Raw genomic sequence first — 57,671 nt, forward strand, 5'->3', positions numbered from 1 at the left:
CCCGGTCCACATGGTCGAGCAGGTGAACCGGATGGTCCGCGCCCGGCGTGAGTTGACGGTGTCGCTGGGTCGGGAGCCCACTGTCGCCGAGGTGGCCCGCGCGCTCGACGTGCCGGAGTTCCAGGTGATCGAGCTGATCTCGTACGACCGGGAGCCGGTGAGTCTGGACCAGGCTGTCGGCGAGGACGGTGAGAGCGCCCTCGGTGACTTCGTCGCCGCCGTCGATCCGGCCGCTGGGCCCGGCGACGCCGCCGCCGCTGGCGAACTGCGCAACGAGGTGAGCATCGTGCTGGCCACGCTCTCGCAGCGGGAGCAGGCCGTGATCCGGTTGCGGTTCGGCCTCGACGACGGTCGGCAACGCACCCTGGACGAGGTGGGCCGGGAGTTCGGCCTCTCCCGGGAACGGATCCGGCAGATCGAGAAGGTGACCCTGCTCAAGCTGCGTGCCCCGGAGCGGGCGCAGCGGTTGGAGGCGTACGCCTGCTGAGCTGAGCGTTCGACCATCGGCCCCGGCGGTTCGCCGGGGCCGATGCGTGCGCGCCCCCTTGACGTGCGGACGCCAAGCCGATAGAAACCTTCTGGTTATCAAACCGGAAGGTTATATGAAGTGCTCACTGACTTGGACGCCACCTTCGCAGCTCTCGCCGACCCCACCCGGCGTGCCATACTCGCCCGGCTGGCGTACGGCGAGGCAACCGTCACCGAACTCGCCGCACCCTTCGCGATGAGTCAACCGGCCGTCTCCAAACACCTGCGCGTGCTGGAACGTGCCGGACTGGTCAGCCGGGGACGAGACGCCCAACGACGTCCATGCCGCCTCGAAGCCGCGCCGCTGCGTGCGGCCACCGCCTGGCTCGCCGCCTACCGCGAGCACTGGGCCGAGCGCTACCAGCGCCTCGACACCCTGCTCGACGAGCTGCGTTCGGCCGAGGACGGGCAACTCGGCGCCGCAACGCCGGACGGTGGTGCGGCATCGTGATCGACGACCATCTGGTGGTCGACACGCCGGGCGATCGGGAGATCGTGCTGAGCCGGGTCTTCGAAGCACCGGCGCGGCTCGTGTTCGCCGCCTTCACCCGTCCTGACCTGATCGTCCGTTGGTACGGCGCACGCGGCTGGCAGCTGGTCGGCTGCGAGGTCGACCTGCGGGTCGGCGGGCGCTGGCGGTTCGAGTCGCAGGGCCCGGACGGGCAGCGGATGGTCCAACGCGGGGTCTATCGGGAGATCACCGCTCCGCAGCGGCTCGTCTGCACCGAACGCTTCGACGACCAGTCGTACCCCGGCGACACCCTGGTCAGCCACACGTTCACCGAGCTCGCCGGGCGGACCACCGTCACCACCACGCTGCGCTACGCCACCCCCGAGGGACGCGACGTCGCCCTGCGGTACCCGATGGTCCGTGGGATCACCGAAAGCTTCACCCGCCTCGCCGGACTGCTGGCGACGAGAACAGGAGGACAGCAATGAACTGGACGCTGGAAGTCGTGGTCGTACCGGTCTCCGACGTGGACCGGGCCAAGGCCTTCTATGCCGACCAGCTCGGTTTCGCCGTCGACCACGACACCGTGATCGGCGACGACGTACGCATCGTGCAGTTGACCCCACCCGGGTCGGGCTGCTCGATCGTCATCGGCAAGGGCGCCGTGCCGCAGATGCCACCGGGATCACTGAAGGGCCTGCAACTCGTCGTACCGGACCTCGCCAAGGCCCGCGCCGAACTACTCGAACGCGGCGTCGAGGTGAGCGAGATCCAGGTGCTCGGCGAGAATCCGCGTCCGGTGCCGGAGCCGCTGGACAATGTCGGCTTCGTCTTCTTCACCGACCCCGACGGCAACGCCTGGGCGGTGCAGCAGATCTCCAGCCGAGCCTGACCGGCCGCCCACTCACAATCGACGGGGGCCGGTGTCGGGGCGCGGCACGGCGGCGGAGCCGATCCGGACGTTCGCGTGCAGCACCGACAGACCATCGGGCCGGGCCAGCACCGGGTTCAACGTCAGCGCCCGAACCCGGGGCTGGTCGTCGGCGAGGCGACCGACCCGCAACAGCAGATCGGCCAGGGCGGCGCGATCGACCGGCGCGGCTCCCCGATGGCCACGAAGCAACGGTGCCGCCCGGGGCGCGTCGACCAGCTCGGCCGCGTCCCGGTCGGTCAACGGCACGGCTCGCCACGCCCGATCACCGAGCAGGTCCGTGGCGACCCCACCCAGCCCGAATCCAACCACCGGCCCGAACGCCGGATCCTCGACCAACTCCACGACACAGGCCACGCCGGGCGGCACCATCGGCTGCACCAGGACGTCCGAACCGAAGGCCGCCGACAGCTCCGCACAGGCGCGGCGCACGGTGGCGGCGTCCGGCAGGTCGAGGCGGACCGCACCGAGGTCGAGGCGGTGCCGCAATCCCGGGGCTGCGGCCTTGAGCGCCACCGGGAACCCGAGCCGGGTGGCCACCTCGACCGCCTCGTCGACCGACGAGACCGGCACCGACTCGACCACGTCGATGCCGTACGCGGCCAACAACGCCGCCATGTCGGTGTCGTCAGCCCGCAGCGCCGCCTGCGCCGCCGCCGGGTCGACGCCGGGCAGTTCCGGCAGGGTTCCGGTCGGCCGACGCAGCCATTGCGCGTACGCGGTGACCCGGGCCAGCGCCCGGACCGCCTCCTCCACGCTCGGGTAGGAGGGCATCCCGGCCGGGGCACGGCCGACCAGGAAGGTGGCCACCGCCGGCTTGCCACCGGAGAGCGCCGCCGGCAGGGCAGCGGTGAAATCGGCCTCGGTGCCGGTGAACTGGCCGGGCAGCGGCGGGGCGAAGAGCGCCACCAGCGCGTCGACCGCATCGTCGGCGGCGGCTCCGGCCAACGCCTCGGCGAACTCGGCCGCGCTGGCCCTCGGACCGACATCCCGCGGGTAGCCGTCGGCGACGGTGAGCCCCTGGGTTGCGCAGGCGGTGGCCGCGAGACCGGTCAGCGCCGAGGAGTTACCGACCACGCCGACCCGGTCACCGGCCGGCAGCGGCTGGTTGGCCAGCAGCACCCCGATGTCGAGCAGCTCACCGACGGTGTCCACCCGGATCACCCCGGACTGGGCGAACAGCGCGCTGACCGCCGTGGCGTCCGGGCCGGCGACGTCACCGACACCCGGCGGGCGGGCCGGCGAGGCCAAGGCCACCACCGGCTTGTCCCGGCCGATACGCCGGGCCAGCCGGGCGAACTTGCGCGGGTTACCGAAGGTCTCCAGGTACAGCATGATCACGTCGGTGCCGGGGTCGTCCTGCCAGTACTGCAACAGGTCGTTACCGGAGACATCGGCCCGGTTCCCGGCCGAGACGAAGCTGGACAGACCGAGCCCCCGCCGGTCCGCCTCCGCCAGCAGCGCCACACCGAACGCACCGGACTGGCTGAAGATGCCGACCCGGCCCGGCACCGGCAGGCGCGGGGCGAGGGTGGCGTTGAGGCGTACGCCCGGGTCGGTGTTGGCCACCCCCAGACAGTTCGGGCCGATCACCCGCATGCCCGCGGCGTGGGCCGCGCGGACCAGGGCACGCTGCGCGGCGGCGCCCTCGACACCAGCCTCGGCGAAGCCGGCGGAGATCACGACCAGGCCGTGCGCCCCGGCCGCCGCGGCGTCGGCGACCACCGACGCGGCGGCCTCCGGGGGCACCGCCACCACCGCCAGGTCGACCGGTAGCCCGGCGCCGGCCGCCGACGGGTACGCGGGCAGCCCGGCCACCCGCGCGGCGCTCGGGTGCACCGGCACCACCGACCCGGTGAACCCGCCATCGCGCAGGTGCCCGAGCACCGCGGCCCCCACACCCTGACCGGTGGCACTGGCACCGTAGACGGCAACGCCACGTGGGGCGAGCAGCCGGGCGACGGACCGCGCCTCGGTGCGATGCTCCCGCCCGCGCTGCACCTCCAGGGTCGTCTCGGTGGGCGCGATCGGAAAACTGAGGTGCACCACCCCGTCGGCGAACTGGCGCTGGATCTGGTACCCGAAGTCGGCGAAGACCCGCAGCATCTGCCCGTTGGCCGGGAGCACCTCGGCCACGAAGTTGACGATCCCGGCCCGGCGGGCGGCGTCGGCGAGATGCTCCATCAGCACCGATCCGATGCCCCGCCCCTGGTAGGCGTCCTCGACCACGAAGGCCACCTCGGCGTCGGGCGAGGCCGGGCCGAGCCGTTCGTAGCGGCCCACGGCGACGATCCGGTCGCCGGCCAGGACCACGAACGCCTCCCGGTCACGGTGGTCGACGTTGACGAAGCGGCGCAGATCCCGCTCCGGGATCCGCGGGTACGGCGAGAAGTAGCGCAGGTAGCGGGTGCGTTCGGAGAACCGGGAGTGCATCGCCACGATCTCGGGCGCGTCGGACGGCGCGATCGGTCGCAACTGGACCGTGCTGCCGTCGCTGAGCAGCACGTCCACGGTGTGTTCGGCTGTGGTCACCTCGGACGGCCCTCCCCGGCCGGCTCAGTCAGTCACGCGGATCGTGCGGGTCGAGGCCGAGCAGCGGGAAGACCGCCTTCCGGGTCGCCGCGATCGCCCGGTCCACCGGGCTCGGCTCCCCGGTGGGCTGCCACGGCTCGTAGCCCGGGTCGACGTCGTCGGTCATCCGCAGCGGTACGTCGAGGCCGGGCCGGCGGGCCGTGGCCAGTTCCCGCCAGGCCGGCGGGGTCAGCGTCGCCGGATCCAACGGCGCGCCGGTGGCCACCGCCAGCAGATGCGTCCAGGCCCGGGGCACCACCTCGACCAGGGCGTACCCGCCACCGCCGGTGGCCACCCAGCGTCCGTCGCACAACTCGTCGGCGAGCGCCCGCAACGCCAGGTAGGTGGCGCGCTGCCCGTCGACGGACAGGTGCAGGTCGGCCAGGGGGTCGACGCGATGGGCGTCCGCCCCGCACTGGGTGAACAGAAGTTGTGGGCGGAACGCCCGGAGGACCGACGGCACGACCGCGTGGAAGGCACGCTGCCAACCGGCGTCCTGGACCCCGGGCGGCAACGGGATGTTGACCGCGGTGCCGGCGGCGTTCGGGCCACCGGTCTCGTCGGGGAAACCGGTGCCGGGGAAGAGGGCGAGCGGAGTCTCGTGCAGGCTGACCGTCAGCACCCGGGGGTCGTCCCAGAAGATCTGCTGCACCCCGTCGCCGTGGTGCACGTCGATGTCGACGTACGCGATGCGCTCGGCCCCCAGGTCGAGCAGCCGGGCGATGGCCACCGCCGGGTCGTTGTAGACACAGAAGCCGGCGGCGCGAGCAGGCATCGCGTGGTGCAGGCCACCGGCGACGTTGACCGCCCGGCGGGCCGTACCCCGCCACACCGCCTCGGCCGCGATCACGCTCGCCCCGGCGACAAGCGCGCTGGACTCGTGCATCCCGTCGAAGACGGGATTGTCCGAAGTGCCCAGACCGAACCCGGCGAAGAGCGGGTCGCGCGGCGCGATCCGGACCGCGTCGAGGTAGCGCGGGTCGTGCACCCGGGTGAGCAGGTCGTCGTCGGCGGGCACCGGCGGCACCAGCCGCACCCCGGCCCGTTCCAGGATGCCCAGTTCCCGAGCGAGGGCGATGGTCAACTCCACCCGCACCGGATCGAGTGGGTGGTCACCGAGGTCGTAGGCGAGCAGCGACTCGTCCCACACCACCACCGTGTCGTCGGACATCTGCCCATGGTCGCACGAGGGCCGGTCGGCGGCCCGGCAGCCGGGCCGCCGACCGGTCACACGTTGCCCGCGGTCCGCGCCCGCCGGTCGCCGACGCGGTCGGTCAGGCGTCGGACCGGTCAGGCGTCGGTTCGGTGGCCACCGGTCGGTCCGGGTCGGCGACCCAGTTGCTCCACGAGCCGACGTAGAGCGCGGCGTCCGGGCGGCCGGCCAGATGCAACGCGAACACGGCCTGGGCCGCGGTCACCCCGGATCCGCAGTACGCCCCGACCGGCGCCTCGGCGGCCACGCCGGCAGCGACGAAACGGTCCCGCAGCGCCTCGGCAGCCGGGAAGCGCCCCTCGGCGACATACTCGGGGGCGGGCAGATTCACCGCGCCGGGGATGTGGCCGGCGACCGGATCGATGGGCTCGTGCTCGCCCCGGTAGCGGGGCGCGGCCCGCACGTCGATCAGGACACCGTCGCCGGCCGCCAGACGAGCGGCTGCCGCGGCGTCCAGCACCGGCAGGGCTCCCGGGCGAACGGTCACGTCACCCGGCCGCGGAGCGGGTTGGTCGGTGCTGACCGGCAGGCCGGCCGCCGTCCAGGCCGGGTAGCCGCCGTGCAGCAGCCGGACCGGTCGATGCCCCGCCCAGCGCAGCGTCCACCAGGCTCGGGCCGCCGACATGCCGTCGCCACCGTCGTACACCACCACGGGATGACCGGTCCGCACGCCGGCCGCCCGCAACGCCGCCTCCAGCGCGACCGGTTCGGGCAGCGGATGCCGCCCGGCCGGGCCGGGAGCGCCGCACAGCGCGGTGTCCAGGTCGACGAAGACGGCGCCCGGCAGGTGTCCCGCCAGGTAGTCGTCCCGTCCGGGTGCCCCGGCCAGACGCCAGCGGACATCGAGCAGGGTCGGCGGGTCGGTTCCTTCGAGTTCGGCGGCGAGCCGCTCGGCCTCGACCAGAAGATCGTCAGTAGCGGACATGGCCCACAGTCAACACCATGAGTGACATTCCCTACGGTTCGGCGACAGACGTCCGGGGCGCGGGAGGGTACCATCAAGGCTGGAGGGCCGCTGAAACCATGAAGTCTCACGACCTGGTCGATACGACCGAAATGTACTTGCGTACGATCCTCGAACTCGAGGAGGAGGGCGTGCCTCCGTTGCGCGCCCGGATCGCCGAACGCCTGCGCCAGAGCGGCCCCACGGTCAGTCAGACCGTCGCCCGGATGGAACGCGACGGCCTGCTCACCGTCGAAGGTGACCGGCACCTCAGCCTCACCGAGCAGGGACGCAGCGCCGCCGTCTCGGTGATGCGCAAACACCGGCTCGCCGAGCTGCTGCTGGTCAACGTGATCGGGATGCCCTACGAGGAGGCCCACGAAGAGGCCTGCCGCTGGGAGCACGTGATGAGCGACGCGGTCGAGAAGCGGGTCTACGACCTGCTCAACCGGCCGACCCGGTCGCCGTACGGCAACCCGATCCCGGGTCTGGACGAGTTGGGCTCGCCGGGCCAGGCCGAGCCCGAACCGATCGACGGCGAGCGAAACCTGGCCTTCCCCGGCCTGACCGGCACTGTCGTCGTACGCCGAATCTGCGAGAGCGTACAAACCGACGCCGAGGTGCTCCGTCAACTGCACGCGGCCGGCGTCGACCCGGGTGCCACGGTGACGGTCGCGCAGGAGCGCGATTCCGTGTCGATCGACCGCTCCGGCGAGAGCGTCCGGTTGCCCCGGGAGATCGCCTCCCGGGTCTTCGTCGCCGCCGCCTGACCCGAAGGCGGTCTCTCAGCTCACGTACGGGCAGTGGCGACAGCCCCGGCCGCAGCAGGTGCCGCGCCGGGCCAGGAATCCGGCCGTGAGGACGAACAGGCCGGTGTCCGGGTCGAGGTAGCCGGCGTCGCCCGCGGCCAAGGCTTCGGCGTGCGCGGTGAGGATGTGCTGCCGGCCGGGGTGATCGGGCGGCAACCGCGAAGGATGCGGCTCGGTCAGTGGCCGTGCCGCCAGGGGCCGTCGTTCTCCGCTCATCACCGGCAGTCTAGGTTTTCCCGAAGTCGATGAAGGAGACCTCATGGCCCAGTACGCAGTCGTGATCTACTCGCCGGCACCGGCCGATCCGATGGACCTCACCCCCGACTACGTCGCCCTGCTGGAGCGGTATCCCGCGCAGGTGGCCGAGCTGGGCGGGCAGATCGTGACGGGCTACGCCCTGCAACCGAGCACCACCGCCACCGCGGTACGCGGCGACCTCGTCACCGACGGCCCGTTCATCGAGGCCAAGGAGGTCGTCGCCGGGTTCTTCGTCCTGGAGGCGCCCGACCTGGACGCCGCTGTGCAGATCGCCAAGTTGAACCCGGCCACCATTCACGGCGGGGTGGAGGTTCGGCCGCTGTTCGAGCCGCCCGCCGAGTGAGCGACGGCGAGCGGACCGTCGTGCCGGCCACGGCAGCCGAGGTCGAACGGGCCGTCGCGGACGCGCACCGCCGCGAGTGGACCTTCGTGCTCGCCGCCACGGCGCGCGTCGCCGGTGACTTCGACCTCGCCGAGGAGAGCGTCCAAGAGGCGTACGTGGCCGCGCTCGGCACCTGGGGCCGGGACGGCGTACCGGAGCGGCCCGGCGCGTGGCTCACCGCGACGGCCCGCCGGAAGGCAGTCGACGTACTACGCCGACGGCAGGTGCTCCGCGCGAAACTGCCGCTGCTTGTGGAGCCGAACGAGGCCGAGCCGGACGTCCCGGACGAGGTGGCCGTGCCGGACGACCGGCTGCGTCTCGTCTTCACCTGCTGCCATCCGGCGCTCGCCCGGGAGGCGCAGGTCGCGCTCACCCTGCGCCTGGTCTGCGGCGTGAGCACCGCCGACATCGCCAGCGTCTTCCTGGTCCCCGAACCGACCATGGCGGCGCGCGTCACCCGCGCCAAGAAGAAGATCGCCGCCGCCCGGATCCCCTACCGGGTTCCCGAGGCCACCGAACTACCCGAACGGCTCGACCCGGTGCTCGCCGTCGTACACCTGCTCTACACCACCGGACACACCGCGCCCACCGGCGACGAGCTGCTCCGCGCCGACCTGGCCGACCGCGCGCTGCACCTGGCCCGGACGCTGGCGGCCCTGCTACCCGACGAGCCGGAGGTACGCGGGCTGCTCGCGCTGCTGCTGCTCACCGACGCACGCCGGGCCACCCGTACCGACGCCGAGGGCCGGCTGCTGCGGCTGGAGGATCAGGACCGTTCCGGTTGGGACCGGGACGCCATCGCTGAGGGGCGTCGCCTGGTGCTCGACACGTTCCGCACCGGACGCACCGGCCGGTACGCGCTGCAAGCCGCCATCGCCTCGCTGCACGCCCTCGCGCCCAGCTACGCGGCGACCGACTGGCCGCAGATCGTCAAGCTCTACGACATGCTGCTGGACCGCTGGCCCTCGCCGGTGGTGTCGTTGAACCGGGCGGTGGCGGTGTCGATGGTGGACGGACCGGCCGTGGCGCTCACCGAGGTCGACGCTCTCGCCCAGGACCCGCGGCTGGCCGGCTATCACTACCTGCCGGCGATCCGGGCCGACCTGCTGCGCCGGCTCGGCCGCGACGCCGAGGCGGCGCAGGCGTACCGGAATGCCCTGGATCTGGTCGACAACGATGCCGAACGCGACTTCCTCAGCACCCGTCTCAGCGAGGTCACCGCCCCCACAGATACTGGGCACGGCTAGCCGAACCAGGTGATCTCCTGCCCGTGTCCGCGCGTCCAGGCCAGCGGCTGCCCGTCGAGCGCGAGCACGTTGAGGTGCGCGTCGCTCGGTGGCTGTGGCAGTGCGGCGTACGGCAGCACGCTCGGCCCCTCGTTGGCGATCCAGTGGCCGGGCAGACGGCGTACCTCCTCGGCGAAGGCCGACCGGCGCGGCGTCGGCACCAGATAGAGCACGCTGGTGTGGAAGACCACCAGGGTGGCATCGGCCGGTGCCTGCGCGGCCAGCGCCGGCAGATCGTCGACCAGGTCACCACGAACCAGCAGCGGCGGGTCGGCGGCTGCGACGGCCGCCGCCGCCCGCAGCCGGTTCCGGCGGTGCTCGTGCTCCGGCCAGATCAGGGCGTCGAGCCAGGCCAGGTCAGCAGGATCGGTCACGTCGAGCGGATTCAGGTCCAGACCGGCTCGCCACACCACCTCCGGCCGGTGCTCCGGCGGCGTCAGGTTCGTGGCCACGCAGTTGAGCACCGGCTCCTCCGTGCCGATCAGGTGGCCACCGGGTGCGCTGCCGGTGTACCGGTACGCGTACCGGTCCGGGTAGAGGCAGAGACCGGCGGAGGCACCGACCTCCAGCAAGGCAACCGGCTGCGGAAGCGCCGCGAGCAACGGCAGCAGTACGGCGCAGCGACCGGCCTCGTTGGTTTGCGTGACCCGGGTACGGACCTCCGCCTCCACCGTCGACCAGTTGACCACCAGGTAGTCATGGAACGCGGCCGGTGCGTCGACCGGCCCGCCGAGCAGGCGTACCACGCCGAAGAGGAGGTTAGGCTGCTGCTTGGCCTCCGGCAGGGTGCCGAGCAGGCTGAGCAGTTCCTCGTCGCGGGACACCGCGTGGGCCAGCCGCTCGTACGAGGGAGAAACCCCGCGCGCCTCGCGTTCGGCGAACCAGACGTAGCGCTGAGCGATCCTCATGTGGTCGATCATCGCAACAAAGCCGTACCGGTAAGCGGTGACGTATATCGCGAAGTGCTGCCGATACGGTCGCGGGATGGACTGCTATGTGTGTCGCAGTGAGGAGCGGTTCGACGCACTGCCGCCGCGGGAACGCGTCGACGTCGACGAGCACTGGCGGGTGGTGCACGCGTTCGACAGCCGGCTACCCGGCTGGCTGGTGCTCGTACCCCGCCGGCACGTCACGTCGATTGCCGAACTGACCGACACGGAGGCGGCGGGCCTCGGCACCTGGCAGGTCCGGCTCTCCCGGGCGCTGACCGCCGTCACCGGCTGCGTGAAGACCTACGTCATGCAGTACGCCGAACAAGCCGGCTTCGCGCCGGTGCAGCCAATCTTGGTACGGAAGTGCCCCTGGAACGGCGGTTTCAGTCCAAGATCGCAAGAGACGAACGAGCCCCGGGCAATCCACCGCCCGGGGCTCGTTGCGTACTCGGTCAGCTGCAGCCGCTTGTGGAGCCGCAGCCCTCGCAGACGTAGCAGCTACCGGCCGGGCGCATCTTCGTACCGCAGGTGAAGCAGAGCGGCGCGTCGGCGGCCTTGCCGATCACGGCCTCCAGCAGCTCGGTGCTGGAACCGACCGGCGGTGCCGGCTTGACCGCGGCGACGTCGGCGAGTTCCTGGGCTGGCTGGGCGACCGTTCCGGCCTTCGGCTCCTCCGGCTTGGCCTCCACCGGGGCGGAGGCGGCCATCGCGGTCAGGTCCGCGCCGCTCGCCTCGGCCTCGGCCTCGGCGGCGAGCTGGGCGGCCCGCTCCTTGGCGGTAAAGATGCCCAGTTCGGCGCGGCGCTCGTAGGGCAGGAAGTCCAACGCCAGGCGACGGAAGATGTAGTCCATCACCGAGGCGGCCATCCGCACGTCCGGGTCGTCGGTCATACCGGCCGGCTCGAAACGCATGTTCGTGAACTTGCTGACGAACGTCTCCAGCGGCACGCCGTACTGCAGGCCGATGGAGATGGCCACCGAGAAGGCGTCCATCACCCCGGCCAGGGTGGAGCCCTGCTTCGACATCTTGAGGAAGACCTCGCCGAGGCCGTCGTCCGGGTACGACGAGGCGGTGAGGTAGCCCTCGGCCCCGCCCACGGAGAAGGAGATGGTCTCCGACGGGCGCTTCTTCGGCAGCCGCTTGCGCACCGGGCGGTACTCGACGACCTTCTCCACCACCGGCTCGACAGTGGTGGAGGTCGCCTCCGGCTCGGCGGCCTTCTTCTTCGCCGCCGACAGCGGCTGGCCGACCTTGCAGTTGTCCCGGTAGATCGCCAGCGCCTTCAGGCCGAGCTTCCAGCCCTCGAAGTAGATCTTTTCGACGTCCTCGACGGTGGCCTGCTCCGGCATGTTGACCGTCTTGGAGATGGCGCCGGAGATGAACGGCTGAACCGCCGCCATCATCCGCACGTGGCCCATCGGCGCGATGGAGCGCTCGCCCATCGCGCAGTCGAAGACCGGGTAGTGCTCCGGCTTGAGGCCGGGGGCGTCCACCACGTGACCCTGGTCGGCGATGTGCTCGACGATCGCCTCGACCTGCTCCTCCGGGTACCCGAGCGAGCGCAGGGCGCGCGGCACGGTCTGGTTGACGATCTGCATCGAGCCGCCGCCGACCAGCTTCTTGAACTTGACAAGCGCCAGGTCCGGTTCCACTCCGGTGGTGTCGCAGTCCATCATCAGGCCGATGGTGCCGGTCGGCGCGAGCACGCTGGCCTGGGAGTTGCGCCAGCCGTTCTTGTCACCGATCTTGTTGCCGAGCGTCCACTGCCTGGTGGCCTCGCGGACCAGTGCGGTGGCCACCGTGCCGGACGGCTTGATCTCGTCGTTGGCCGCGGCGTGCTTGCGCATCACCCGCTTGTGCGGCTCCGCGTTGCGGGCGTAGCCGTCGTACGCGCCGACGATGCCGGCCAGTTCGGCCGAGCGGCGGTACGCCGTGCCGGTCATCAGCGACGTGATCGCAGCGGAGAGCGAACGCCCCTGGTCCGAGTCGTACGGCAGGCCGGAGGCCATCAGCAGGGCGCCCAGGTTGGCGTAGCCGATGCCGAGCTGCCGGTACGCCCGGGTGGTCTCGCCGATCTTCTGGGTCGGGAAGTCGGCGAAGCAGATTGAGATGTCCATCGCGGTGATGACCAGCTCGACCGACCTGACGAACTTCTCCACCTCGAAGCCGCCGTCGGCGCGGAGGAACTTCATGAGGTTCAGCGAGGCCAGGTTGCACGAGGAGTTGTCCAGGTGCAGGTACTCCGAGCACGGGTTCGACGCGGTGATCCGGCCGGTCTCCGGGCAGGTGTGCCAGTCGTTGATGGTGTCGTCGTACTGGAGGCCCGGGTCGGCGCACTCCCAGGCGGCCTGGGAGATGGTGCGGAACAGGTTCTTGGCGTCGATGGTGTCGATCACCGCGCCGTCGAGCCGGCCGCGCAGGTCGAAGGTGCCGCTGTTCTCCACCGCCGACATGAACTCGTCGGAGACCCGGACCGAGTTGTTGGCGTTCTGGTACTGCACGCTGACGATGTCGGAGCCGCCGAGGTCCATGTCGAACCCGGCGTCACGCAGCGCCCGGATCTTGTCTTCCTCGCGCGCCTTGGTGACCACGAACTCCTCGATGTCGGGGTGGTCGACGTCAAGGATGACCATCTTGGCCGCGCGTCGGGTGGCGCCACCGGACTTGATGGTGCCGGCGCTGGCGTCGGCGCCGCGCATGAAGCTGACCGGACCGGAGGCGGTGCCGCCGGAGGAGAGCAGCTCCCGGGAGGAGCGGATCCGGGACAGGTTGACCCCGGAACCGGAGCCACCCTTGAAGATGAGTCCTTCCTCCTTGTACCAGTCGAGGATCGAATCCATCGAGTCGTCGACGGCGAGGATGAAGCAGTTGTGCACCCGCAGGTTGCCGGCCAGGAACTCGCCGCTCTCGGTCTGGATGTCGTAGACCTCCATCGACCCGATCGGCTCGATCCGGTCGATCTCCAGCCGCTTGACCTCCGCAGCGGGCCGGCCCGGCTTGGCGAAGCCCGCTTCGAGCTTGGCCATCTTCTCCGCGCCGACGAACCCGATGTGGGTGGCGAAAAGGTCCCGGTCGCCGTCGTTCTGGATGCGGACCGTCCACACGCCCTTGCGATCCGGACGCGAATCGGCCTTGAACGACACCCGGGAGAAGATCCCGAAGCGCAGCAACAGGCTCTGCACGCCCCGGATCAGCTCCTCCGAGATCATGTCCGCCGCGACGAGCGTGGACCGCTCGCGCGCCGAGACGTAGCCCTCGGCCTGAAAGATGCTGCGCAGGTACCCGGCGACGACCGGCAACGGCGCGGTGAACAGCCGCTGCGGCACCCGCATGTCGGTACCCCGGGTCAGCAGGTCCCACCTCTCCACAAACGGGCGAAGGTGCTCGCCGTAGAGGCGGATACGCCGGCAGTCGAGGTTCTGGTCCTGGGTGGTCACCGAGCGCTCCTTGCGGTGCGCGCCAGGGAACACCTCGTCGAGGGTGGTGGTGACCCAGTCCAGTTCGTCGTCGTTGACGGTCATCGCCTCGATCGTCAGCGACCGGTTGGTGCCCTCGGCGTACTGGCCGACGAAGCCGTCCGACTGCAACCAGCCGGCCAACGCGGCCTCGCGGACCTCGCGCAGCTCCAGTTCACTTTCGCCGTAGGCGTAGGTGCGGTGCCATTCGAGCTTGTCGCCCGGGTTGAGGGTGCCGGCCTCGACCCATTCACCGGTGCCGCTGCCCGTGCTCTTCCACACCACGTGGTCCGGCGTGACATCGAGCGTGTAGCCCGCCTTGGTGTGCAGTCGGAGGACGTCGCGCACCCCGTTCGCCTTGACGGCGACGATGCTGGTGAGGCCGGTGCCGTCGTAGACCTTGGCGCCGACGGCACCCTCTTCGACAAGCTTGCCGATCGGCACCAGCCCGCCGGGGGTGCTGACCAGCGAGTCGTACGGCAGGCAGGCGCTGACCTGCTGAGGCGAGGGGGTGCCGACGTTGAACCAGACCGGGGAGTTGAAGCTGAACACCTGGTGCAGCAGCATCCAGGTCAGCTCGTGCGCGAAGACCTCGGCGTCGGCCGGGGAGGCGAAGTAGCCGTACTCCTCACCTGCGGTGCGGTAGGTGGTGACCACCCGGTCGATCAACTGCTTGAGCGACCACTCGCGTTCCGGGGTCCCCACCGCGCCCCGGAAGTACTTGGTGGTCACGATGTTGGCCGCGTTGACGCTCCAACTCTCCGGGTACTCCACCCCCCGCTGCTCGAAGTTGATCGAGCCGTCCCGCCAGTTCGTCATCACGACGTCGCGGCGCTCCCAGGTGACCTCGTCGTACGGGTGCACCCCGGGGGTCGTCCAGACCCGCTCGACCTTGAGCCCCGCGCCTGCCTTGCTTCGTGACCTGCTTGTTGTCACACCGTCCCCCGGCATCTCATCCGCCCCCTCGTCCGCACGGGTCCGCCGCGCGATCCGACTGTCACTGCTACTGCTGAAAAATCACTGCGCGCTGGCCGGCTCGGCGCCGGCAGCCTCTCGGGCACGCGCGGCGGCCCGTAGCGTCTCGATCTCCCGCTCGAAGTCGGCGAGCGAGTCGAACGACCGGTAGACGCTGGCGAACCGCAGGTAGGCGACCTCGTCCAGGTCCCGCAGCGGGCCCAGGATGGCCAGCCCCACGTCGTGGCTGGGGATCTCGGCTGCCCCCTTGGCCCGGACGGTCTCCTCGACCCGCTGCGCCAGCAGCGCGATCGAGTCCTCGTCGACCGGCCGGCCCTGACACGCCTTGCGCACCCCGCCGATGATCTTCGTCCGGCTGAACGGCTCGGTCACGCCGCTGCGCTTGACCACGGCGAGCACCGCCTCCTCGACGGTGGTGAACCGCTTGCCGCACTCGGGGCAGGATCGCCGCCGCCGGATCAGCTGGCCGTCGTCGGCCTCGCGCGAGTCGACCACCCGGGAGTCGGCGTGCCGGCAGTACGGACACCGCATCGCCCGACCTCCTCGATCGACCACGGGCCCGACCGCCCCGCCCTCCGGGCACGCCTCGGTAAGCCGGAGCCATCCCCGCAGGATGGTCGCCGGCTCGGCGGTACGGGAGTGCGGTCGGTAGTCGAACCCAACCTGTAGGCAACTTACGCCCATGTGACTACTACATCTAGGGGTCGACCGTATGCCGCCGACGATCCGGGGTCAAGTTGGTCGGCGTGTCCGGCGCGTCACCCGAAACCCCACCCGCACCACCCGCTCTCCGCAACCGGAGAACCCAACGCGGACTGGGCCACGCCGGTTACCGCCAGCCCTTCGCGAGCATCGACAATTCACACCCACTCGAACACCCGTACTATTTATCAGTACGGAGCCACGGCCGTGCTGATTTTCCGCATCGACACGCAGTGGAAGGTCGTACAGATGTTTGAAAAAGACCGATCTCACCTATACGGTCATGAACAACCGGAGGTGACCATGGTCGACCCACCGGTCATTAGATCACCGTGCGCACCACGAGCCGCCGAGGCACTCAGCGCCGACCAGGGAGGACGGACGTGACCGAGGACCGGGCCAACCGGCCACAGAGCCCGCAGCAGAGCGTCGAGGCGGGCCCCCCGGCCGCCCGACGCCGGAGTGTCGCCCGTGCCCGCTCCGGCCAGCCGGCCGTGCGTCCGGTGACGCCGGTGGTCAGCAGCTTTCCCGACCCGGCGACGGTCGACCTGACCGCCCGGCAGCGACGCATCCTGGATTTCATCCGCACCTGGGTGGAGCGTCACGGCTACCCGCCGAGCGTGCGCGAGATCGGTGAGGCGGTCGGGCTGGTCTCCCCGTCCAGCGTCGCCTACCAGCTCAAGGAGCTGGAGAAGAAGGGTTTCCTCCGCCGCGACCCCAACCGGCCCCGGGCGGTCGACGTCCGCTCCCCGAACGACGTCGACGACGAGCTGACCCGCTCCCAGCGGCCCACCCCGGCCTATGTTCCGATGCTCGGCCGCATCGCCGCCGGTGGGCCGATCCTCGCCGAGCAGTCGATGGAGGACGTATTCCCGCTGCCGCGCGAGCTGGTCGGCGAAGGTGAGGTCTTCATGCTCCAGGTCAAGGGCGACTCGATGCTCGACGCGGCGATCTGCGACGGCGACTGGGTGGTCGTCCGCCAGCAGCCGACCGCGGACTCCGGCGAGATCGTCGCCGCCATGCTGGACGGCGAGGCGACGGTGAAGACCTACCGCCGACGTGACGGTCACGTCTGGCTGATGCCGCAAAATCCGGCCTTCGACCCGATCCCCGGCGACGACGCCACCATCATGGGCCGGGTGGTCGCGGTGCTACGCCGCATCTGACTCGACGATCCACGACCGGTACCGGCCCGATGCCGGTACCGGTCAGGTCAGTACCGGTCGCCCCGGTAGCCGTAGTTGCCGCCGCGCACCTGCCCGTACGGCCCGTTGTCGTCCTCCCGGTAGCGCCCGGAGCGTCGTCCCCGGTAGTCCGGCTCAGCCGGGCCACCACGCCGGGGTGGTTCCGCGCGCCCTCCCCCGCCGGGCTGTCCGCCGCCGCGTGCGCCACCGCCTCCGTAGACACCGCCGCCGGGGCGTCCGCCACCGCCGGACGCTCGACCGCCTCCCGGCCTCCCGCCGTAGACCGGAGCACCTTCACCGCCGGGCCGGCCGCCGCCGTAGACGCCTCCGCCGCCCTGCCCCGGCCGAGCACCGTTGCCGGCGGCCGGTCGGCCACCGCCGCCGTAGACGCCGCCCGGGCGCGCGCCACCGCCGGGCCGCTCGCCAGCCGGCGAGCCCCCGTAGACGCCACCGGCCGCTGCCCCGCCGTACACTCCGCCACGGCCCCGGTCCTGGGCGGGGCCGAAACCGTCGCCCTTACGCTTCGCGGCGTCGTCGTCGCCGTCGCGGTTCCTGCCGGCTGGCGCCGGGCGCTTGCGGGCGCGCAGGATTCCGAAGATGCCCGCGCCGACCAGCAGGGCTCCGAGCACGCCGACCGCGGCGATCAGGTACATGATGTCGGTCGGGGTCAGCCCGTCGAGGAACGACTGCCCGGACTTCTGCGCCGCGTCGGGATCATCCGCCAGGGCCTTCGGCCCCTCTTTGGACGGGGTGTAGCTGAGGATGTTGACGGGGTCGTCCTCCTCCAGGTGGCCGGCGTCGGAGACGGTCAGGAAGGTCTTCCCGTCGGTCGAGTAGGCGATCGCCTCGCCGAAGGGGTCGGCGAGGGCGGTGACCCGGGGGGTGGCCGTGGTGAGGGCGGCGACAATGTCGCCGTTGGAGACGTCGTACTCGAAGGCGTCGGCGTAGGTGCGCAGGACCACCCGCGAGCCGTCCAGGGAGCGGGCCGCGCCGGTGATCGCGACTCGTCCGAAGGTGCTCAGCGGATTCTCGGTGTCCGTCCTCGGCAGTTCGATGTCGCCGAGCTTCTTCATCGGGACGGGCTGGGTGTCACCGGTCTTGAGCGGCCCATCCGGGGTGAAGATCTCGGCCTTGCCGGCGGTGACCTTGGTGATGATCAGGGGCAGCTTGTCGTCGCCGATCAGCAGCGCCTCGGCATCGCGCGGCTTGCCGTCCGGGTACGACAGCCGATGCAGCTTCGGTTGGCTGCCACCGCCGATCGGCATGCTCCAGACCGCCACCCGCTCACGGCGGTCGCGGCTTGTCACGTTGTCGCCGGTGTCGGCGATCCACAGCGTCTTGCCGTCCGGTGAGACGGCGAGATCCTCGGTGTCGAAAGGACCTGCGCCGGAGTAGGGGACCTCGCGAACGACCTGGCAGTCCTTGTTGAGATAGAAGACCTGCTTGCGGTCGTTCTGCTCGGTGCTGTCGTTGATGACGACGTAGCCGTTCTTCGTCGCCACCAGGCCGGACAGCTCACGCAGCCGGGAGTCGGTGACCGAGCACTGCTTCTTGCCCGCCGCCGTGACCGGCGGCCCCACCACGGCGGCCGGGGGGGCCGCCAGCACGGGAGATGCTGCCTTGGCGGGTGTCGGGCCGGGCGCGGCGAGCGCGGCACCGGCGACCGCCACGGTGGCCCCGACCAGGCCGAGGGCAACCGTGACGGAGGAAACAGTGCGGAGCATGAAAGAAGTGTCGCATGCCGCAGGTTTCCGTCGGGTGACGCGGCAGTGCGGCCACCACCGACAATTACCGCGTGATACCGGCCGCCTGCGCCGTGTCGGCGTACGGCACCAACTCGGCCGCGAGTGCCTCGTTGACCCGTACGTGCAGCATCGTCCCTTCGGGCAGGTGGGCGGTGCTGAGCACCTCGCCCTGCCGGTGCAGCCGGGCCACCAGGTCACCCCGGTCGTACGGCAGCACCACGCGCATCTCGACCGCCGGGCGGGGCAGCCGCCGCTCGATCGCCTCGCGCAGTCCGTCGATGCCGCGACCGCGATGCGCGGAGACGAAGACCGCCTCGGGCCAGAGCCGCTTGAGTCGGAGCAGGGTCTCCTCGTCGGCCGCGTCGATCTTGTTGACCACCAGCAGCTCGGGCAACCGATCGGCACCGACCTCGCCGAGCACCTCGCGGACGGCCCGGACCTGCTCCTCCGGGTCGGGGTGGGCACCGTCGACCACGTGCACCACCAGATCCGCCTCGGCGACCTCCTCCAGCGTCGACCGGAACGCCTCGACGATCTGGTGCGGCAGGTGCCGGACGAAGCCCACGGTGTCGCTCAGGGTGTAGACCCGTCCGTCGGACGTGGTGGACCGGCGGGTGGTCGGATCGAGCGTGGCGAACAGGGCGTCCTCCACCAGCACGCCCGCCCCGGTCAGGCGATTCAGCAGGCTGGACTTTCCGGCGTTGGTGTAGCCGGCGATCGCCACCGCGGGCACCGCGTTGCGGGTGCGGCGGGCGCGCTTGGTCTCGCGTACCGTCCGCATGGCCTTGATCTCCCGGCGGAGCCGGGCGATGCGGTGGCGGATGCGCCGTCGGTCGGTCTCCAGCTTGGTCTCACCGGGGCCGCGGACGCCGACGCCGCCGCCGGCACCGCCGCCCCGGCCCGACCCACCGGTCTGCCGGGACAACGTCTCACCCCAGCCACGCAGCCGAGGCAGGAGGTATTCCAGTTGGGCCAGCTCGACCTGCGCCCGGCCTTCCTTGCTCTTGGCGTGCTGAGCGAAGATGTCGAGGATCAGCGCGGTGCGGTCGACCACCTTGACCTTGGTGCGCTGCTCCAGGTTACGCAGTTGGGACGGGGACAGCTCACCGTCGCAGATCACCGTGTCGGCGCCGGCGGAGAGCACCACCGAACCGAGGTCGTCGACCTTGCCGCGACCGATGTAGGTCGCCGGGTCGGGACGGTTGCGTCGCTGGATGAGCCCTTCGAGCACCTGCGAGCCGGCGGTCTCCGCCAGCGCGGCCAGTTCGGTGAGGGAGTTCTCCGCGTCGGCCTGGGTGCCCTCGGTCCAGACGCCGACCAGAACCACCCGCTCCAGCCGGAGCTGTCGGTACTCGACCTCGGTGACGTCGGTCAGCTCGGTGGAGAGACCGGGGACCCGTCGTAGCGCCTGCCGTTCGGAAAGCTCGTACTCGCCGGTGGTGGCGTCGAGCTCGTCGTCGGGGATGGAAACGTAGGTCTCCTGGTCTCGCAAGCGATCTCTCCTGTCCGTTCTGTGCACGTACCGAGTAATCCTGACATGTGTCAACGCCCGCTGCACCTGGTATATGCCCGCCCGCCGATCGGCGAGAGCGGGGGCGGCTGCCGGCTGCCCGGGGCGGGCGAGTAGAAATGCGGACGAGCCGTTCAGCGCCGACGGAGGGACCTGCGTGGCCACGACCCGACTGCCCAGTGCCGGATTCTCGATCACGATCCGGATCGCCGTGCCCGCCGACGCCTCCTCGATCGGCCGGCTCACCACGTCGGTGGGTGAGGCCGGGGCGATCGTCACCGCGCTGGACGTGGTCGACTCCGATCCGACGAACGTGATCGTCGACCTGACCTGCGACACCGCCGACGCCGGTCACGCCGACCAGGTGGTCGACGCGCTGAGCGCGCTCGACGGCGTGGACGTGCGCAAGGTTTCCGACCGTACCTTCCTGCTGCACCTCGGCGGCAAGATCGAGGTGAGTCCGAAGGTCGCCCTGCGGAACCGGGACGAGCTGTCGCGCGCGTACACCCCCGGGGTGGCCCGGGTCTGCCAGGCGATCGCCGACAACCCGGCGGACGCCCGGCGGCTGACCATCAAGCGCAACACGGTGGCGGTGGTCAGCGACGGCTCGGCCGTGCTGGGGCTGGGCAACCTCGGTCCCGCCGCCTCGCTGCCGGTGATGGAGGGCAAGGCGGCGCTGTTCAAGCGCTTCGGCGGGGTGGACGCCTGGCCGGTGGTGCTCGACACGCAGGACACCGACGAGATCGTCGCCATCGTCAAGGCCATCGCGCCCGCGTACGGCGGGATCAACCTGGAGGACATCGCCGCGCCGCGGTGCTTCGAGATCGAGGCCCGGTTGCGCGAGGCGCTGGACATCCCGGTCTTCCACGACGATCAGCACGGCACCGCCATCTGCGTGCTGGCCGCGCTGACCAACGCGCTGCGCGTGGTGGGCAAGCAGCTCGCGGACGTACGGGTGGTCGTCTCCGGCGCGGGCGCCGCCGGCACTGCGATCATGAAGCTGCTGCTGCGCCAGGGTGTCGGCGACATCATCGCGTACGACCGGCAGGGCGCCCTGCACCGTGGGCAGACCGATCTCAACCCGGCCTGGCGGTGGCTGGCCGAGAACACCAACCGGGACGGCTACTCGGGTGACCTGCCCGGTGCGCTCGCCGGCGCCGACGTCTTCATCGGGGTGAGTGCCCCGAACCTGCTCACCGGCGACGACATCGCCACCATGGCGAAGGACGCGATCGTGTTCGCGCTGGCGAACCCGGACCCGGAGGTCGACCCCCGGGAGGCGCGCAAGCACGCCGCGGTCGTCGCCACCGGCCGCTCCGACCAGCCGAACCAGATCAACAACGTGCTCGCCTTCCCCGGCGTCTTCCGCGGCATGCTCGACGCGCACGCCGAGGAGTTCACCGAGGAGATGGCGATCGCCGCCGCCCGGGCCATCGCGGACGTGGTGGGCGAGGAAAAGATCAATCCCACGGTCATCGTGCCCAGCGTCTTCGACTCCCGGGTCGCTCCGGCGGTCGCCGCCGCCGTACGCGCCGCCGCCCAGAACCCCACAGTCACCCCACCGCCCGCCGCCGACCCCGGCCCGGCCGACCTGCCCGAGATCGCCGCCTCCGCCTCCGCCACCCCCTGACGGACCTCGGACCCCAACCGCCCAGGTTGATCACGAGGTCGACGGCAGCTGAAGAGATCGCCGCCAACCTCATGATCAACGCTAAGTCAGGGGTGGGAGGGTGAGTTCGCCGGTGGCGACGAGGAGGGCGGGACCGGAGAGCCAGCAGGAGTCGGGGGTGACGGTCACCGTGAGGCGGCCGCCGGGGACGTCCACGGCGACAGTCCCGGTCTCCTGGTCGGCGTCGCGCAGGGCCACCGCGGCGACCGCGCAGGCACCGGTGCCGCAGGAGAGCGTCTCGGCGGAGCCACGCTCGTGGACGCGCATCAGCACGTGTGCGTCGACGCCGGAGACCGGCGCGCCGGCGGTGGTGAACTCGACGTTCACCCCGGCGGGGAAGACCGCCGGGTCGATGTCGGGGGCGCGGGTCAGGTCCAGCCCGGCCAGGTCCAGTCCGGCGGGTACCGAGCAGACCAGGTGGGGATTGCCGACGTCCACCGCCGTGCCGGGCAGGGTCAGCCCGCCCAGGGCGGCGGCGGAGGCACCGTACAGCCGGGGTCGTTGCATCTCGACGGCGATGGCGTCGCCCTCGACCCGTGCCCGCACCACGCCGGCCCGGGTGGCCACCGGCAGTGCCTCGCCGGACGGCACGACCAGCCCGTTCGCCAGCAGGTACCGGACGAAGACCCGGGCACCGTTGCCGCACATCTCGGCGAAGGAGCCGTCGGAGTTCCAGTAGTCCATGAACCACTCGGCCTCGCCGGCCAGGGCGGCGCCGTCGGTGTGCTTCGCGGCGCGGACCACCCGCAGCACGCCGTCCCCGCCGAGACCACGCCGCCGATCGCAGATCGCCGCCACCAGTTCGGGCGTCAGGTCGAGCGCGCCGTCCGGGTCAGGCAGGATCACGAAGTCGTTGCCGGTGCCGTGCCCCTTGGTGAACTCCACGCTCCCATCATTGCGCAGCCGCACCGAGGATCCGCATCGCGGCCCCGATCAGCCCCGGGTCGGCCGAGTCGAGCCAGTGCACCCGAGGATCGCGCCGGAACCAGGAGCGCTGGCGGCGGACGAAGCGGCGGGTGGCCCGGACCGTCTCGTCGTACGCCTCGGTCTCGGTCAGCTCCCCACCCAGGAAACGCAGCACCTGCTGGTAGCCGAGCGCCCGGCTCGCGGTACGTCCGTGCGGCAGGCCGCGCTCGACCAGTCTCCGGGTCTCCGCGACCAGCCCGTCCGCCCACATCCGGTCGACCCGCATCGCGATCCGCTCGTCGAGCAGGGCGGTGTCCAGGTCCACGCCGATCTGCACCGCCGGGTAGTAGGGCGTCGGCTCCGGCAGCGCCGCGGTGAACGGCCCCCCGGTCAGCTCGATCACCTCCAGCGCGCGCACGATGCGCCGGCCGTTGCCGGGCAGGATGCCGGCCGCCGCGACCGGGTCGGCGTCGCGCAGTCGCGCGTGCAGGGGGGCCGGCCCTAGCGCGGCCAACTCGCCTTCCAGGCGTTGTCGCACTGCCGGATCGGTGCCGGGGAACTCGAACTGTTCCAGCACCGCCCGCACGTACAGCCCGGACCCACCGACCAGCAGCGGCACCCGGCCCCGGGCGAGGACGTCGTCGACCGCCGCCCGGGCGAGCCGCTGGTACTCCGCCACGCTGGCCGGCTCGGTGACCTCCCAGATGTCGAGCAGGTGATGTGGTACGCCGTCACGCTCGGCGACCGTGAGCTTGGCCGTGCCGATGTCCATGCCTCGGTAGAGCTGCATCGAGTCGGCGTTGACCACCTCACCGTCGAGCGCGTGCGCCAGCGCGATGCTCAGCGCCGACTTGCCGGCCGCCGTCGGCCCGACGACCGCGACCACGGTGCCCGGGGCGGTCACGGCCGCTCCCAGTTCGCCACGAGGTAGCCCACCCCGTAGGGCGCGGCGTGGTAGCGCAACTCGCCACGCCAGCGACCACCCGCTGCTCGCGCGGCACCGGCGAGCACCTGCCAGGGCGCCCGTCCCGCGACCTTGAGCTGCGTCGACAGGGCGGGGTCCAGGCCGAGCAGGGCGTCGCCGTCCGCGTCGGCCAGGGCTCGCGCGACCGTCTCGTCGTACGCCTCGGCGCGCGGATCGGCGTAGCCGGGCGCCTTCTCACCCCGGCAGGCCGAACCGTCCCCCATCACCAACAGCGCCCACGGCTGGTCCGGGCCGAGCCGGGCACCGAGTTCGGCGCAGGTCTCGACCGGGTCGGTGGCCCCGACCGTCGTCATCCGCCAACTCATGCCCCGGATCCTGGCCGGCGGTCGCCGGCCGAGCAGCCAGGCGCCGACCAGCAGGCTGAGCGGGAGATGGTCGCTGCCCACCAATCCGTCGGGGTGGTCGCCGAGGCGTACCTCAAGCGGCACCCCCCACGGCGCGAAGCTGCCCCGGAACGGAGAGTCGAGGTCGGCTCCGCGGTCGCCGGCCCCGATCACCAGGACGGTCCGCGCTTCCGAGTCGAGCAGCCGGGCGACGGCGGCGTCACAGGCGGCGCGCAGGTCGTCCAGCTCGGACGCGGCGGCACCGGCGATCTCGGGGATGAGCAGCGGCGGGTGGGGACAGACGGCGGCGGCGACCAGTGGCACCAGGCAACCGTAGCGGTCCGCTCCGGCAGCGTGGCCGCGTGCCGCCGGGAAGGACGACCGCGCCGCACGTACGCCGTACGGTCGAAAGCGGCACGCCGGTCGGATGGCCCAGACCGGCCCTAGGACACCGTATGGTCACGGTCGGCGATAGGCGCTCGACGCGGACCGGGGCGCACCTGTGACAATGCCCGGAGAAACTTGGCTGCGCCGTGGCGGCGCCCGGGAGACTGCTCCCTGGTGCCGGGAGAACGAGGATGGGCACATGAGCGACTGGACTGCCTTCGGACGGGTGGACGCGGACGGCACCGTTTACGTCAAGACCGCCGAAGGCGAGCGGGTGGTCGGATCCTGGCAGGCGGGAGCACCGGAGGAAGGGCTGGCACACTTCGCACGCCGCTTCGCCGACCTGGTGACCGAGGTGGACCTGACCGAGGCACGGCTCAACTCCGGTGCGGCGGACGCCAACCATTCGCTCGCCACCATCCGACGGATCCGTGCTTCCCTCCCCGAGGCTCACGTAGTCGGCGACATCGACGCCCTGGCGACCCGGCTCGACAAGCTCGCCACCGTGGCCGAGGAGAAGGCCGGTGAGGCCCGGGCGGCGAAGGAGGCCGCCCGCGTCGAGGCCCTCGCCCGCAAGACCGCCCTGGTGGAGGAGGCCGAGAAGCTGGCTGCCGAGTCGACCGGTTGGAAGACCGCCGGTGACCGGCTCAAGGAGATCCTCGACGAGTGGAAGACCATTCGAGGGGTCGACAAGAAGACCGATGGCGAGTTGTGGAAGCGGTTCGCGGCCGCGCGGGACGGCTTCACCCGCCGCCGGGGTGCCCACTTCGCCTCCCTCGACGCGCAGCGCAAGCAGGCGCAGACGGTCAAGGAGGAGCTGGTCGCCGAGGCCGAGAAGGTCGCCGAATCAACCGACTGGGCGGCGACGGCCAACCACCTCAAGAACCTGATGACGCAGTGGAAGGCCGCGCCGCGCGCGTCGAAGGAGGCCGAGCAGCGGCTCTGGGAGCGGTTCCGGGCCGCCCAGGACTCCTTCTTCAGCCGGCGTAGCGAGGTCTTCTCCGCCCGGGACAACGAGCAGCGCGCCAACCTGGAGCGCAAGCAGGCACTGCTCGCCGAGGCCGAGGCGCTCGACATCGACGGCGACCCGAAGGGCGCCCAGGCGAAGCTGCGGGAGATCCAGGCGCAATGGCACGAGGCCGGTCGGGTGCCGCGCGAGGCGGCCGCCGGGCTGGAGCGCCGGCTGCGCGCGGTCGACGAGAAGGTCCGCGAGGTGATGGACTCGGCCTGGCGGCGCACCAGCCGGGAGGACAATCCGCTGCTGGCCCAGATGCGCTCGCAGGTCGCGGAGGCAGAGGAGCGGCTGGCGCGGGCGCAGGCCGCAGGTGACTCCCGGCGGATCAAGGAGGCCGAGCAGGCGCTCGCCTCGAAGCGCCAGTTCCTCCAGTTGGCCGAGCAGGCCGGCTGAGCCGTACGTCCGATGCCCTCGGCTCTCCCACGCGGGAGCCGGGGGCATCGTCCTTTTCGCAGGTCGCCGCGATGTTAGCGTACGACATTTACATCGACGTCGATCTGTGATTACCTGGGAAAGCGCTTGCCCTCCCCAGGGCTAGGGCGCGGGAGCCATTCCGACCAGTTCATCCCACGGCAGGGCGCATCCTGCGACCGCCACGGCATCGCTGCCGCCGGGCACGGCAGCCTCCACCGCCGGGGCGTACCCCCTGCCGACCGCACCGGGTGACGCATCCGGGCGTCCGCCACGGCCCACGCCACCCCCTCAACCGCCGTGGCCGCCCACGTCACGGACCGGTCCGGGCCGGCCGTGATCGCCGGTTCGGCCGGTGCGCGACGCGTCATCCGATCCGTCCCATTTATCGAGGATGAGGAGAACAAACCGTGCTTGCAGACGTCAAGCCTCGCCTGACGCGACGGTTGGCGGTGCTGGCCGCGACGGCCGTCGCGCTGCCCGCCGCCGCCGTCGCGGTGACCGTCGCTCCGGCCGCCGCCGCGACCGTCGACACCGGCGCCTACTACGTGTTCGTCAACCGCCACAGCGGCAAGGCCATGGATCTGTGGAACTGGTCCACCGCCGACGGTGGTGAGATCCGGCAGTTCAGCCGTCTCGACGGCAACAACCAGCAGTTCCAGTTCGTCGACGTGGGCAGCGGCTACTACCAGCTGCGCAACCGGCACTCCGGCAAGGTCGTCGCCATCCCGAACTCGAACGACGGGGTGCAGGTCACCCAGGTCACGGCGAGCAGCGACACCAAGCAGCACTGGCGGCTCGCGGACTCCGCCAACGGCGACGTGCGGTTCGTCAACCGGCACAGCAACAAGGTCCTCGACCTGTGGGGATGGTCCACGGCCGACGGGGCGATGATCTCCCAGTACGCCGATCTGGACGGCGCCAACCAGCGGTGGCAGCTGGTGCGCCTCAGCGGCGGCACCAATCCCACTCCCCCGCCCAACCCGGGCCCGCAGACCGGGCTGGTCGGCTGGGCCACCCAGAACGGCGGCACCACCGGCGGCGGCAATGCCGGTACCACCACCGTCACCAACGCCTCGGCGTTGACCAGCGCGCTCAACTCCAGCAGCGCGGCGGTGATCCGGGTCTCCGGCACCATCAACTGCTCGGGGATGCTGCGGGTCCGCTCCAACAAGACGATCCTCGGCAACTCAGGCGCCACGATCGCCGGCTGCGGCTTCAACATCAACGGCGACCGTAACGTCATCATCCGGAACCTGACCTTCCGGAACTGGGACGATGACGCGATCAACGTCCAGGAGTCGGCCACAAACATCTGGATCGACCACAACACCTTCACCGCCGGCTACGACGGCGCGGTCGACATCAAGCGCGGCTCCGACTTCATCACCGTGTCCTGGAACCGGGTCTACGGCCATGACAAGTCGATGCTGCTCGGGCACAGCGACGACAACGCCAGCCAGGACGTCGGCCATCTGCGGGTGTCGTACCACCACAACTGGTTCGACGGCAGCAACCAGCGCCACCCGCGGGTCCGCTTCGGCAACCCGGTGCACGTCTACAACAACTACTACAGCAACGTGCGCGGCTACGGCGTGGCGTCCACGATGAACGCCGGCGTGCTTGTCGAGGGCAACTACTTCGAGAACACCCCCGACCCGTACCACCTGGGCGAGGGCAGCTCCGGCCCGGGCTCCCTGGTGGCCCGCAACAACCACTTCGTCAACTCGGGCAGCGGCCAGACCGGCGGCAGCGTCGCCGGCATCCCGTACTCGTACACCCTGGACACCCCGAGCAACGTCAAGTCGATCGTGACGGGCGGCGCAGGCGCCGGTCGGATCTCGGTCTGACCGTAGGGGTCAGGGCCTGTGTCGAAGTCCTCGGTCGAGGCGGAGTCCAGGCGGCGTCCAGCCGGGCGTCGCGCGAGGCCCGCCGCCGGCCGGCCCCGGACTTCGACACAGGCCGCCCAGAGCTGCGTGACCTGGCCGCAGCCGGGCTCCGCCGGGGTATGTGTGGTGGCTCCTTTGCTCTGCTTCACTCCGCGCAATGGTTTCGCTCGCTCACCGTTGCGCGGGTTGAAGCAGAGCAAAGGACGCACGGTGGTAGGTGGTGGCCCGGCCGGGCACGCCGCCGGACAGCAGCACTCTCCGGGAGGCCGTGGCGGGTTCGACCACGACAGCTACCAGCGGATCCAGCAGGATGGCCGCCTGCGTGCGGACGCTTGAGCTCGGAGACAGGCCGACCTGGCTCAGGGCGAGACGGCGCAGCCGGTCGTCGGCGCGGGCGCCGCTGCCGGCGCGCCGATCGTGGGCAGCCCGAGCAGCACCCCGGGGGTACGCGGTGAGCGACCTGCCTCGGCCGCGTCACCGGCGCGGGTACGGCGATGCGACAGCGGCGCACCGTCGGCGTTGAGGTGGTGCGGCGCGGCGTAGGTGATCGTGGTGTGCACGATGTCGCCCGGCCGGATCGACTCGGCGTCCCCCGGCTCGCCGGCACCACCGGTGGCGAAGTGGACCAGGCGGCCGTCGCGGGCCCGACCGGACAGACGGCCGGTGCGCTCGTCCTTGCGGCCCTCACCGACGGCGACCAGCACCTCGACCACCTCGCCGACGAGCTTCTTGTTCTCCGCCCAGGTGATCTCCTCGACGCAGGCGATCAGCCGCTCGTACCGCTCCTGCACGACAGGCTTGGGCAACTGACCGTCCATGGTCGCGGCCGGCGTGCCGGGGCGCTTGGAGTACTGGAAGGTGAAGGCGGAGGAGAACCGCGCCTCCCGGACCACGTCCAGGGTGCGCTCGAAGTCCGCCTCGGTCTCGCCGGGGAAGCCGACGATGATGTCGGTGGTGATCGCCGCGTCGGGCATGGCGGCGCGGACCTTCTCGATGATCCCCAGGTACTTTTCCGACCGGTACGACCGGCGCATCGCGCGCAGCACGTCGTCGGAGCCGGACTGCAACGGCATGTGCAGTGAGGGGCAGACGTTAGGTGTCTCGGCCATCGCCGCGATCACGTCGTCGGTGAAGTCCTTGGGGTGCGGGCTGGTGAACCGGACCCGCTCCAGCCCGTCGATTTCACCGCAGGCGCGCAGCAGCTTGCCGAACGCGTACCGGTCGCCGAACTCGACGCCGTAGGAGTTGACGTTCTGCCCGAGCAGGGTCACCTCCAGCACGCCCTCGTCGACGAGCGCCCGCACCTCGCTGAGGATGTCGCCGGGACGGCGGTCCTTCTCCTTGCCGCGCAGCGACGGCACGATGCAGAAGGTGCAGGTGTTGTTGCAGCCCACCGAGATCGACACCCAGCCGGCGTACGTCGACTCGCGGCGGGTCGGCAGCGTCGACGGGAAGACGTCGAGGGCTTCGAGGATCTCCACCTCGGCGGCGGCGTTGTGCCGGGCGCGCTCCAGCAGCACCGGCAGCGAGCCGATGTTGTGGGTGCCGAAGACCACGTCCACCCAGGGTGCCCGGCGGACGATGTCGCCCCGGTCCTTCTGGGCCAGGCAGCCACCGACGGCGATCTGCATCCCCGGGTGCCGGTTCTTGACCGGGCGCAGGTGACCGAGGTTGCCGTAGAGCCGGTTGTCCGCGTTCTCCCGGACCGCGCAGGTGTTGAACACCACCACGTCGGGGGTGTCCTCGGCCTCGCCCGCGCGGACGTACCCCGCCTGCTCAAGCAGGCCGGAGATGCGCTCGGAGTCGTGCACGTTCATCTGGCAGCCGTAGGTGCGCACCTGGTAGGTGCGCGGGCCGCCCGCCGCTGCGGTAGTCATGACGTGCACAGCGTAGCCGGGCTTGAGTTGTCGGACGCAAACGAGGAGAAGCCGTTCGCCGCCGCCACCCGCGCCCTGCTCGACGAGTCGATGGTGCGCGCCGGCAGCCGACCCGCCGCGCCGGCCGGCAACTGAGGCTCAGGCGGCGGCGAGGGCGGGGTTGACCGAGTCGGGCGCCCAGCGGGAGCGGTGGCAGCGCGACCAGCCCCGGCAGCGCGGGTCCGCCTCGGTGCACAGCCGGCGGTCGCTGAGCACTTCGCCGTCGTCGGTCTCCCGCACGTCGAAGTGCACCGGGCGGATGCTGCCGTCGGGAGCGACCAGCAGGTGCCGGGTGTCGTCGAGCGTGTCGTCCCGCAGCAGGCAGTTGCGGCCGAGCAGCCGGGCCAGCGCCGCGATGCTGGGAAGCTCGGGCAACTCGTCAGGTACGCCGTAGCAGTCCACGATCGTGGCGAACTCCCCCGGCGCCTGCCAGACGTCGCAGACCACCGCGTACGTCGGCAGCCGCAGCGGATCCGCCACCGCCAGTGGCATCACCACCCGACCGAGCGCGTCGGCCAGCGCCGGGTAGACCTCCACCGGTCGTACCTGGTCAATTCTCCAGTTCCACAGCTCGGTCATGCCGTCTCCTCGCTGTGCTCGTCCCCACCGGCCTCCGGATCGGGCCATACGACGATGGTGGGGGGCATTTGCCCCCAGCCGGGGGCAAGTTACCGGTCTGTGACCATTCTGGCCCAAATTTCCCAGAGCATCATCGCTCCAGGTAGCGGGAAGATGACAGTTTATCGGGTATGGTGCGCGTTCCCACGCAACGGCACGCGTACCGAAACCTGCGTTCAGCGCAGGACGACCCGGTGTTCGCCGAGGGGCAGCAGCTCACCGATCACCGGAGCGCCCGGTATCTCCCCGGCGATCAGCAGCCCGCCGGAGGTCTGCGCGTCGGCCAGCAGCAGCCGGTCCTCCTCGGTCGCCGCGCCGAAGTCCGTCCACGGGGTCACCCACTCCAGGTTGCGGCGGGAACCACCGCTGACGTACCCGTCCCGGACCGCCTCGCGGGCACCATCCAGGTACGGCATCCGGGCGGTGTCGATCGCCACCGTCACCCGGCTCGCCCGGGCCAGCTTCGACGCGTGGCCGAGCAGACCGAATCCGGTCACGTCGGTGCCGCAGCGCACGCCCGCCGCCACCGCCGCCCGCGCGGCGTCCCGGTTCAGCGTGGTCATCGCCGCCACCGCCGCCGGGAAACTCTCGCCGGTGCTCTTGTGGCGGGTGTTGAGCACGCCGACGCCGAGCGGTTTGGTAAGCGACAGCGGCAGACCGGCCCGCCCGGCGTCCAGGGTGATCAGCTCGTCCGGCCGGACCAGCCCGGTGACGGCTAGGCCGTACTTCGGGCCGTCGTCGTCGACGCTGTGCCCGCCGGCAAGATGACATCCGGCTGCGCGGGCCACGTCCAGGCCGCCGCGCAGCACCTCCCGGGCCAGGTCCAGCGGCAGCACCTCGCGCGGCCAGCAGAGCAGGTTGAGCGCGACAAGCGGAGTGCCGCCCATCGCGTACACGTCGGACAGGGCGTTGGTGGCGGCGATCCGACCCCAGTCGTACGCGTCGTCGACCACCGGCGTGAAGAAGTCCGCGGTGGTCACCAGGCCGGTGCGCTCATCCAGCCGGACCACTGCGGCGTCGTCGCCGTGGTCGAGCCCGACCAGCAGCTCGGCGGTGCCGGCGGCGGGCCCGAGATCGGCGACCATCGCCTCCAACTCGCCCGGCGGGATCTTGCAGGCACAGCCGCCGCCACGGGCGTACCGGGTCAACCGCACGGGCTCGGTCATCTCCTCATGATCTCCGTCACCCGGGCGGGACGCCAGCCGGCGGGTCAAATTCGGACGCCGGAGTCGGATCATCCATGGTGTTACCGCTCCGTGACCATCTGAGTTGTGTTCCGCCACTTCACCCCGCCTACAGTGGCCGCTACCGGGGGTCGACCGACTCCCGACAGCGACGAGGAGGACAGACGACGTGGCGACGGGCGAACCGCTCATCGTGCTGGACTCGGTCAACAAATGGTTCGGGCCGTTGCACGTACTGGACGACGTCTCGCTGTCGGTGGGGCGGGGCGAGGTGGTCGTGGTGATCGGCCCCTCCGGCTCCGGCAAGTCGACCCTGTGCCGCACCATCAACCGGCTTGAGCCGATCAACTCCGGCACCATCACCTTCGACGGGCAGGCGCTGCCGGCCGAGGGCAAGGCCCTGGCCAAGCTGCGCAGCGAGGTCGGCATGGTGTTCCAGTCGTTCAACCTCTTCGCGCACAAGACGATCCTGGAGAACGTCACCCTCGGCCCGATCAAGGTCCGCAAGGAGAAGCCGGCGGCGGCCCGCGAGCGGGGTCTCGCCCTGCTCGACCGGGTCGGCATCGCCAACCAGGCCGACAAGTACCCGGCCCAGCTCTCCGGCGGCCAGCAGCAGCGCGCCGCGATCGCCCGCGCGCTGGCCATGCAGCCCAAGGCCATGCTCTTCGACGAGCCCACCAGCGCGTTGGACCCGGAGATGGTCGGCGAGGTGCTGGACGTGATGACCTCGCTAGCCCGCGACGGCATGACCATGGTGGTGGTCACCCACGAGATGGGCTTCGCCCGCCACGCCGCCAACCGGGTCATCTTCATGGCCGACGGCAAGCTCGTCGAGGATGCCGCTCCGACGGAGTTCTTCGCCAACCCGCGGAGCGAGCGCGCCAAGGACTTCCTCTCCAAGATCCTCACCCACTAGGCGTCCGGTAGTGGGGCGGGCCGTGACCCGGCCGGCTCCAGTCGAAGAAGGAGATCAGGTATGCGAATGAAGCGGATGGCGGCGGTTGCCGCCGTTGCCGGCCTCGCGGTCGCGATGACCGCCTGCGGCGGGGACAGCGACGAGGGCGGCTCCGGCACGGGCGCCGGTGGCATCGTCGGCAAGGCCGAGAGCCAGAACAAGCTGGTCATCGGCGTCAAGGCCGACCAGCCCGGCCTCGGTCTGCAGACCGGCAGCCAGTACGAGGGCTTCGACATCGAGATCGCGAAGATCATCGCGAAGGGCCTCGGTGTCGAGGAGAGCGGCATCGAGTGGAAGACCACTGTGTCGGCCAACCGGGAGCCCTTCATCGAGCAGGGCACCGTCGACCTCGTGGTCGCCACCTACACCATCAACGACGAGCGCAAGCAGAAGGTCAACTTCGCCGGACCGTACTACATCGCCGGCCAGGACCTGCTGGTCAAGGCGGACTCCACCCTCACCGGCCCGGACCAGCTGGCGGGTAAGACGGTCTGCTCGGTAACCGGCTCGACGCCGGCCAAGCGGATCACCGAGAACTACCCGGATGCCAAGCTGCAGCAGTTCGACGCGTACTCGAAGTGCCTGCCGCTGCTGGAGAACGGCCAGGTCGACGCGGTGACCACCGACGACATCATCCTCGCCGGCTACGCCGCGCAGGACCAGTACGCCGGCAAGTTCAAGGTGGTCGGCAGCACCTTCTCCGACGAGCCCTACGGCATCGGCCTGAAGAAGGACGACACCGACGGCTGCGAGAAGGTCAACGAGATCCTCAAGGCCGCCGCCGAGGATGGCAGCTACAAGGCTGCCTGGGACGCCACCCTGGGCAAGAGCGGCACCCCCGCGCCCGAGCTGGACACCACCAAGCTGACCCACTGCGGCGCTGTCTGACCGGTACCGGAGCCGGCACCCCTTGCGGGTGCCGGCTCCGGCCTGTCACCGGCCCTCATCACGTGCCCCGGGAGCCGAAGCATGGACGTATTCACCGATCCGGAGAACCTCGACGCATTCGTGTCGGGCTTCGTCTGGATCCTCAAGCTGACCGGCGCGTCCGCGGTCTGCGCGCTGGTGATCGGCGTGCTGCTGGCCGCGATGCGGGTCTCCCCTGTCCCGGTGCTGCGCGTCTTCGGCGCGGCCTGGGTCAACATCTTCCGCAATACCCCGCTGACCCTGGTCGTCTTCTTCTGCTACTTCGGGCTGTACGCCACCCTCGGGCTGAGCCTGTCTCAGGAGCTCGACGTCAACATCTACTGGCTCGGTGTGATCGGCCTGTCGACCTACACCGCCGCCTTCGTCTGCGAGGCGGTGCGCTCGGGCATCAACACCGTGCCCACCGGTCAGGCCGAGGCGGCTCGCGCGATCGGACTCTCCTTCGCCCAGACGCTGCGAATAGTGGTGCTGCCACAGGCGGCGCGCTCGGTGATCGCGCCCTTCGGCAGCATCCTGATCGCGCTCTGCAAGAACGCCACGATCGTCGGCACCATCGGGCTCGTCGAGGCCTCCAGCGTCATGAAGGACCTGCTCAACAGCTACGGTAACGCCGTCATTCTGATCTTCCTGGTCTTCGCCGGCACGTTCGCCGCACTGCTCATCCCCACCGGCTACTTCTTCGGCTGGCTGGCCAACCGCCTGGCGGTGAAGCGCTGATGAGCACCAGCAACGTCCTCTACGACCACCCCGGTCCCCGGGCCAAGGTACGCAACGCGGTACTGAGCGTCGTCTTCGGCGTCGCGCTGCTCGGCCTGCTGTACTGGATCTACACCCGGTTCGACCAGGCCAACCAGTGGGAGCCCCGACTGTGGGAGCCGTTCACCCGGTCGGCCACCTGGACCCAGTTCATCCTGCCGGGCCTGTGGGCGACCCTGAAGGCAGCCGGCGTCGGCATGCTGCTCTCGCTCGCCTTCGGTATCGTCTTCGCCTTCGGCCGGCTCTCCGACCGCTGGTGGATCAGCGTGCCGGCGGGCATGGTGGTGGAGTTCTTCCGCGCCGTACCGCTGCTGCTGATGATCTTCTTCATCTTCTACGGCGTACCGTTCCTCATCAAGGGTCCGGTCACCGCCTTCTGGGCCGTGGTGATCGGCCTGACCCTCTACAACGGCTCGGTACTGGCCGAGGCGTTCCGGGCCGGCATCCGGGCCGTACCCGGCGGGCAGTCCGAGGCGGCCTACGCGATCGGCATGCGCAAAAACCAGGTGATGCGGATGATCCTGCTCCCGCAGGCGGCCCGAGCCATGCTGCCGATCATCGTCAGCCAGCTGGTGGTGCTGCTCAAGGACACCGCGCTCGGCTACATCGTGGCCTACCCGGAGCTGCTCCAGCGGGGCGTCAACGACCTCGCCGCCAACTACGGCAACATCATCGCCTGCGCGATCGTCGCTGCCGTCATCTACATCGTGATCAACTCACTGCTCACCTGGTTCGCCGGCTGGCTCGACCGACGCACCGGTGTCCGAGCCTTCCGGGTACCGAAGCAGACCGCACCGGCCGGAGCGGACTCCACCCCCGAGGGCGGCGCCACCGTCTCCGAGCCACAGGGGTGAGCGGATACCGCTTCGGTGCGGGACGGTCGTAACCGGTCGGCGCGCACCCCTAGCAACATTAGGAAGGGCCTCTGCTCGGCAGAGGCCCTTCCTAATGCCTCAGCGGGCGATCTCGGTGACCCTGGACTCGCGGACCACCGTCACCCGGATCTGCCCCGGATAGGTCAGCTCCTCCTCGACCTGCTTGGCCACGTCCCGGGCCAGCACCGCCGCGCCGATGTCGTCGACGTCGTCGGGCTTGACCATCACCCGGATCTCCCGGCCCGCCTGCATCGCGAAGACCTTCTCCACGCCGACCTTGCCGGCGGCGATCTCCTCGATGCGTTCCAGCCGCTTGACGTACGCCTCCAGGCTCTCCCGCCGCGCCCCCGGCCGCCCACCCGAGCAGGCGTCGGACGCCTGGGTCAGCACCGCCTCCACGGTCTGCGGCGGCACCTCGTTGTGGTGCGCCTCGATGGCGTGCACCACGTCCTCGCTCTCGCCGTACTTACGGGCCACGTCCGCACCGATGAGGGCGTGACTGCCCTCCACCTCGTGGGTAAGCGCCTTGCCGATGTCGTGCAGGAAAGCCGACCGCTTGATCAACGGCACGTCCAAGCGCAGCTCGGCCGCCATGATCCCGGCGATGTGCGCGGTCTCCACCAGGTGCTTGAGCACGTTCTGCCCGTACGACGTGCGGTAGCGCAACCGACCCAGCAGGGTGACCAGCTCCGGGTGGATCTCGGTGATGCCGACCTGCACCAGGGCGTCCTCGGCGGCCCGGTGGCAGAGCTGGTCCACCTCCTGCCGGGCCAGCTCGTGCACCTCCTCGATGCGGTGCGGGTGGATTCGGCCGTCCAGCACCAGCTTCTCCAGCGTCAACCGGCCGACCTCCCGGCGCACCGGGTCGAAGCAGGACAGCAACACCGCCTCGGGAGTGTCGTCAATGATCAGGTTGACCCCGGTGACCGACTCGAAGGCCCGGATGTTGCGGCCCTCCCGGCCGATGATCCGACCCTTCATCTCGTCGCCCGGCAGGTGCAGCACGCTGACCACACTCTCGGCGGTCTGCTCGCTGGCCACCCGCTGGATGGCGTCGACCACGATGTGCCGGGCCCGCTGCTCGGCGGTCGACCTCGCGTCCGACTCGATGTCCCGGACCAGCAGGGCGGCCTCCCGCTTCGCCTGGCCCTCGATCGCCTCGACCAACTCGGCCCGCGCGGCGTCGGCGGTCAACCCGGCGACCCGCTCCAACTCACGTCGCCGCTGATTCTCCACCTCGGCAAGCTCGGCCTCCCGCTCGACAAGCGCCGCCTCGCGGGCCGCCAACGCGGCGTTGGCCGCGGTGAGCTGGCGTTCCCGCTCCGCGAGCCGCTCCACCTCCTCGGTGTGCAGCCGCTCCCGCTCGTCCATCCGGGTCGCCCGCCGCTCCACCTCGGCGGCCTGCTCCCGGGTGGTCGCGGCCAGCACCGCCACCTCCCGCTCACCGCTGCGCCGGGCCGCCGTGCGCAACTGCTCGGCGTCCGCCTCGGCCTGCTTGTGCGCCCGTTCCAGCACCGTGTCTGCCTCGGCGCGGGCGTCGTCGAGCACCCGGCGTGCCTCCGCCCGGGCGGCCTTCGCCTCGGCCTTGGCCGCCGCCGCCTCGGCGCGGGCCGCCGCCGCCGCGGACTTCGCCACGTCGATGGTGCTGTTCGCTTCGTCGGCTGCCGTGCGCAGCGCGGCCAGCGACTGCTCCTGCCGGTCCTTCTCCGCGACGTACGCCGGATCCTCCGCCGCCGGACGCGACATGAAACCCCGCATCAGGCGCAGGCCGAACAGCACCGCACCGAGCACCACGAGGGTCAGCACCAGCACGGCGGTCAGGATCACGACGTCGAAGGCGCTCATCGAACGGCTCCGTCCGGCCGATCGCCAACGCCGAGGGCGACAGCAGGTGGGCCGGAACTCTGCTCACCGTCATCGCTGGCCCCGGACTCCGCCGCACCGGGAGCGGCCGCCCCCGCGCTCATGCCGGCGCTCCGTTCCGAGACGTGCCCCTGGCGGGCAACGCCGAACGAAGCCTCAAGATCGGCCCGCTCCGCTCGCTCATACCGAGACTCCGGTGAACCTGTGCCGCCTCGCCATGGCGCGCCTCCCCTGAACCGTCGCGCCGCAACAGCCTGCCGGGTGGGCACGCTCCTGCGACTCTGGACGCCCGACCGGAGCGCATGGCCGTGGGTTGGCTTCCTCCGCCGACGTCCCTGACGGCCGTCGGCGGGCCGGGTGCACTGTCACGTGAGCCCGGACCGGCCCGTCCGGAGCTGACGTACGCGGCCGATGATGCCGGCCAAAGTGATGCTGTTCTGTTACGGGATCTATGTTGTGCGCTTAGCCTGCGCTTGGTCGGGCAATGTGAGCCTTTATGGCGAGGCTAGGTCTCAACCGGGCTCCGGTCAAGAACGGATGATCAAACCACCCGGACGGAGAGAAGTTAAGTAGTCACCCTCCGCCTATGAACACTCGGACGCCAGCGGGCAAAAAAGACGAACAACCAACGTTGAGTTGACTCATCAGGGCTGGTCACGTCGATGAGGTGACCGTCGGACCCGCGCCCAACGCATCACCCGCGTCCCCGGGACGGGCCAGACCAAGATCACGGCTGGCGGGCGACGTGACAGAAGAAGCACGCCGTCAGCGGTCGATCTCACCCTCGGCGTCGGCGAGAGCGTCGGCGTCGATCTGCTCGGCGAACTCGGCCGCCTCGGCGCTCTGCGCGGCGATCGCCTCCTTCACCGCCCGGATCGCGACACCGGCCGGGTAGCCCTTGCGGGCCAGCATGCCGACCAGCCGCCGGAACACCGCGTCCGGCTCGCCCCGGGCGGTCCGCAGCTTCCGTTCCACCAGGGCACGGGCGGTCTCCGCCTCGGTGGTCTCGTCCAACTCGTCCAACGCCTCGCTGGCCGTGTCGCCGTCCACGCCGCGTTGGCGCAGCTCGTTGGCGAGTGCCCGGCGAGCCAGCCCCCGGCCGGCATGCCGGCTGCTCACCCAGGCGCGGGCGAACGCGGCGTCGTCGATGATGCCGACCTCGTCGTACCGGTCGAGGACCTGGTCGGCGGTCTCCTCGGAGATGCCCCGCCGCGCCAACGCGGTGGCCAGTTCGGCACGGGTACGCGGACGCACCGCGAGCTGTCGCAGGCAGATCTCCCGGGCCACCTCGGCCTCGTCACGAGGCGCGGATGCCGCATCCTCGCGTGCCGAACCGCCGGCCCGTCGGGCGGAACCGGCCCTGCCCCGGGAGGTATCCCATGCCGACGCGTCCGGAGAATCGGCCGACGCCGGGGAACCCGGGTCGGCGGGGTTCCCGGCGGCGCGGCGGCCTCGGCGGGGTCGTGGTGTGGCGTCACCCGCGCGGGGCGGGCTGGCATCCCAGCCTCGCCCCGAGCGGGCACGTCGTCCTGCCACGGATCGTCGATCAGAAGTCGACCGGCGGCAGCTCCGGGCCACCGGCGGCGTCGCCCGCGCCTACCCCGACGCCGAGCTTCTCCAGGATCTTCTTCTCGATCTCGGCGGCCACGTCCGGGTTCTCCCGGAGGAACTCGCGGGCCTTCTCCTTGCCCTGGCCCAGCTGGTCGCCCTCGTAGGTGTACCAGGCGCCGGACTTGCGAATGATCGACTGCTCGACGCCGACGTCGATCAGCGAGCCCTCACGGGAGATGCCCTTGCCGTACATGATGTCGAACTCGGCCTGCTTGAACGGGGCGGCGCAGTTGTGTACGACGATGTCGTCAGCGACCAGCGTGTGCAGCTCATCGACCTCGACATCAAAGGTCCTCGTACGCCGCGCGGGCAGGATCTCCTTGACGGTCGAATAGCGCACCTGCTCGGCGAGCAGTTCGCGCAAAAAAGCGTCGTCAAGCGCGTCCGCCAGCAGTTGCAACCGATCCCGCCGGATCTGGTGCAGCCCTAGAACCTGCTTCATGCCACCACGCGAATTGCCGGCCGTCGCGCCGATCAGTTGAGCAGCGAGCACAGCCGTGACGCCCTTACCCGCCAGGTGTGCCAGCACCGACTCGGTGACCGCAGGCGACAGGTAGCCGGCCTGCGAGCCCCGCCGACGCCCTTCCTGGCTGTTGAGCGCCTCGCGAAGGATGACCCCGCGCGGTCCCCACAGCGGAACCGCTTCGGCGAACGCCTCCACGTTGTCGCTGCCGGCCACCCGGACCTCGTAGCACAACCGCTTTGCCTGGATGCGACGCCCCTTGATAAGGCTGGGGCGCTGACCCGTCGGGTCGTAGCGACGAACCGAACTCGTGATGCCGTATCGCAGCAACAACCAGTGGAGTTGGTGGGCCAACTGCTCCGAGGTAGTCGTGTAGCCGACCCGAATGGCACCGGTCTGCTCGATGCTCACCCAGCCGTCGCTTTCGAGTAGACCGAAAAGCAGGTTGCCTGCCACCTCGCGGGAAAGACCCGGATCGAAAAACTCGGCGGGGATGGTCTTCTCCCAGGCCAGCTTGCCGTAGATCCCCGCTTGTCGGCACAACGCCAGCAACTCGTTGCGCTCACCCTGACGGTGGGAGAACGAGATGGCCAACTTGCCGTCATGCTCGTGTGTGTCGCAGCCGAGCCCTGCGGCGATGCGCGCCGCGTCGGCCTTCAGCGACTCCTGGATGTTGATGAACTGCAGCGGGGTCTTCCCACCGACATATCCGTCACCAATCAGGTAGCCGAGCATTCGTGCCTGCTCGGGCGAGTAGGGCTCATGCTCGCCGAAACCCAGGAACTGTCGAGGCTGCGCAACCCGGTCTCCGGCACCCAACTCGCCGGCCACCTTCCAGCCCCGATCGGTCAAGACCTTGTGATCGGGGGTGGCCCAGACCGTGGCACCGCCACGCAGACGTACCCCGATGACATCCTGTTCTCCCTGGTCGAACCAGGAGACGACAGGGCGGGCGTGCAGCATGCCGTCCTTCGCCGCTGCCACCACGGAGACAGGCATCCGCCCGTCGACGATGTCCTCGATCCGGTTGGCGCGGCCGGTGACCGGGTCGAACACCATGGTGCCCTCGGCGAGGCACTTGTTCTTCACGACCTTGACCCGGGTGCGGTTACCGACCACGTCGGTGCCGTCCTTCAGGCTTTCGATGCGCCGCACGTCGAGCCGGACCGAGGCGTAGAACTTCAGCGCCCGACCACCCGTCGTCGTCTCGGGTGATCCAAACATGACGCCGATCTTCTCGCGGAGCTGGTTGATGAAGATCGCGGTGGTGCCGGTGTTGTTGAGCACGCCGGTGATCTTCCGCAGCGCCTGGCTCATCAGCCGGGCCTGGAGACCGACGTGGCTGTCGCCCATCTCGCCCTCGATCTCGGCGCGCGGCACCAGCGCGGCCACCGAGTCGATCACGATGATGTCGATCGCGCCGGAGCGGACCAGCATGTCCGCGATCTCCAGCGCCTGCTCGCCGGTGTCCGGCTGGGAGACCAGCAGGGCGTCGGTGTCGACACCGAGGGCCCTGGCGTACTCCGGGTCGAGCGCGTGCTCGGCGTCGATGAAGGCGGCGATGCCGCCGGCCCGCTGGGCGTTGGCCACCGCGTGCAGGGCGACCGTGGTGTTGTGGGAGAGCATTCCGTTCGCGAGGAAGCTATGCGTTCCCGGAAGCATCACGTCGAAGGTGGGTTGGGTGCCCGCATCGGCGGCCTCGACGACCTGCTCATAGGTGTAGGAGGAGGTGGCCAGGTGCTTGAGGTGCGTCACGATCGCCTGGCCTGACGCCGACAGGCGCTCCCGGCGCCGCTCCCCCCATTCCACGATCTTGGCCAAGCGGCTACGGGAGCAGGCCAACTCGATGTCCGTACGGAACAGGTCTCCCGCGACCCTGTCGAATGCCCGATCACCACCACAGTCGTCGCGCAGGTCTTGAATGAGGCCCTTGAGGTGAGGGATGTTCTCGAACTGGGCGTCCCGCTCACTGGTGCGGAAGCACCGCTCAACCTGTGCACGACGCCGAGCCGAGCGGAATCCGACCTCGTCGACGAACCTGTGCGCCACCGATGGATTGACCGTCACGGTCCAGTATTGGCGCTGGTACGTCTCGTTCCACTTTGAGGAGACAGTGTTGGGGATGTTGAGTCCGTAGAGCAGTAGCTGCACCTCACGGGCCAGCTGCTCGGACGCGGTGCCGAGCCCGATGGTCGAACTCTCGTCGATCCATCCGTCACCCTCGAATAGCGCCGACAAGAAGGCGCGCTGCGCCTTATGACCTGCGGTGCGCACCCGGTAGGGAACGCTCTTGCCGTGCGCGGTGACATAGTCGAGGCCGTACTCCTCGGCGAGGCGCTTGCGGAACGCCCCGCCCGAGACGACGAACTCCTTATTGTCGTAGTCACGGACCTCGACGCCGAACACCTGCTCCATGAGGTGGCGGTACTCACCACTCACCTCTGTGTCCCAGTTGGTGAACCGTACGCTGTGCTGGTAGCCAAGCGAGCCCTCGGCGACGAGGTAGCCCAGGACCACGGCCTCGTCCTCGGAAAGACCGTCGCCGTGGGCGGCCTCCGATGCGCCGAAGGTCGCCGACACCACGAAGTCGCCAGGTCGGATGTTGCCGACCTTCCGCCAAGCGATGAATCCACGGTCGGTCATCACTCGTAGTGGGTGGTTCTTCGTGGCGGTCACCGTCCGCCCGGATCGCAGCTTGAGCTTGATCACCGGCTTGCGGTTGTTGTGGGTCAAGGCGGCAACGGCTTCGAGCTCGCCCCGCTCGTTGACCATCCGCAAACCCAGGTCACGGATGTCGGTGACCCGGCTGGTGCAGCTTGCGGGCTGACCGCATCGCGTGAAGAGCTCCTCGACGGTCTCCAGGCCCCGGTCCGTCCAGAGATGCGTGTCGGCCGTCAGGCACTTACCGCTGCTCTCCGGGCCGTACACCTCGACGACCCGGCCACGGGGCAGACCGCCCACGCCGAGCGCCACGTCGAGCGCGATGGAACCGGTCGGAATGACCGAGGTCTGGATGACCGGTCGCTCCCCCAGCCGCATCACCGAGCCCTTGCCGAACTGCTTGTCGATCTGAGCGAGAGCAAGGTCGAGCGCCTTCTCCCGGTCAGGACCTGCCGCCATCGTTGCCACCCCTGCCTTCGCCGGCGTCTTTCCTGAGCTTCGCGTCACGCGGGACACGCTAGGCGCTGGGTCCGACAGAAAACCAGCCGACTGGCCGTGGCCTGTGGACGAGCACCCCGCTGTGGACAATAGCCGAACAGGTGTACGACTCGGCAAGAGACACGCGGAAGTAACGAATCGGCTGCTCAGCGTAGCCGGGCGGGTACCCGGTCTGGATAGGCCGCGACCACGGCGCGCCACACCACGTGCGTCTCCACGCCGGCCTTGAGGGCCTGCTCGATGGTCCGTCCGCCGAGTTCCGACAACACCTGGTCGCTGGCGATGCTGGCCGCGTACGCCGGACCGAACGCCTCGGCCAGGCGTGCCCAGAAGTCGGTCAGCCGCACGTGATCAGTCCTTCCTGTCCGGTGCACTCGTCGGCACCGGACGCAACGCTAGCGCCAGCAGGGGTGCCACCGCGACCGCGGCGAGCAGGGTCAGCACCGGATAGCCCGCCAGTTGCATGACAAACCCGCTCAGTGCTCCGGCTGACGCTCCGGCCAGCCCCATGAGCAGGTCGGACAGGCCCTGGGCGCTGGGCCGTACGTCGTCCGGTACCGACTCCGACAGCAGGGTCGAACCGGCCACCATGGTCGCCGACCAGCCGAGCCCGAGCAGGATGAGCCCGACGGTGAGCCGGGGCGTGTGGTGCCCGGCAGTGCCGGCGACCGCGCAGGCGGCCAGCAGCGTCGCGATCCCGCCGAGGATGACCGGGCGGCGACCGAACCGGTCGGCGAGCCAGCCGACCACCGGCGCCAGCGCGTACATGCCGGCGATGTGCAGACTCAGCACCAGCCCGACCACCGGCAGCACCTCGTCGACGGCGTAGTACTCCCGCAGGTGCACCGGGGTCATCGCCATCACCGCCACCATCACCAGGTGCCCCACGGCCACGGCGGACACGCCGAGCCGGGCGGCCGGTCGGGCGCGTACCACCGACCAGGCGGCGCGCATGCCCACGCCGCGCCGGGCCGACGGTGCCGGCACCGGGACCGGGCCGGCCGGGGCGAGCGCGGACGCCGCCTGGGCCGGCTCGGCCGGGACCGGCGGTGGACCAGACGGGGGCGGCTCGGACGCGCCGGCCCGGGCCGCCGCGAGCCGGCGCGCGGTGAGCAGCGGGTCGGGCCGCAACCACAGCAGCAGTACGCCGGCGGCGAGCACGAACGCGACGGCGCTGAACGCGAACGGGCCGGACAGCGTAGGCAGCCCCCAGCCGCTTGTGGTGCGGTCGGCGAGCGCGGCGAAGTTCGGGGCGGCCACCGCGCCGATCGTGGTGGCCCAGACGATCAGCGACAGTTGCCGGGCGCGCCGGTCCGGTTCGGCGAGATCGACCGCGGCGTAGCGAGCCTGAAGGTTGGCGGCGGAGCCGCCGCCGAAGAGGAGCATGCCGAGGAAGAGCAGCGGGACCGACCGGGTTGCCGCGGCGAGCACGACAAGCGCCCCGCCAAGCGCCCCGACCACGTACGCGACGGCCAGGCCGGGGCGGCGGCCGTACCCGGTGATGATCCGGGTGACCGGCACGGCGAGCAGTGCGGCGCCGACCACGGCGGCGCTCTGCGCCAGGCCGGCCACGGCGGTGCCGGCGATCTCGGCGGCGAGCAGGGCGCCGACGGAGATGCCGATGGTCACCCCGATGCCGCCGACGATCTGGGTGGTGAAGAGCAGCCGCAGGGTGCGCCGCTGGATGGGCGCGACGTCCGGGTGCGCCGTCGGCGTGGTGGTCAGGTCAGTGGCCAACGGGAGGCTCCTTGGGTAAGGGGTGACCATCCTTTCGCACCCGACCGACAGCCGGCAGCCCGGTTCTCGTCACAGCCCCAGACCGCGCCCGATGATCTCCTTCATGATCTCCGTGGTGCCGCCGTAGATGGTCTGCACCCGGCTGTCCAGCCAGGCCCGCGCCACCGGGTACTCCGCCATGAAGCCGTAGCCGCCGTGCAGCTGCACGCACCGGTCGGCGACCCGGTTCTGCAACTCCGTGGTCCACCACTTGGCCTTGGCCGCGTCGGTCACCGACAGCCGGCCGGCGTTGAACTCGGCCACGCAGTGGTTGACGAAGGTCCGCGCGATGGTGACCTCGGTGTCCAGCTCGGCGAGGAGGAACCGGTTGTGCTGGAACTTCCCGATCGGTCGGCCGAACGCCTCCCGGGTGCGCGCGTAGTCGAGAGTGAGGGCGAGCAGCCGTTCCGCGGCGGCGACTGCGGCGACGGCGATGCTGAGCCGTTCCCGGGGCAGGTTGGCCATCAGGTGGTAGAAGCCGTGGTTCTCGGTGCCGATGAGGTTGGCGGCCGGCACCCGACAGTCGTCGAAGAAGAGTTCGGCGGTGTCGTTGGCCTTCAACCCGACCTTGGCCAGTCGGCGGCCCCGGGTGAAGCCGGCGGTGCCGGTCTCTACCGCGATCAGGCTCACGCCGTGGGCGCCCTCGTCGGCGGTACGGGCCACCACGATCACCAGGTCGGCCAGTTCGCCGTTGGTGATGAACGTCTTCTGCCCGTTGAGCAGGTAGCTGTCGCCGTCGCGGACGGCGGTGGTGCGGACGCCGGCCAGGTCGGAGCCGGCACCGGGTTCGCTCATCGCGATGGCGGTGACGAGGTCGCCGGAGCAGAACCGGGGCAGCCAGCGCTGGCGCTGCTCCTCGGTGGTCAGCTCGGTGAGGTACGGCGCGACCACGTCATTGTGCAGGCCGAAGCCGAGCCCGGAGCAGCCCGAGTTGACGATCTCCTCGACCAGGACGGCGTTGTACCGGAAGTCCCGCTGTCCGCCGCCGCCGTACTCGGGGTGGACGTCCATCCCGAGCAGTCCGGCGGCACCTGCCTTCCGCCACACCTCGCGGTCGACGATGCCGTCGGCCTCCCAGCGGTCGTGGTGCGGTACGGCCTCGCGGTCGAGGAACCGCCGGCACAGGTCCCGGAACTCGTCGTGGTCAGCCTCGTAGAGGTGCTGCTGCATGGCGGCAAGTGTGGCACCGTCCGCGACGCCGTCGCATGGTCGGTGCCGGCGCTGCGGTTGGGGGCGAGCGCGGCTGGTGTCAGCCGGCGAGGGCGCGAGCCGCGACGGTCAGGTCGGCGACCAGCCCGTCGTAGGCGACGTCCTGGTTGTCGGCCCGGAGCACGGCGGAGGGGTGGATGGTGGCCAGGAGTTTGGCCGGGGGCGCGTCGGTGGTCCCTCCGGCGCTGTCCACCGGTACCCGTTGGAAGTCCTCCGGGTGTTGGGCGGCGGCCGGCCAGGGCAGCAGTTCGCCGCGCTGGCGGGTGACCCGGAACGTCGGGCCGAGCAGGGCTTTCGCGGCGGTCGCCCCGAGTACCACGATCACCTCGGGGGTCAGCTGGGCGAACTCGGCGACCAGCCAGGGTCGGCAGGCGGTGATGTGTACCCGATCCGGAGTCTGGTGGATCCGCCGCTTACCGCGTAGTTCGAAGCGGAAGTGCTTGACGGCATTGGTGAGGTAGATGTGGGCCGGGTCCAGCTTGGCGTCGTCGACCGCCTTGCGAAGCAGCCGGCCGGCGGGGCCGACGAAGGGCAGCCCCTTCTGGTCCTCCATGTCGCCGGGCTGCTCGCCGACGAAGACCACCCGGGCGGTGGCGTCGCCCCGGCCGAAGACGGTCTGTGAGGCGTCCCGGTACAGCTCGCAGCCCTGGCAGCCGGTGGCGGCGGCCCGCAGCGCGTCGAGGGTGTCGGCCTGCGGCGGGATGAACCGCTGGGCCCCGGGCGCGGTATCGGTGTCGGCCATGGCGACTGTTCTACCCGCTGTGACGCGCCCCACGCGAGCCAGCGGCGGCGCGTCGCCTTTGCGGCACTCCACGCCCAGCCCAGGCTCGGGCAGCCCGAGATGCCGCAACTCGGCGTATCCGCCCGGCGCTGGCCGAGGCCGACCGGCTGCGGGTCGAGTTGAACCAGCCCGAGACCCCGAGATGCCGCAACTCGGCGTATCCGCCCGGCCCGAGACCCCGAGATGCCGCATACCGGTCCGACCGCCACTCCTGCCCCTGCGCCCGCCGCGGATCTGCTTCCGAATCAGCAGGCGCGGGAAGTTGCCGCCCCGACCCGCGCCCCATGAGCAACATCAGGGATGTTGCTGCCTCCGACCCCGCCCCCGCCAGCAACATCGGGGATGTTGCTGCCTCCAACCCCGCCCCCAGCCAGCAGCATCGGGGATGTTGCCGGCTCGGCCGCCGGCTCTGGCAGCGCGACGTGGCGGTGGTGCTGGCTTGCGTCCGCGCCGCAGGTGTCGTGGGGGCGACAGGGGTCTGGTCAGGCGGTGAAGCTCGGGGATGGGGTGGGGCGGGCTGCGCGGGCGACCGCGTCGGCGAGCGCGGGGAGCTCCTCCTCGTTCAGGTCGCTGACGGTGATGCGTAGCCCCGGCGGGCCGGCGATCCGGTAGAGCGCGCCCGGCGCGACCGCCCAGCCGGCGTCACGCAGGGCGGTCAGCGCGCTGGTCTCGTCGTCCACCGGTACCCAGACGTTGATGCCGGTGCGGCCGTGGGCGGGCAGGCCACGATCGGCGAGGGCGGCGATCAGGGCGTGGCGCCGTCGTTCGTAGCTCTCTGCGGCCCGGTCGACCAGGGCGGTCACCTCTGGATCCTTCCAGAGCGAGAGCACGAGCCGTTGCAGCACGGTGGAGACCCAGCCGGTGCCGACCCGGGATCGGCCGGCCACCCGCGCCACGGTGGTCTCGTCTCCGGCCAGCACTGCCAGGCGCAGGTCCGGGCCGAAGGGCTTGCTGACCGAGCGGAGGAAGGCCCAGTGGGTGGTCGCTCCGGCGAGCGGGTGCAGCGGTACGCGGGCCAGCTCGGCGGCGTGATCGTCCTCGATCAACAGCAGGTCGGCCCGACCGGCGAGCAGGGTGCGCAGGGCGCTGGCCCGGTCGGCGGAGACCGCCGCGCCGGTGGGGTTCTGGGCCCGGCTGGTCACGATGAGCGCTCGCGCTCCGGCGGCGAGGGCGGCGGCGACTCCGGCGACGATCGGCCCGTCGTCGTCGATGGGCATTCCGATCGGCCGTAGCCCGAGCGCGGCGAGCAGGTCGAGCAGGCCGGTCCAGCCGGGATCCTCCACGGCCACCGCGTCGCCGTGGCGCAGGTGCGCGCCGAGGAGGCGTTCGATGCCGTCCAACGCGCCGCCGGTGAGGGTCAGCCCGGGGGCCGGCACCCCGTCGGCGGTCAGCCGCGCCCCGGCCACCTCGGTCATCTCGGGCAGTACGCCGAGGTCGGGATAGCCCACCGGGTCGCCGACGGTGTCGGCGAGGGCGGCCAGGTGCCGACGCAGCGGCGGTAGCAGTCGCTGGTCGGGTTCGCCTCGGGACAGGTCGCGCAGCCCGGGGGCGGGCGGTGGGCGCAGCGCGGCTCGGCGGGCGGCGACCGGTGGTCGGGGGCGCACCCGGGTGCCGTGCCGGCCGGCGGTGACGACGAGGCCACGGCGACGCAGTTCGGCGTAGGCACGGGAGACGGTGGCCGGGCTGACGGCCAGGTCGGCGGCGAGCGTGCGCACCGGTGGCAGCGGGTCGCCGGGGGCGAGGGCGGCGTCGCGGATGCCGGACTCGATGCTGGCTGAAATGTCGGCGGCCGTCGCACCGGTCACCTGATAGCGTACTGACACAAACACAGTATTGTACTAGAACAAAGATGGAAGCATGTACTCGCCAACCACCCGCACCACCGCCAGTCGTTCCCGGGACCGGATGAGCTACGACCGCACCGCCACCCACGCCGTACTCGACGAGGCGTACCACTGCGTGCTCGGGTTCACTGTGGACGGTGAGCCCCGCGTGCTGCCCACCCTGCACGTACGCATCGGCGACACGCTCTACCTGCACGGCTCCACCGGCAGCCGGCCACTGCTCGCCGCCCGCGCCGACGGCCTGCCGGTCTGCGTCGCGGTCACCCTTCTCGACGGGCTGGTCTACGGTCGCTCCCAGTTCCACCACAGCGCCAACTACCGGTCGGTGGTCGCGCACGGCACCGCTCACCTGGTCACCGACCCGGATGAGAAGGCCGACGTGCTGACCGCCCTGGTGGAGAAGGTCGGCACCGGCCGCGCGGCGCACAGTCGCCCCCCGAGCCGGCGGGAGCTGGCCGAGACCGCAGTGCTGGCGCTGCCGCTGGCGGAGGTGTCGCTACGCAGCCGCACCGGCGGGGTACGCGACGACCCGGCCGATCTCGACCTGGCGCACTGGGCCGGGGTGGTACCGCTGCGGCTGACCCCCGGCCTGCCGGAGCCCGACGTCGGGGTCACCGCACCACTGCCTGCGTACCTGCGGCCGGACCGCTCGCCCTGGCACGAGCCGGCGGTGCTACGCGGCGCCCACGTGCTGCTGGAGCCGCTCGATGAGGCCCACACCGACGAGTTGTACGCCGCCACCGCCGATGCCGACGTCTGGCGGCACCTCAGCCGGCCGCTACCGACCGGGCCGGAGCAGCTGCGCGAGGTGATCGTCGCGGCCCTGGCCGAGCAGCACCGGCAGGAACGGGTCGCCTGGGCGCAGCGCTGCGCGGTCACCGGCGCGGTGGTCGGCACCACCTCGTACTACGAGATCGACCCGGAGCGCCGGTCGGTTGCGATCGGGCACACCATGCTCGGCCGGCCGTGGTGGCGCACCGGGCTCAACACCGAGGCGAAGCTGCTGCTGCTCACCCGCGCCTTCGACGAGCTGGGTGCGGTACGGGTGGTCTGGCACACCGACATCCGCAACGAGCGTTCGCAGCGCGCCATCGAGCGGCTCGGCGCGACCCGGGAGGGGGTGCTGCGGATGCACCGGTTGCGGCCCGACGGCTCGTGGCGGGACACCGTGCAGTATTCGATGACCGTTGACGAGTGGGCAAAAGCACAGGTCAGCCTGCGGGAAAGGCTTCGTGCCCGGCCCACGTCCACCCGATGATGTCGGACGTGCTGGGAATCACCGACATCTGGACGTACGTGCTGGGCACCGTGGCCATCGTGCTGCTGCCCGGCCCCAACTCGCTGTTCGTCCTCTCCACCGCCGCGCGGCGCGGCGTCGGCGTCGGCTACCGGGCGGCGAGCGGCGTCTGGGTCGGTGACGCGATCCTCATGTTCCTCTCCGCCGCCGGAGTGGCCTCGCTGCTCAAGGCGTACCCGCCGGTCTTCCTCGTGATCAAGTACGCGGGCGCCGCGTACCTGGGCTATGTGGGGTTGACCATGCTGCGCGGGGCGTGGCGGCGCTGGCGGGACCGCAACGACCCGGACACTCCGCGGTTGATCGACGCCGCGGCGCCGGCGGCGACGCGCAGCCCGTTCCGCAAGGCGCTGGTGATCAGCCTGCTCAACCCGAAGGCGATCCTGTTCTTCGTCTCGTTCTTCATCCAGTTCGTTGACCCGACGTATCCCTGGCCCGCGCTGTCGTTCCTGCTGCTCGGTCTGATCGCCCAGGTGACCAGCGCGCTCTACCTGACCGCGCTGATCTTCGCGGGCACGTTCCTGGCTGCCCAGTTCAGCCGGCGCCGCCGGCTGGCGGCCGGCGCGACAAGCGCCGTGGGTGCTCTCTTCCTCGGCTTCGGCCTCAAGCTCGCCCAGGGCTGACGAGACGCACGGGGGGCGCTCCCGGCAGCTGGGCCGTTGCGGTGCCGCCGTGGACGGCATCAGGTGCCGCCGCGAACGGCGTCAGGCGGCGGGCACAGCGTCAGGTGCCGCCGCCTCCGCCACCACCGCCCTCGCCGCCACCGACACCGGCGCCGCCCGCGTCGCCACCGGACGGCGGTCCGGGTGGCAGCGGCCGGTCCGGTGGGCGGCTGACGTGGGCCGACTCGGTAATGGTGGCCGACCAGTCGGCGTGCGCCGCAGCCGCGGCATGCCGGTTGATGGCCTCGCGCAGCCAGCCGTCCACGGTGCTGACCCAGTCCCGCTGGTCCGCGCCGACGTGCCAGATCCGGAACCGACTGATGCTGGTGTGGGTGATCCCGGCCAACGCCAGCCGCCGATCAAACCAGAGGATCACCTCCAGCCCGGCGGAGTTGGCCACGAAGATCACCTCCAGTTCGGTGATCGGCCCGGCGTAGAGCGGGCCGACCCAGAAGCCCCACCGTTGGTGCAGCGGCAGGGCCTGCTCCACGCCGGGCAGCCGGCCGTCGAGCAGGCCGGACTGGCGGACGCTGAAGCCGAGCGTGTCCAGGGCGGCCAGGATGTGCTGCTGGGTCGGCAGCGGGTGAACGAAGACCGGCACCATCGCGCCCTGGTCCAAAGTGGCCTCGATCGCCACCTCGGTACGCAGTCCCATCCGCAGGCTGAGCAACGGCACCCCGCCGTACGTGGTCACCGGTGTCTCCCACGGGATCGGGAACTCGAACGGGATCGACCGGGCCCGCCCGGCCCGCAGCACCAGGGCACCGGCCACCTGAGCGTGGTGGAACTGCACCAGCCGGCGGGGAGCTTCCGGGTCGTCCGGCTCGACCGTGCTGACCAGGCCGAGCCGGACGTGCAGGACCGGTACGTCGACGGAACCGGCGATGAGGTTCACCCGCCCCGGCAGGCGCAGGCCGGGGCGGGTGCTCGGGTTGGCCAGCGCGGTCTGCACCGTCAGGCCGGTTCCGCCCGATTCCGGTGACACCCCCGTCAGCCGCACCCGTGGCTCCTATCTGAGCCGGCGTACCGCGCGCGGGATCGGATCGGTCTCGTCGTCGAACTCCCCGATGACCTCCTCCAGCAGATCCTCAAGAGCGACGAAGCCGACCGGCCGGGTGGGACCACCACCGTTGCGGACCAGGGCGAGTTGCGACTGGCGGGCCCGCATCACGGCCACCGCCTCGGTCACCGTGGCGGTGTCGGGGAGCGTGATGGCGTCGTTCATCAGGTCGGCGGCGGTGGCGTCGGGTCGGCCGGCGGTGGCCCGCACCGCCTCCCGTACGTGCACCAGACCGCAGACGTCACCGGCGGCGTCCAGCACCGCCAGCCGTGACCGGCCGCTGTCCCGACTGACCTGCTCGATGCGGCCCGCCGGATCGTCCCGCCGCACGGTCACCATCCGGTCGAACGGCTCCATCACCTGGGCCACCGTCGTGCCCTGCAACTCCAGCATGCTGGTGAGCAGTTCGTGCTGGGCGGCGCCGAGCAGCCCGTGTTCCCGGGACTGTTCCAGCAGCATCCGCAGCTCGTCGGGGCCGTGCACCTGGGCCAACTGGTCCTGCGGGTTGACCTTCACCAGCCGCAGCATGGCATTGGCCACCGCGTTGAGCACCGACAGCACCGGACGGGCCACCCGGGCGAAGGCCCGGAACGGCAGGGCCAGGAGCAACGCGGACCGTTCCGGGTGGGTGATCGCCCAGGACTTCGGTGCCATCTCACCGACGACCAGGTGCAGGAAGGTGACCAGGCTCAGCGCAAAGATCAGCGCGATCACGTGGCTGGCGCCGTACGGCAGACCGACGGCGTGCAGCAGCGGGCTGAGCAGCCGCTCGATCGCCGGCTCGGCCAGGGCACCGAGGCCCAGCGTGCACAGGGTGATGCCGAGCTGTGCGCCGGCCAGCATCAGGGACAGCTCGCGTACGCCGTCGAGGGCGGCCCGGGCGGCCCGGCCACCGCTTGCCGCCGCCTGTTCCAGGCGGTACCGCTTGCTCGCCACCAGGGCGAACTCGGCGGCGACGAAGAAGCCGTTGAGCGCCAGCAGGACCACCGAGGTGATCAGCGCGAACCCGGTGCTCATGCCGTCACCTCCGCGTGCCCGTCGATCACCTGGAGACGGACCGAGTCGGCCACGTGCCGGTCCACCTCCAGCACCTCGACCAGGGCGCGTGGCGGAACCTGCCCGTTGTCGCCGTCGGCCGGCAGGCTGATCTCCAGCCGGTCACCGACCTCGGGCACCCGGCCCAGCTCCCGCATGACCAGCCCGGAGAGCGTGTCGTACTCGGGCCCTTCGGGCAGGGCGATGCCGGTGCTGTCGGCGACCTCGTCGATACGCCAGCGGGCGGGTACCACCCACGAGCCGTCATCCTGCCGCGCCGGGGCCCGCTCCGGCGGGTCGTCCTCGTCGCGGATCGGGCCGACCAGTTCCTCGGCGATGTCCTCCAACGTGATGACGCCCGCGAAGCCGCCGTACTCGTCGACCACGCAGGCGAGCTGGCGGTGCCCGGAGCGGAGCCGGTCCAGCACGGTGGGCAGCGGCAGCGTCTCGGGCACCAGCAGCGGCGGTACGGCCACCGCGCTGACCGGGGTGGTGGCGCGCTCGGCCGCGGGCACCTGGAGCACGTCGGCGATGCCGATCACGCCGACCAGGTCGTCGACGCCCTCCGTGCCGCGCACCGGGAAGCGGGAGCGGCCGGTGTCGAGCAGCTCGACCACCCGGCTGACCGGCTCGTGCGCGCGCACGGTGTGCACGTCCACCCGGGGCACCATGGCCTCGCCGGCCGTCAACTGCCGGAAGTCGAGCCCCCGGTCCAGCAGCTCCGACATGTCGGCGTCGAGGTGCCCCTCCAGCCGGGACTCGGCGATGATCTGTTCCAGGTCCTCCGGGGTGGCGCCGCTGGGCAGCTCTTCGATGGGCTCGATGCCGACCCGCCGCAGCAGCCGCACCGCGGACTTGTCGAAGAGCTTGATCAGCGGGCCGGCGATGGCCATATAGGCCAGGGTGGAACGGGCGAGCGCCCGGGCGACCGGTTCGGGGCGGGCGATGGCCAGGTTCTTCGGGGCCAGCTCGCCCACGACCATCTGCACCACGGTGGCGATGACCAGCGCCAGCGCGACCGACAACGGCAGGCTGACGCCGGTGGAGACGCCGGCCACGCCGAGCAGCTCGGCCAGGCCGGCACCGAGGTAGGGCTCGGCGACGTAACCGACCAGCAGGGCGGTCACGGTGATGCCGAGCTGCGCGCCGGAGAGCATGAACGAAAGCCGTCCGGCGACCTCCAGTGCCCGGGCGGACGCCTGGTCGCCCTCGGCGGCGAGTTGTTTCAGCTTGCCGCGGTCGACCGCGACGTAGCCGAACTCCTGCGCGACGAAATAGCCCGTCGCGACGGTCAAGACAACGATCAGGAGAAGACCGACGAGGATCAACACGGGAGGTTCAGGGCTCCCGGGGTCGTCGGTGTGTGGGGATGCCGGGGCCTACCCGGCTGGCTACTGCTGCCCTCCTGGGCAGAGGAGTCGATCATGTGCTCATTCTACCGGCGTCGCGGCCCGGGCCGGGTGGGTGTGCCTACTGTTTCTGCCGGCCAGGGCGGGCGGCCCGGGACGAGGTCCGTGGCCGGGCCCACCGGTGGGGCGCTGGTTCACCGGTCGGCCAGCTCGTCCACGTCGAGCAGGTTCCGGTCGACCCGCCCGGCCCGGTACGCGGCCCGCCCGATCATCTGCGCGGCGACCGGAGCGGTGGCCAGTTGAAAGACGCCGACCAGAACGATCATGCCGAGGTCGGCTGGACTGCGCAGCCGGAGACCCACCCCCAGCAGCAGGAGCAGCACGCCGAGCACCTGCGGCTTGGTGGCCGCGTGCATGCGACTCAGCGTGTCCGGGAAACGCAGCACTCCGATGGCGGCGGCCAGGCTCAGCAGCGCACCGGCGGTCAGGCTGACGACAGCCAGCCAGTCCGCGACGGCACCGGGCGTCATGGCCGGTCCCGGACGGCGAAACGGACGAGCGACACCGATCCGACGAAGCCGAGCAGGGCGAGCACCACCAGCACCGGCAGGGTGGTGGCGTGCCGGTTGACCGCCGCCTCCGCGCCGACGGCACCGACCATTGTGGCGAGCAGCATGTCGGCGGCGACGACCCGGTCCAGCAGGGTCGGGCCCCGATAGAGACGGACGAGGGCCAGCAGGGCGGTCACCGACAGCAGGCCGGTGAGGACGACGGTGAGGAAGACGGTCACGGGAACTCCTTGTCCACGGGTCCGGTGCGTACCTGGCGCAGCTCGGCGTTCGAGCCGATGACCTCGACGATCCGCCGTTCCAAGGCGTGGACCTGCGCACGGCTGGTGGCGAGGGCGGCGGGGCCGCGTACGTCGAGCACGTGCACGTAGAGGATTCCGGCGTCCCGGTCCACCTCCACGATCAACGTGCCGGGCACCAGGGAGAGCACCTCGGCGGTGAGAGCCAGATTGAGGTCGGTGGGCAGCCGCAGCCGCACGCCGATGATGGCCGAACGGGGCGTGTAACCGGGTTGCACCGCGATCCGGGCGACGTGGGCGCTGGCCCGGACCAGCTCGACGACGAACCGGCTGCCGAACACCAGCAGACCCCGCAGCCGGAGCCGGCCGTGGAAGGTCACCGGGGGCAGTGGGAAGAACAACAGCACCACGCCGGCGGTCAGCAGCCCGCCCAGCAGGTTCCCCCAGGTGAACTCCCCCCAGAACAGGTTCCAGGCCAGCACCAGCCAGCCGTAGGCGATCAGCTGGTCACGCCACCGGCCTGTCCGGGTCCGCCGGGCCGGCGGCTCGGTGCCGGGCGCGGTCATGACGCCCCGCCGGGCAGGACGGCGCGCACGTACGGGGTGCGCTCGATCAGATCCTCCGCCGCCCGCCCGGTGAACTCGAACAGCGGTCCCGCCACGAAGGTCAGCGCCACCCCGAGTGCCACCAGGGCGACCGTGGCGCCGACCATCAGCGCCGGCAACGGTGCGGTCGGCGCGACCGTCTCGCAGGGTGAGCGCCAGAAGGCGATGTTCCATACCCGGCTCGCCACGTAGAGGGTGAGCAGGCTGGTCACGGTGCCCACGGCCACCAGCGTCCAGGGCAGCGGCCCACCGGCGGCGACACCGGCCTGGAGCAGGCCGAGCTTGCCCAGGAAACCGGAGAACGGTGGAATGCCGGCCAGGTTCATCGCCGAGACGAAGAAGAGCACGCCGACCATGGGTGCCAGCCGGGACAGCCCGCCGAGGCGGCGCAGGTCGGTGCTGCCGGCCCGTTGCTCGACCAGCCCGGAGATCAGGAACAGGGTGGTCTGGATGGTGATGTGGTGGACCACGTAGAAGATGGCACCGACCAGCCCGGCGACGGTGCTCAGGCCCACTCCGAAGATCATGTAGCCGATGTGACTGACAAGCGTGAACGACAGCAGCCGCTTGATGTCCGACTGGGCCACCGCGCCGAGGATGCCGACCAGCATGGTCAGCCCGGCCGCCACCATCAGCAGTTCCCCGGCCTGCTGCCCCGGGAAGAGCAGGGTCTGGGTCCGGATGATCGCGTACACGCCCACCTTGGTCAGCAGGCCGGCGAAGACCGCGGTGACCGGGGCCGGCGCCGTCGGATAGCTGTCCGGCAGCCAGGCCGACAGCGGGAAGACCGCCGCCTTGATGCCGAAGGCCACCAACAGCATCAGTTGCAGGCTCAGGCGTACGCCGTCCGGTAGCGCGTCGAGCCGCGCGGTGAGCTGGGCCAGGTTGAGGGTGCCGGTGGCCGCGTAGACCAGGCCCACCGAGATCAGGAAGATCATCGACGCCAGGACGTTGACCACGACGTATGTGGAACCGGTGCGGATGCGCAGCGCGGTGCCGTTGAGGGTGATCAGGACGAAGCTGGCGGCGAGCAGCATCTCGAAGCCGACGAAGAGATTGAACAGGTCACCGGCGAGGAACGCGTTGCACACGCCGGCGGTCAGCACCAGATAGGTGGGGTGGAAGATCGCCACCGGGGATCTCTCCCCAGTTTCCGCCTGGCCCTGCCCGATCGAGTACAGCAGCACGCAGAGGGTCACCGCCGAGGAGACCACCAGCATCAGCGCAGCCAACTGGTCGGCGACCAGCACGATGCCCACGGGTGCCGGCCAGCCGCCGATCTGCACCACCAGCGGCCCCTGCCGGTACGCCTGCACCAGCAGCACCACCGCCACCGTCAGGCTGATGCTCAGGCAACCCACGCTGACCGTCCGCTGGGTCTGCGGTCGGCCCGCCAGCAGCAGGGTCAGCGCGGCGCCCAGCAGCGGTAGCACCACCGGCAGCGGCACCAGCGTGCTCATCGCCGCCACCGGCCGGGTGCGGTCGGCGCGTACCGGCTCATCCCGGGCCCTCCTCGCGGGGTGGCGCCGGGGCGTCGACCTGCTGAGGGTCGGCCGTCGGCGGTTCGCCGGCGAGGTCCGCGACGGACATCTCCCGTTGGGCGGCCCGGCGGACGATCTCCCGGTCCTCGACGTCGTCGGGTACCTCGTCGTCGCCGCTGAGGTACCAGCTGCGGTAGCTGATCGCCAACAGGAAGGCGGTGAAGCCGAAGGTGATCACGATGGCGGTGAGCACCATGGCCTGGGGCAGAGCGTCGCTCATCGCCGCCTCGTCACTGGCACCGACCACCGGCGCCGCCCCGGATCGGCCGCCGAAGACGATCAACAGGTTCACGCCGTTGCCGATCAGGATGACGCCGAGCAGCACCCGGCTCAGGCTGCGTTCCAGCAGCAGGGTCACCCCGCAGCCGACTAGTACCCCGATCGTGACGAAGGAGACCAGGTTCGCTCCGGCCCTCACCGCGCCTCCCCTCGCCGGCCGGCCAGCCCGCCATCGGCCTCGCCGGCCGCCTCGATGTGCCGGTCCACCTCGGCGCCGAGGCTGCGCAGCACGTCCAGCGCCAGACCGATCACCACCAGGTACACACCGACGTCGAAGAACAGGGAGGTGACCAGGTAGAAGTGGCCGATCAACGGCAGCCAGAGGTCGACGGTGGTGCTCTCCAGCACGGTGCCGCCGACGATCATGGAGACCACGCCGCTGCCGACCGAGAGCAACAGGCCGGCGCCGAGGACCGTGCCGGCACCGATCGGCGCCGCCTCGACCAACTCGTACCGGCCACCGGCGAGGTACCGCATCGTCAGCGCGAGGCTGGCCACCAGCCCTCCGGCGAAGCCGCCACCGGGCGCGTTGTGCCCGGAAAAGAGCAGGTAGAGCGAGAAGAGCACGGCGGTGTGCGAGATCAGTCGGGTGACCACCTCCAACACGATCGACCGTTGCCGCTCGTGCAGCGTGGCCCCGCCGCGCAGCCAGACCGCCCGGCCTGCAGATGCCTCGTCCTCAGCGACCTCCCGCCGACGAGGACGTGGCCCGGTGCGCGACTGGTGGAAGATGAGACTTGCCACTCCGGTCGCCGCGGCAACCAGCACCGCCATCTCCCCCAGGGTGTCCCAGGCGCGGATGTCCACCAGGGTCACGTTGACCACGTTGCGGCCGTGCCCCTGCTCCACCGCCAGGTGCGGAAATTCCTCCGAGATGGAACGAGCCTGCCGGGCCGCCGCGGCTCCGACGGCGAGCGCGGCCACGGTCGTACCGACGATCACCCCGATCGTCCGCCGGATCCAGCGACTGCGCCGCAGCGGCCGCATCGAGAACCGCTCCGGCAGTCGGCGCAGCACCAGCACGAAGATCGCGATGGTCATGGTCTCCACGAGGAACTGGGTCAGCGCCAGGTCGGGCGCGCCGTAGAGCACGAACAACATGGCGGTGCCGTAACCGGTCATGCCGACCAGGAGCATCGCGGTCAGCCGTCGGGTGGCACCCACGGCGAGCAGGGCGGCGACGCAGACCACCAGCAGCACCACCGGTTGCGCGGGAGTGGCCCACAGATCCAGTGGCTGCTCCCAGGGTTGGATGAGGATCACCGCCCCGCCCGGCACCGCGGCCAGGACGATCAGGATCAGACCGAGGTACTGCGGCAGCGACCCCCGCTGGGTGACGCTCGTGACGCCCACCGCGGCCTGATCGAAGCGATTGGTGATCAACTCGTACCCCCGTTGGCCGGCGACCGGCCAACGCAGCCGGGCCAGCGCCGGCGCCAGTGGGCCACGCAGCGCGAACAGCGCCGCGCCACCCGCCACGGCGAGCGCGGACAGACCGAGTGCGGGGGTGAGCCCGTGCCACAGGGCCAGGTGTTTCCCGACGGCGCCGAAGAGTTCCGGGTACGGACGGAGCAGGTGATCCAGCGCTCCCGCGGCCGGGCCGGCGACGAGCCCGACGACGGCCAGCAGGGCCGGTGGGGC

General features: G+C 70.9%; 49 protein-coding genes and 3 pseudogenes (1 of these 52 running past the window's edge). 18 read left to right on the forward strand and 34 right to left on the reverse strand.

Features of this window, described 5'->3' with window-relative positions:
• From Vse01_RS22500 to Vse01_RS22515, 4 genes are all read left to right on the forward strand, one after another.
• On the forward strand, nucleotides 1-487 hold a 487-nt coding region (locus Vse01_RS22500), incomplete at its 5' end, for a sigma-70 family RNA polymerase sigma factor (RefSeq protein ID WP_204019261.1).
• A 120-nt stretch (nucleotides 488-607) separates the two neighbouring features.
• A complete protein-coding gene (locus Vse01_RS22505; protein WP_093410288.1) occupies nucleotides 608-979 on the forward strand; it encodes an ArsR/SmtB family transcription factor in 372 nt (123 codons plus the stop codon).
• Nucleotides 976-1,467 (forward strand): SRPBCC family protein, encoded by a 492-nt coding sequence (locus tag Vse01_RS22510; RefSeq protein WP_093410286.1) that lies wholly within the window; start codon nucleotides 976-978, stop codon nucleotides 1,465-1,467. The genes Vse01_RS22505 and Vse01_RS22510 overlap by 4 nt, the downstream gene beginning before the upstream one ends.
• Nucleotides 1,464-1,871, forward strand: coding sequence for a VOC family protein (locus tag Vse01_RS22515; protein ID WP_093410284.1), 408 nt, complete (start codon nucleotides 1,464-1,466; stop codon nucleotides 1,869-1,871). Before Vse01_RS22510 ends, Vse01_RS22515 begins: the two co-directional genes overlap by 4 nt.
• A gap of 12 nt (nucleotides 1,872-1,883) precedes the next feature.
• On the opposite strand, the gene Vse01_RS22520 is transcribed toward Vse01_RS22515, so the two are convergent.
• From Vse01_RS22520 to Vse01_RS22530, 3 genes are all read right to left on the reverse strand, one after another.
• The gene (locus tag Vse01_RS22520; protein ID WP_093410282.1) at nucleotides 1,884-4,442 is read right to left on the reverse strand and encodes a bifunctional acetate--CoA ligase family protein/GNAT family N-acetyltransferase; all 2,559 of its coding nucleotides are present in this window, start codon (nucleotides 4,440-4,442) and stop codon (nucleotides 1,884-1,886) included.
• Between the two features lie 28 nt (nucleotides 4,443-4,470).
• Entirely contained in the window at nucleotides 4,471-5,652 is a 1,182-nt protein-coding gene (locus Vse01_RS22525) for an acetoin utilization protein AcuC (protein ID WP_093410279.1), read from the reverse strand.
• 103 nt (nucleotides 5,653-5,755) lie between these two features.
• Nucleotides 5,756-6,619: a sulfurtransferase gene (locus Vse01_RS22530; RefSeq protein WP_093410277.1), complete on the reverse strand. Its 864-nt coding sequence runs from the start codon at nucleotides 6,617-6,619 to the stop codon at nucleotides 5,756-5,758.
• Nucleotides 6,620-6,717: 98 nt separating this feature from the next.
• On the opposite strand from Vse01_RS22530, the gene Vse01_RS22535 reads away from it, so the two are divergent.
• Entirely contained in the window at nucleotides 6,718-7,407 is a 690-nt protein-coding gene (locus Vse01_RS22535) for an iron-dependent transcriptional repressor DtxR (protein ID WP_093410274.1), read from the forward strand.
• A gap of 15 nt (nucleotides 7,408-7,422) precedes the next feature.
• Here Vse01_RS22535 and Vse01_RS22540 read toward each other — a convergent pair whose 3' ends face one another.
• Nucleotides 7,423-7,662, reverse strand: a complete 240-nt coding sequence (locus tag Vse01_RS22540; protein WP_093410272.1) for a C1orf53 family protein — start codon at nucleotides 7,660-7,662, stop codon at nucleotides 7,423-7,425.
• A 43-nt stretch (nucleotides 7,663-7,705) separates the two neighbouring features.
• Between Vse01_RS22540 and Vse01_RS22545 the strand changes: the two genes are divergently transcribed.
• Both Vse01_RS22545 and Vse01_RS22550 read left to right on the forward strand, forming a co-directional pair.
• On the forward strand, nucleotides 7,706-8,047 hold the full coding sequence (locus Vse01_RS22545; protein ID WP_093410269.1) for a YciI family protein: 342 nt from the start codon (nucleotides 7,706-7,708) through the stop codon (nucleotides 8,045-8,047).
• 86 nt (nucleotides 8,048-8,133) lie between these two features.
• Nucleotides 8,134-9,333, forward strand: a complete 1,200-nt coding sequence (locus Vse01_RS22550) for an RNA polymerase sigma factor (protein ID WP_198413259.1) — start codon at nucleotides 8,134-8,136, stop codon at nucleotides 9,331-9,333.
• On the opposite strand, the gene Vse01_RS22555 is transcribed toward Vse01_RS22550, so the two are convergent.
• The 5 genes and pseudogenes from Vse01_RS22555 to nrdR all read right to left on the reverse strand — a co-directional run bounded on the left by Vse01_RS22555 (nucleotide 9,330) and on the right by nrdR (nucleotide 15,265).
• A complete protein-coding gene (locus Vse01_RS22555; RefSeq protein ID WP_093410425.1) occupies nucleotides 9,330-10,280 on the reverse strand; it encodes a DUF2332 domain-containing protein in 951 nt (316 codons plus the stop codon). The two genes, Vse01_RS22550 and Vse01_RS22555, sit on opposite strands and share 4 nt — an antisense overlap.
• 476 nt (nucleotides 10,281-10,756) lie before the next feature.
• Nucleotides 10,757-13,183: pseudogene (locus Vse01_RS29720) on the reverse strand (vitamin B12-dependent ribonucleotide reductase); the annotation flags it as partial.
• 177 nt (nucleotides 13,184-13,360) lie between these two features.
• Nucleotides 13,361-14,242 (reverse strand): annotated as a pseudogene (locus Vse01_RS29725) (LAGLIDADG family homing endonuclease); the annotation flags it as partial.
• Nucleotides 14,243-14,710 (reverse strand): annotated as a pseudogene (locus tag Vse01_RS29730) (vitamin B12-dependent ribonucleotide reductase); the annotation flags it as partial.
• A gap of 66 nt (nucleotides 14,711-14,776) precedes the next feature.
• Complete coding sequence (gene nrdR / locus Vse01_RS22575) at nucleotides 14,777-15,265, reverse strand: transcriptional regulator NrdR (protein WP_093410262.1); 489 nt, start codon at nucleotides 15,263-15,265, stop codon at nucleotides 14,777-14,779.
• A 554-nt stretch (nucleotides 15,266-15,819) separates the two neighbouring features.
• Between nrdR and lexA the strand changes: the two genes are divergently transcribed.
• Nucleotides 15,820-16,602, forward strand: coding sequence for a transcriptional repressor LexA (gene lexA / locus Vse01_RS22580; protein WP_093410259.1), 783 nt, complete (start codon nucleotides 15,820-15,822; stop codon nucleotides 16,600-16,602).
• 47 nt (nucleotides 16,603-16,649) lie between these two features.
• Here lexA and Vse01_RS22585 read toward each other — a convergent pair whose 3' ends face one another.
• Nucleotides 16,650-18,344, reverse strand: coding sequence for a beta-propeller fold lactonase family protein (locus Vse01_RS22585; protein ID WP_093410256.1), 1,695 nt, complete (start codon nucleotides 18,342-18,344; stop codon nucleotides 16,650-16,652).
• 64 nt (nucleotides 18,345-18,408) lie between these two features.
• Nucleotides 18,409-19,857: a GTPase HflX gene (gene hflX / locus Vse01_RS22590; RefSeq protein ID WP_093410254.1), complete on the reverse strand. Its 1,449-nt coding sequence runs from the start codon at nucleotides 19,855-19,857 to the stop codon at nucleotides 18,409-18,411.
• 175 nt (nucleotides 19,858-20,032) lie between these two features.
• Between hflX and Vse01_RS22595 the strand changes: the two genes are divergently transcribed.
• A complete protein-coding gene (locus Vse01_RS22595) occupies nucleotides 20,033-21,505 on the forward strand; it encodes an NAD-dependent malic enzyme (protein ID WP_093410252.1) in 1,473 nt (490 codons plus the stop codon).
• An 81-nt stretch (nucleotides 21,506-21,586) separates the two neighbouring features.
• On the opposite strand, the gene dapF is transcribed toward Vse01_RS22595, so the two are convergent.
• Genes dapF through Vse01_RS22610 form a run of 3 tightly spaced genes read right to left on the reverse strand, consistent with a single transcriptional unit; the run spans nucleotide 21,587 to nucleotide 24,082 of the window.
• Nucleotides 21,587-22,429, reverse strand: a complete 843-nt coding sequence (gene dapF / locus Vse01_RS22600; protein WP_093410250.1) for a diaminopimelate epimerase — start codon at nucleotides 22,427-22,429, stop codon at nucleotides 21,587-21,589.
• Nucleotides 22,430-22,436: 7 nt separating this feature from the next.
• Complete coding sequence (gene miaA, locus Vse01_RS22605; protein WP_373870704.1) at nucleotides 22,437-23,366, reverse strand: tRNA (adenosine(37)-N6)-dimethylallyltransferase MiaA; 930 nt, start codon at nucleotides 23,364-23,366, stop codon at nucleotides 22,437-22,439.
• Entirely contained in the window at nucleotides 23,351-24,082 is a 732-nt protein-coding gene (locus tag Vse01_RS22610; protein WP_093410244.1) for a class III extradiol dioxygenase subunit B-like domain-containing protein, read from the reverse strand. Before Vse01_RS22610 ends, miaA begins: the two co-directional genes overlap by 16 nt.
• Before the next feature lie 262 nt (nucleotides 24,083-24,344).
• On the opposite strand from Vse01_RS22610, the gene Vse01_RS22615 reads away from it, so the two are divergent.
• Nucleotides 24,345-25,553, forward strand: coding sequence for a DUF349 domain-containing protein (locus Vse01_RS22615; RefSeq protein ID WP_093410241.1), 1,209 nt, complete (start codon nucleotides 24,345-24,347; stop codon nucleotides 25,551-25,553).
• Between the two features lie 428 nt (nucleotides 25,554-25,981).
• On the forward strand, nucleotides 25,982-27,421 hold the full coding sequence (locus tag Vse01_RS22620) for a pectate lyase family protein (protein ID WP_093410238.1): 1,440 nt from the start codon (nucleotides 25,982-25,984) through the stop codon (nucleotides 27,419-27,421).
• A 398-nt stretch (nucleotides 27,422-27,819) separates the two neighbouring features.
• Here the strand turns inward: Vse01_RS22620 and miaB are convergent, their stop codons facing one another.
• A complete protein-coding gene (gene miaB, locus Vse01_RS22625) occupies nucleotides 27,820-29,337 on the reverse strand; it encodes a tRNA (N6-isopentenyl adenosine(37)-C2)-methylthiotransferase MiaB (RefSeq protein ID WP_093410423.1) in 1,518 nt (505 codons plus the stop codon).
• Nucleotides 29,338-29,340: 3 nt separating this feature from the next.
• Here miaB and Vse01_RS29670 point away from each other — a divergent pair, with 3 nt between their 5' ends.
• On the forward strand, nucleotides 29,341-29,472 hold the full coding sequence (locus Vse01_RS29670) for a hypothetical protein (protein WP_275415524.1): 132 nt from the start codon (nucleotides 29,341-29,343) through the stop codon (nucleotides 29,470-29,472).
• 3 nt (nucleotides 29,473-29,475) lie between these two features.
• On the opposite strand, the gene Vse01_RS22630 is transcribed toward Vse01_RS29670, so the two are convergent.
• Nucleotides 29,476-29,955: a hypothetical protein gene (locus Vse01_RS22630; RefSeq protein ID WP_093410236.1), complete on the reverse strand. Its 480-nt coding sequence runs from the start codon at nucleotides 29,953-29,955 to the stop codon at nucleotides 29,476-29,478.
• A 215-nt stretch (nucleotides 29,956-30,170) separates the two neighbouring features.
• Nucleotides 30,171-31,160 carry a selenide, water dikinase SelD gene (selD, locus tag Vse01_RS22635; RefSeq protein ID WP_093410234.1) on the reverse strand — a complete coding sequence of 330 codons (990 nt, stop codon included), beginning with the start codon at nucleotides 31,158-31,160 and terminating at the stop codon, nucleotides 30,171-30,173.
• Between the two features lie 187 nt (nucleotides 31,161-31,347).
• Here selD and Vse01_RS22640 point away from each other — a divergent pair, with 187 nt between their 5' ends.
• The 4 genes from Vse01_RS22640 (at nucleotide 31,348) to Vse01_RS22655 (ending at nucleotide 34,670) form a co-directional block, all read left to right on the forward strand.
• On the forward strand, nucleotides 31,348-32,094 hold the full coding sequence (locus Vse01_RS22640) for an amino acid ABC transporter ATP-binding protein (protein WP_093410231.1): 747 nt from the start codon (nucleotides 31,348-31,350) through the stop codon (nucleotides 32,092-32,094).
• Nucleotides 32,095-32,154: 60 nt separating this feature from the next.
• Nucleotides 32,155-33,021, forward strand: coding sequence for a glutamate ABC transporter substrate-binding protein (locus Vse01_RS22645; protein ID WP_093410229.1), 867 nt, complete (start codon nucleotides 32,155-32,157; stop codon nucleotides 33,019-33,021).
• Between the two features lie 81 nt (nucleotides 33,022-33,102).
• A complete protein-coding gene (locus Vse01_RS22650) occupies nucleotides 33,103-33,777 on the forward strand; it encodes an amino acid ABC transporter permease (protein WP_093410227.1) in 675 nt (224 codons plus the stop codon).
• A complete protein-coding gene (locus Vse01_RS22655) occupies nucleotides 33,777-34,670 on the forward strand; it encodes an amino acid ABC transporter permease (RefSeq protein WP_093410224.1) in 894 nt (297 codons plus the stop codon). Before Vse01_RS22650 ends, Vse01_RS22655 begins: the two co-directional genes overlap by 1 nt.
• Nucleotides 34,671-34,769: 99 nt before the next feature.
• On the opposite strand, the gene rny is transcribed toward Vse01_RS22655, so the two are convergent.
• The 8 genes from rny to Vse01_RS22695 form a co-directional block, all read right to left on the reverse strand.
• On the reverse strand, nucleotides 34,770-36,536 hold the full coding sequence (rny, locus tag Vse01_RS22660; protein ID WP_093410222.1) for a ribonuclease Y: 1,767 nt from the start codon (nucleotides 36,534-36,536) through the stop codon (nucleotides 34,770-34,772).
• 783 nt (nucleotides 36,537-37,319) lie between these two features.
• Nucleotides 37,320-38,090, reverse strand: coding sequence for a regulatory protein RecX (locus Vse01_RS22665; RefSeq protein ID WP_093410220.1), 771 nt, complete (start codon nucleotides 38,088-38,090; stop codon nucleotides 37,320-37,322).
• A 10-nt stretch (nucleotides 38,091-38,100) separates the two neighbouring features.
• Nucleotides 38,101-41,748 (reverse strand): intein-containing recombinase RecA, encoded by a 3,648-nt coding sequence (recA, locus tag Vse01_RS22670; protein ID WP_139233242.1) that lies wholly within the window; start codon nucleotides 41,746-41,748, stop codon nucleotides 38,101-38,103.
• Between the two features lie 185 nt (nucleotides 41,749-41,933).
• A complete protein-coding gene (locus Vse01_RS22675; RefSeq protein WP_093410215.1) occupies nucleotides 41,934-42,134 on the reverse strand; it encodes a DUF3046 domain-containing protein in 201 nt (66 codons plus the stop codon).
• A gap of 4 nt (nucleotides 42,135-42,138) precedes the next feature.
• Entirely contained in the window at nucleotides 42,139-43,524 is a 1,386-nt protein-coding gene (locus Vse01_RS22680; RefSeq protein ID WP_232511437.1) for an MFS transporter, read from the reverse strand.
• Nucleotides 43,525-43,593: 69 nt separating this feature from the next.
• Nucleotides 43,594-44,733, reverse strand: a complete 1,140-nt coding sequence (locus Vse01_RS22685; RefSeq protein ID WP_093410210.1) for an acyl-CoA dehydrogenase family protein — start codon at nucleotides 44,731-44,733, stop codon at nucleotides 43,594-43,596.
• A 79-nt stretch (nucleotides 44,734-44,812) separates the two neighbouring features.
• Complete coding sequence (locus Vse01_RS22690) at nucleotides 44,813-45,514, reverse strand: UdgX family uracil-DNA binding protein (protein ID WP_093410207.1); 702 nt, start codon at nucleotides 45,512-45,514, stop codon at nucleotides 44,813-44,815.
• 521 nt (nucleotides 45,515-46,035) lie between these two features.
• Nucleotides 46,036-47,376, reverse strand: a complete 1,341-nt coding sequence (locus Vse01_RS22695; protein WP_093410204.1) for an aminotransferase class I/II-fold pyridoxal phosphate-dependent enzyme — start codon at nucleotides 47,374-47,376, stop codon at nucleotides 46,036-46,038.
• Nucleotides 47,377-47,410: 34 nt separating this feature from the next.
• On the opposite strand from Vse01_RS22695, the gene Vse01_RS22700 reads away from it, so the two are divergent.
• Both Vse01_RS22700 and leuE read left to right on the forward strand, forming a co-directional pair.
• Nucleotides 47,411-48,655 (forward strand): bifunctional pyridoxamine 5'-phosphate oxidase family protein/GNAT family N-acetyltransferase, encoded by a 1,245-nt coding sequence (locus Vse01_RS22700; RefSeq protein WP_093410201.1) that lies wholly within the window; start codon nucleotides 47,411-47,413, stop codon nucleotides 48,653-48,655.
• Nucleotides 48,652-49,314: a leucine efflux protein LeuE gene (gene leuE, locus Vse01_RS22705; RefSeq protein ID WP_093410198.1), complete on the forward strand. Its 663-nt coding sequence runs from the start codon at nucleotides 48,652-48,654 to the stop codon at nucleotides 49,312-49,314. Before Vse01_RS22700 ends, leuE begins: the two co-directional genes overlap by 4 nt.
• A gap of 100 nt (nucleotides 49,315-49,414) precedes the next feature.
• Here leuE and Vse01_RS22710 read toward each other — a convergent pair whose 3' ends face one another.
• From Vse01_RS22710 to Vse01_RS22750, 9 genes are all read right to left on the reverse strand, one after another.
• On the reverse strand, nucleotides 49,415-50,353 hold the full coding sequence (locus Vse01_RS22710) for a sporulation protein (protein WP_093410196.1): 939 nt from the start codon (nucleotides 50,351-50,353) through the stop codon (nucleotides 49,415-49,417).
• A 9-nt stretch (nucleotides 50,354-50,362) separates the two neighbouring features.
• On the reverse strand, nucleotides 50,363-51,430 hold the full coding sequence (locus Vse01_RS22715; RefSeq protein ID WP_093410193.1) for a hemolysin family protein: 1,068 nt from the start codon (nucleotides 51,428-51,430) through the stop codon (nucleotides 50,363-50,365).
• The gene (locus tag Vse01_RS22720) at nucleotides 51,427-52,779 is read right to left on the reverse strand and encodes a hemolysin family protein (RefSeq protein ID WP_093410191.1); all 1,353 of its coding nucleotides are present in this window, start codon (nucleotides 52,777-52,779) and stop codon (nucleotides 51,427-51,429) included. Before Vse01_RS22720 ends, Vse01_RS22715 begins: the two co-directional genes overlap by 4 nt.
• Nucleotides 52,780-52,991: 212 nt before the next feature.
• Nucleotides 52,992-53,327 (reverse strand): monovalent cation/H(+) antiporter subunit G, encoded by a 336-nt coding sequence (mnhG, locus tag Vse01_RS22725; RefSeq protein WP_093410188.1) that lies wholly within the window; start codon nucleotides 53,325-53,327, stop codon nucleotides 52,992-52,994.
• Nucleotides 53,324-53,587 (reverse strand): MrpF/PhaF family protein, encoded by a 264-nt coding sequence (locus Vse01_RS22730; RefSeq protein WP_093410186.1) that lies wholly within the window; start codon nucleotides 53,585-53,587, stop codon nucleotides 53,324-53,326. Before Vse01_RS22730 ends, mnhG begins: the two co-directional genes overlap by 4 nt.
• A complete protein-coding gene (locus Vse01_RS22735; protein ID WP_093410183.1) occupies nucleotides 53,584-54,171 on the reverse strand; it encodes a Na+/H+ antiporter subunit E in 588 nt (195 codons plus the stop codon). The genes Vse01_RS22730 and Vse01_RS22735 overlap by 4 nt, the downstream gene beginning before the upstream one ends.
• Nucleotides 54,168-55,670 carry a Na+/H+ antiporter subunit D gene (locus tag Vse01_RS22740; protein ID WP_093410181.1) on the reverse strand — a complete coding sequence of 501 codons (1,503 nt, stop codon included), beginning with the start codon at nucleotides 55,668-55,670 and terminating at the stop codon, nucleotides 54,168-54,170. The genes Vse01_RS22735 and Vse01_RS22740 overlap by 4 nt, the downstream gene beginning before the upstream one ends.
• A gap of 37 nt (nucleotides 55,671-55,707) precedes the next feature.
• Nucleotides 55,708-56,169 carry a Na(+)/H(+) antiporter subunit C gene (locus tag Vse01_RS22745; protein WP_093410180.1) on the reverse strand — a complete coding sequence of 154 codons (462 nt, stop codon included), beginning with the start codon at nucleotides 56,167-56,169 and terminating at the stop codon, nucleotides 55,708-55,710.
• Nucleotides 56,166-57,671 carry the 3' portion of a Na+/H+ antiporter subunit A gene (locus Vse01_RS22750; RefSeq protein ID WP_093410178.1) on the reverse strand. 1,329 nt of this gene lie beyond the right edge of the window, so only the last 1,506 of its 2,835 coding nucleotides appear in the window; its start codon lies beyond the right edge, outside the window; it ends in the stop codon at nucleotides 56,166-56,168. Before Vse01_RS22750 ends, Vse01_RS22745 begins: the two co-directional genes overlap by 4 nt.

Origin of the sequence: Micromonospora sediminimaris, assembly GCF_016863575.1 — a bacterium.
GTDB lineage: Bacteria > Actinomycetota > Actinomycetes > Mycobacteriales > Micromonosporaceae > Micromonospora > Micromonospora sediminimaris.

Excerpts from the sequence above, each read along its gene's own strand:
- Vse01_RS22530 (WP_093410277.1), bottom strand. The coding sequence starts at position 6,619 with ATGTCCGCTACTGACGATCTTCTGGTCGAGGCCGAGCGGCTCGCCGCC.
- Vse01_RS22700 (WP_093410201.1), top strand. The coding sequence starts at position 47,411 with ATGTACTCGCCAACCACCCGCACCACCGCCAGTCGTTCCCGGGACCGG.
- Vse01_RS22715 (WP_093410193.1), bottom strand. The coding sequence starts at position 51,430 with ATGAGCACCGGGTTCGCGCTGATCACCTCGGTGGTCCTGCTGGCGCTC.
- leuE (WP_093410198.1), top strand. The coding sequence starts at position 48,652 with ATGATGTCGGACGTGCTGGGAATCACCGACATCTGGACGTACGTGCTG.
- Vse01_RS22525 (WP_093410279.1), bottom strand. The coding sequence starts at position 5,652 with ATGTCCGACGACACGGTGGTGGTGTGGGACGAGTCGCTGCTCGCCTAC.
- mnhG (WP_093410188.1), bottom strand. The coding sequence starts at position 53,327 with ATGACGCCCGGTGCCGTCGCGGACTGGCTGGCTGTCGTCAGCCTGACC.
- Vse01_RS22685 (WP_093410210.1), bottom strand. The coding sequence starts at position 44,733 with ATGCAGCAGCACCTCTACGAGGCTGACCACGACGAGTTCCGGGACCTG.
- Vse01_RS22655 (WP_093410224.1), top strand. The coding sequence starts at position 33,777 with ATGAGCACCAGCAACGTCCTCTACGACCACCCCGGTCCCCGGGCCAAG.
- selD (WP_093410234.1), bottom strand. The coding sequence starts at position 31,160 with ATGACCGAGCCCGTGCGGTTGACCCGGTACGCCCGTGGCGGCGGCTGT.
- Vse01_RS22585 (WP_093410256.1), bottom strand. The coding sequence starts at position 18,344 with ATGCTCCGCACTGTTTCCTCCGTCACGGTTGCCCTCGGCCTGGTCGGG.
- Vse01_RS22540 (WP_093410272.1), bottom strand. The coding sequence starts at position 7,662 with ATGAGCGGAGAACGACGGCCCCTGGCGGCACGGCCACTGACCGAGCCG.
- Vse01_RS22545 (WP_093410269.1), top strand. The coding sequence starts at position 7,706 with ATGGCCCAGTACGCAGTCGTGATCTACTCGCCGGCACCGGCCGATCCG.
- miaB (WP_093410423.1), bottom strand. The coding sequence starts at position 29,337 with ATGACTACCGCAGCGGCGGGCGGCCCGCGCACCTACCAGGTGCGCACC.
- Vse01_RS22740 (WP_093410181.1), bottom strand. The coding sequence starts at position 55,670 with ATGAGCACGCTGGTGCCGCTGCCGGTGGTGCTACCGCTGCTGGGCGCC.
- Vse01_RS22515 (WP_093410284.1), top strand. The coding sequence starts at position 1,464 with ATGAACTGGACGCTGGAAGTCGTGGTCGTACCGGTCTCCGACGTGGAC.
- recA (WP_139233242.1), bottom strand. The coding sequence starts at position 41,748 with ATGGCGGCAGGTCCTGACCGGGAGAAGGCGCTCGACCTTGCTCTCGCT.
- Vse01_RS22630 (WP_093410236.1), bottom strand. The coding sequence starts at position 29,955 with ATGACCGAGCTGTGGAACTGGAGAATTGACCAGGTACGACCGGTGGAG.
- Vse01_RS22615 (WP_093410241.1), top strand. The coding sequence starts at position 24,345 with ATGAGCGACTGGACTGCCTTCGGACGGGTGGACGCGGACGGCACCGTT.
- Vse01_RS22690 (WP_093410207.1), bottom strand. The coding sequence starts at position 45,514 with ATGGCCGACACCGATACCGCGCCCGGGGCCCAGCGGTTCATCCCGCCG.
- Vse01_RS22650 (WP_093410227.1), top strand. The coding sequence starts at position 33,103 with ATGGACGTATTCACCGATCCGGAGAACCTCGACGCATTCGTGTCGGGC.
- Vse01_RS22555 (WP_093410425.1), bottom strand. The coding sequence starts at position 10,280 with ATGAGGATCGCTCAGCGCTACGTCTGGTTCGCCGAACGCGAGGCGCGC.
- nrdR (WP_093410262.1), bottom strand. The coding sequence starts at position 15,265 with ATGCGGTGTCCGTACTGCCGGCACGCCGACTCCCGGGTGGTCGACTCG.
- rny (WP_093410222.1), bottom strand. The coding sequence starts at position 36,536 with ATGAGCGCCTTCGACGTCGTGATCCTGACCGCCGTGCTGGTGCTGACC.
- Vse01_RS22735 (WP_093410183.1), bottom strand. The coding sequence starts at position 54,171 with ATGACCGCGCCCGGCACCGAGCCGCCGGCCCGGCGGACCCGGACAGGC.
- Vse01_RS22645 (WP_093410229.1), top strand. The coding sequence starts at position 32,155 with ATGCGAATGAAGCGGATGGCGGCGGTTGCCGCCGTTGCCGGCCTCGCG.
- Vse01_RS22535 (WP_093410274.1), top strand. The coding sequence starts at position 6,718 with ATGAAGTCTCACGACCTGGTCGATACGACCGAAATGTACTTGCGTACG.